Origin of the sequence: Catellatospora sp. NPDC049111 (assembly GCF_040648615.1) — a bacterium.
GTDB lineage: Bacteria > Actinomycetota > Actinomycetes > Mycobacteriales > Micromonosporaceae > Catellatospora > Catellatospora aurea.
In genome coordinates, this window is the sequence record NZ_JBEZEB010000060.1 from 1 (window position 1) to 41,936 (window position 41,936).

General features: G+C 71.3%; 34 protein-coding genes. 20 read left to right on the forward strand and 14 right to left on the reverse strand.

What is annotated here, in order from left to right:
* The 3 genes from AB0B66_RS40875 to AB0B66_RS40885 form a co-directional block, all read left to right on the forward strand.
* Positions 1 to 575, forward strand: a 575-nt coding sequence (locus AB0B66_RS40875; protein ID WP_360540520.1) for a sugar ABC transporter permease, incomplete at its 5' end; no start/stop codon positions are given.
* Positions 575 to 1,471 carry a carbohydrate ABC transporter permease gene (locus AB0B66_RS40880; protein ID WP_360540522.1) on the forward strand — a complete coding sequence of 299 codons (897 nt, stop codon included), beginning with the start codon at positions 575 to 577 and terminating at the stop codon, positions 1,469 to 1,471. The genes AB0B66_RS40875 and AB0B66_RS40880, both read left to right, overlap by 1 nt.
* Complete coding sequence (locus tag AB0B66_RS40885; protein WP_360540524.1) at positions 1,468 to 2,859, forward strand: GH1 family beta-glucosidase; 1,392 nt, start codon at positions 1,468 to 1,470, stop codon at positions 2,857 to 2,859. The genes AB0B66_RS40880 and AB0B66_RS40885 overlap by 4 nt, the downstream gene beginning before the upstream one ends.
* 118 nt (positions 2,860 to 2,977) lie before the next feature.
* On the opposite strand, the gene AB0B66_RS40890 is transcribed toward AB0B66_RS40885, so the two are convergent.
* Positions 2,978 to 3,640 (reverse strand): hypothetical protein, encoded by a 663-nt coding sequence (locus AB0B66_RS40890; protein ID WP_360540526.1) that lies wholly within the window; start codon positions 3,638 to 3,640, stop codon positions 2,978 to 2,980.
* A gap of 157 nt (positions 3,641 to 3,797) precedes the next feature.
* Between AB0B66_RS40890 and AB0B66_RS40895 the strand changes: the two genes are divergently transcribed.
* The 3 genes from AB0B66_RS40895 (at position 3,798) to AB0B66_RS40905 (ending at position 6,884) form a co-directional block, all read left to right on the forward strand.
* The gene (locus AB0B66_RS40895) at positions 3,798 to 4,235 is read left to right on the forward strand and encodes a potassium channel family protein (protein WP_360540528.1); all 438 of its coding nucleotides are present in this window, start codon (positions 3,798 to 3,800) and stop codon (positions 4,233 to 4,235) included.
* A 195-nt stretch (positions 4,236 to 4,430) separates the two neighbouring features.
* Positions 4,431 to 5,012 (forward strand): hypothetical protein, encoded by a 582-nt coding sequence (locus AB0B66_RS40900; protein WP_360540529.1) that lies wholly within the window; start codon positions 4,431 to 4,433, stop codon positions 5,010 to 5,012.
* A gap of 486 nt (positions 5,013 to 5,498) precedes the next feature.
* The gene (locus tag AB0B66_RS40905) at positions 5,499 to 6,884 is read left to right on the forward strand and encodes a DUF1996 domain-containing protein (protein WP_360540531.1); all 1,386 of its coding nucleotides are present in this window, start codon (positions 5,499 to 5,501) and stop codon (positions 6,882 to 6,884) included.
* Between the two features lie 199 nt (positions 6,885 to 7,083).
* Here AB0B66_RS40905 and AB0B66_RS40910 read toward each other — a convergent pair whose 3' ends face one another.
* Positions 7,084 to 8,367 carry a hypothetical protein gene (locus AB0B66_RS40910; protein ID WP_360540532.1) on the reverse strand — a complete coding sequence of 428 codons (1,284 nt, stop codon included), beginning with the start codon at positions 8,365 to 8,367 and terminating at the stop codon, positions 7,084 to 7,086.
* 228 nt (positions 8,368 to 8,595) lie between these two features.
* On the opposite strand from AB0B66_RS40910, the gene AB0B66_RS40915 reads away from it, so the two are divergent.
* Positions 8,596 to 8,805, forward strand: a complete 210-nt coding sequence (locus AB0B66_RS40915; RefSeq protein WP_360540534.1) for a hypothetical protein — start codon at positions 8,596 to 8,598, stop codon at positions 8,803 to 8,805.
* 191 nt (positions 8,806 to 8,996) lie between these two features.
* Here AB0B66_RS40915 and AB0B66_RS40920 read toward each other — a convergent pair whose 3' ends face one another.
* On the reverse strand, positions 8,997 to 11,483 hold the full coding sequence (locus tag AB0B66_RS40920) for a discoidin domain-containing protein (RefSeq protein ID WP_360540536.1): 2,487 nt from the start codon (positions 11,481 to 11,483) through the stop codon (positions 8,997 to 8,999).
* 647 nt (positions 11,484 to 12,130) lie between these two features.
* On the opposite strand from AB0B66_RS40920, the gene AB0B66_RS40925 reads away from it, so the two are divergent.
* The gene (locus tag AB0B66_RS40925; RefSeq protein ID WP_360540538.1) at positions 12,131 to 16,399 is read left to right on the forward strand and encodes a discoidin domain-containing protein; all 4,269 of its coding nucleotides are present in this window, start codon (positions 12,131 to 12,133) and stop codon (positions 16,397 to 16,399) included.
* Positions 16,400 to 16,491: 92 nt separating this feature from the next.
* Here the strand turns inward: AB0B66_RS40925 and AB0B66_RS40930 are convergent, their stop codons facing one another.
* On the reverse strand, positions 16,492 to 17,577 hold the full coding sequence (locus AB0B66_RS40930) for an alpha/beta hydrolase (protein ID WP_360540540.1): 1,086 nt from the start codon (positions 17,575 to 17,577) through the stop codon (positions 16,492 to 16,494).
* 174 nt (positions 17,578 to 17,751) lie between these two features.
* On the opposite strand from AB0B66_RS40930, the gene AB0B66_RS40935 reads away from it, so the two are divergent.
* Positions 17,752 to 18,720: an aldo/keto reductase gene (locus tag AB0B66_RS40935; protein WP_360540542.1), complete on the forward strand. Its 969-nt coding sequence runs from the start codon at positions 17,752 to 17,754 to the stop codon at positions 18,718 to 18,720.
* A 270-nt stretch (positions 18,721 to 18,990) separates the two neighbouring features.
* On the opposite strand, the gene AB0B66_RS40940 is transcribed toward AB0B66_RS40935, so the two are convergent.
* Together AB0B66_RS40940 and dhaM are read right to left on the reverse strand one after the other, a co-directional pair.
* Complete coding sequence (locus tag AB0B66_RS40940; RefSeq protein WP_360540544.1) at positions 18,991 to 19,251, reverse strand: HPr family phosphocarrier protein; 261 nt, start codon at positions 19,249 to 19,251, stop codon at positions 18,991 to 18,993.
* Positions 19,235 to 19,627, reverse strand: a complete 393-nt coding sequence (gene dhaM, locus AB0B66_RS40945) for a dihydroxyacetone kinase phosphoryl donor subunit DhaM (protein WP_360540546.1) — start codon at positions 19,625 to 19,627, stop codon at positions 19,235 to 19,237. Before dhaM ends, AB0B66_RS40940 begins: the two co-directional genes overlap by 17 nt.
* A gap of 94 nt (positions 19,628 to 19,721) precedes the next feature.
* Here dhaM and dhaK point away from each other — a divergent pair, with 94 nt between their 5' ends.
* From dhaK to AB0B66_RS40980, 7 genes are all read left to right on the forward strand, one after another.
* Positions 19,722 to 20,720 carry a dihydroxyacetone kinase subunit DhaK gene (gene dhaK, locus AB0B66_RS40950; protein WP_360540548.1) on the forward strand — a complete coding sequence of 333 codons (999 nt, stop codon included), beginning with the start codon at positions 19,722 to 19,724 and terminating at the stop codon, positions 20,718 to 20,720.
* A 2-nt stretch (positions 20,721 to 20,722) separates the two neighbouring features.
* Positions 20,723 to 21,364, forward strand: coding sequence for a dihydroxyacetone kinase subunit DhaL (gene dhaL / locus AB0B66_RS40955; RefSeq protein ID WP_360540550.1), 642 nt, complete (start codon positions 20,723 to 20,725; stop codon positions 21,362 to 21,364).
* The gene (locus AB0B66_RS40960; RefSeq protein ID WP_360540552.1) at positions 21,361 to 22,944 is read left to right on the forward strand and encodes a putative PEP-binding protein; all 1,584 of its coding nucleotides are present in this window, start codon (positions 21,361 to 21,363) and stop codon (positions 22,942 to 22,944) included. Before dhaL ends, AB0B66_RS40960 begins: the two co-directional genes overlap by 4 nt.
* Positions 22,945 to 23,167: 223 nt before the next feature.
* On the forward strand, positions 23,168 to 24,037 hold the full coding sequence (locus tag AB0B66_RS40965; RefSeq protein WP_360540554.1) for an MIP/aquaporin family protein: 870 nt from the start codon (positions 23,168 to 23,170) through the stop codon (positions 24,035 to 24,037).
* A 38-nt stretch (positions 24,038 to 24,075) separates the two neighbouring features.
* The gene (glpK, locus tag AB0B66_RS40970; RefSeq protein WP_360540556.1) at positions 24,076 to 25,593 is read left to right on the forward strand and encodes a glycerol kinase GlpK; all 1,518 of its coding nucleotides are present in this window, start codon (positions 24,076 to 24,078) and stop codon (positions 25,591 to 25,593) included.
* Positions 25,594 to 25,603: 10 nt separating this feature from the next.
* Positions 25,604 to 27,304, forward strand: coding sequence for a glycerol-3-phosphate dehydrogenase/oxidase (locus AB0B66_RS40975; protein WP_360540558.1), 1,701 nt, complete (start codon positions 25,604 to 25,606; stop codon positions 27,302 to 27,304).
* A 19-nt stretch (positions 27,305 to 27,323) separates the two neighbouring features.
* Positions 27,324 to 28,781, forward strand: coding sequence for a M1 family metallopeptidase (locus AB0B66_RS40980; protein WP_360540560.1), 1,458 nt, complete (start codon positions 27,324 to 27,326; stop codon positions 28,779 to 28,781).
* Between the two features lie 143 nt (positions 28,782 to 28,924).
* On the opposite strand, the gene AB0B66_RS40985 is transcribed toward AB0B66_RS40980, so the two are convergent.
* Both AB0B66_RS40985 and AB0B66_RS40990 read right to left on the reverse strand, forming a co-directional pair.
* On the reverse strand, positions 28,925 to 30,250 hold the full coding sequence (locus tag AB0B66_RS40985; protein WP_360540562.1) for a chloride channel protein: 1,326 nt from the start codon (positions 30,248 to 30,250) through the stop codon (positions 28,925 to 28,927).
* Positions 30,251 to 30,303: 53 nt separating this feature from the next.
* Positions 30,304 to 31,218: a DUF5996 family protein gene (locus AB0B66_RS40990; protein WP_360540564.1), complete on the reverse strand. Its 915-nt coding sequence runs from the start codon at positions 31,216 to 31,218 to the stop codon at positions 30,304 to 30,306.
* A 71-nt stretch (positions 31,219 to 31,289) separates the two neighbouring features.
* Here AB0B66_RS40990 and AB0B66_RS40995 point away from each other — a divergent pair, with 71 nt between their 5' ends.
* Positions 31,290 to 32,066, forward strand: a complete 777-nt coding sequence (locus AB0B66_RS40995) for an AAA family ATPase (protein WP_360540566.1) — start codon at positions 31,290 to 31,292, stop codon at positions 32,064 to 32,066.
* Here AB0B66_RS40995 and AB0B66_RS41000 read toward each other — a convergent pair.
* Complete coding sequence (locus AB0B66_RS41000; RefSeq protein ID WP_360540568.1) at positions 32,063 to 32,650, reverse strand: 50S ribosomal protein L11 methyltransferase; 588 nt, start codon at positions 32,648 to 32,650, stop codon at positions 32,063 to 32,065. The two genes, AB0B66_RS40995 and AB0B66_RS41000, sit on opposite strands and share 4 nt — an antisense overlap.
* A 266-nt stretch (positions 32,651 to 32,916) precedes the next feature.
* Between AB0B66_RS41000 and AB0B66_RS41005 the strand changes: the two genes are divergently transcribed.
* On the forward strand, positions 32,917 to 33,120 hold the full coding sequence (locus tag AB0B66_RS41005) for a cold-shock protein (RefSeq protein ID WP_144124622.1): 204 nt from the start codon (positions 32,917 to 32,919) through the stop codon (positions 33,118 to 33,120).
* 70 nt (positions 33,121 to 33,190) lie between these two features.
* On the opposite strand, the gene lon is transcribed toward AB0B66_RS41005, so the two are convergent.
* The 3 genes from lon to thrS form a co-directional block, all read right to left on the reverse strand.
* Positions 33,191 to 35,542 (reverse strand): endopeptidase La, encoded by a 2,352-nt coding sequence (gene lon / locus AB0B66_RS41010; RefSeq protein ID WP_360540570.1) that lies wholly within the window; start codon positions 35,540 to 35,542, stop codon positions 33,191 to 33,193.
* A 240-nt stretch (positions 35,543 to 35,782) separates the two neighbouring features.
* On the reverse strand, positions 35,783 to 36,583 hold the full coding sequence (locus AB0B66_RS41015; RefSeq protein ID WP_360540572.1) for a hypothetical protein: 801 nt from the start codon (positions 36,581 to 36,583) through the stop codon (positions 35,783 to 35,785).
* Positions 36,584 to 36,721: 138 nt separating this feature from the next.
* Positions 36,722 to 38,005, reverse strand: a complete 1,284-nt coding sequence (gene thrS, locus AB0B66_RS41020; protein ID WP_360540574.1) for a threonine--tRNA ligase — start codon at positions 38,003 to 38,005, stop codon at positions 36,722 to 36,724.
* Positions 38,006 to 38,232: 227 nt separating this feature from the next.
* On the opposite strand from thrS, the gene AB0B66_RS41025 reads away from it, so the two are divergent.
* On the forward strand, positions 38,233 to 38,619 hold the full coding sequence (locus AB0B66_RS41025; RefSeq protein WP_360540576.1) for a DUF1992 domain-containing protein: 387 nt from the start codon (positions 38,233 to 38,235) through the stop codon (positions 38,617 to 38,619).
* An 82-nt stretch (positions 38,620 to 38,701) separates the two neighbouring features.
* Here the strand turns inward: AB0B66_RS41025 and AB0B66_RS41030 are convergent, their stop codons facing one another.
* Together AB0B66_RS41030 and AB0B66_RS41035 are read right to left on the reverse strand one after the other, a co-directional pair.
* On the reverse strand, positions 38,702 to 40,252 hold the full coding sequence (locus AB0B66_RS41030) for an alpha/beta hydrolase (RefSeq protein ID WP_360540578.1): 1,551 nt from the start codon (positions 40,250 to 40,252) through the stop codon (positions 38,702 to 38,704).
* Between the two features lie 10 nt (positions 40,253 to 40,262).
* Positions 40,263 to 41,537 (reverse strand): arginine deiminase, encoded by a 1,275-nt coding sequence (locus AB0B66_RS41035; RefSeq protein ID WP_360540580.1) that lies wholly within the window; start codon positions 41,535 to 41,537, stop codon positions 40,263 to 40,265.
* A gap of 212 nt (positions 41,538 to 41,749) precedes the next feature.
* Between AB0B66_RS41035 and AB0B66_RS41040 the strand changes: the two genes are divergently transcribed.
* A partial coding sequence (locus tag AB0B66_RS41040; protein ID WP_360540582.1) for a hypothetical protein occupies positions 41,750 to 41,936 on the forward strand: 187 nt, incomplete at its 3' end.

Sequence of the window (41,936 nt, forward strand, 5' to 3'; positions counted from 1 at the left end):
GGATGACGGCGGTGCTGCCCAACATCACGTCGGTGGCCGCGGTGGCGATCATCTTCGGGCAGATCTTCGGCAAGGACTACGGCCTGGTCAACTGGATCCTGGAGACCCTGGGCCTGGGCCGCATCGACTGGCAGGCCGGCACCGCGTCGTCGCAGATCGCGATCTCGGTGATGATCCTCTGGCGGTGGACGGGCTACAACGCCCTGATCTACCTGGCCGCGATGCAGGCGGTCAACAAGGACCTCTACGACGCCGCGTCCCTCGACGGAGCCAGCAGCTTCCAGCAGCTCACGAGGATCACGGTTCCGGCGATCCGCCCGACGATCATCTTCACGGTCATCATCTCGACGATCGGCGGCATGCAGGTCCTGGCCGAGCCGCTGCTGTTCGGCGGCGGTTCGATGACCGGCGGCTCGGACCGGCAGTTCCAGACGCTGTCGCTGTACCTGTATGAGGTCGCTTTCAGCAGGTTCGACTTCGGTTACGCCTCGACCGCGGCGTGGGCGATGTTCGGCATCATCGTGATCGTCGCGGCGATCAACTACTTCCTGACCAGCCGCCTGCGGAGGTCCTGATGACTACCACGTTGACCCGTCCGGACCGCGCCGCCGAGGCCGCCGCGCCCGCGCCGTCGCGACGCTACAAGGGCTTCGTGGAGCGCCGTCCCGGCAAGCTCACCTACCTCGCCCTCACCGGTCTGGCGCTGTTCTCGGCGTTTCCGCTGTACTGGTCGTTCGTCGTCGGCTCGCACGACAACGGCATCCTGGGCCAGGTCCCGCCGCCGCTCGGCCTGGGCCCGAACCTGTTCGAGAACATCGAGCGGGCCTTCGGCACGATCGACTTCGCCAAGGCGCTGGCCAACTCGTTCATGGTGTCGGGCGCGATCACGCTCAGCGTGGTGCTGTTCTCCACGCTGGCCGGGTTCGCGTTCGCGAAGCTGAACTTCAAGGGCCGCAACGCGCTGCTGGTCATGGTCGTCGCGACGATGATGGTCCCGACGCAGCTCGGCATCATCCCGCTGTACATGCTCATGGCCAAGATCGAGTGGACCGGCACCATGTACGCGGTCATCGCGCCGGGCCTGGTCAGCGCGTTCGGCGTGTTCTTCATGACGCAGTACCTCGGGGAGGCGGTGCCGACCGAGCTGATCGAGGCGGCCCGTGCCGACGGCTGCACCACGCTGCGCATCTTCTGGCACGTGGTCCTGCCGGTGTCCAAGCCCGCGGCGGCGGTGCTGGGCATGCTGACGTTCATGACGGCCTGGAACGACTTCTTCTGGCCGCTGGTGGTGCTCACCCCGGAGGACCCGACGGTGCAGGTCGCGCTGTCCGCGCTGGCCAGCGGTTACATCACGGACTTCTCGTTGTCGCTCACCGGAACGATCATCGCGACGGTCCCGTTGCTCATCGTCTTCGTGGCGCTGGGCAAGCACATCATCGGAGGCATCATGCAAGGGGCGATCAAGGGATGACCAGCGTTCTGCCACAGGAGATCGCCGCGCCCGCGCGGCTGTCCTTCCCCCAGGGATTCCGCTGGGGTGCGGCGACCGCGTCGTACCAGATCGAGGGGGCGGCGACCGAGGACGGGCGCATGCCGTCGATCTGGGACACCATGTCCCGCGAGCCGGGGCGGGTGTATCGCAACCACAGCGGCGACGTGGCCTGCGACCACTACCACCGCTACCGCGACGACGTCCGCCTCATGTCGGAGCTGGGCCTGGGCACCTACCGGTTCTCGGTGGCGTGGCCGCGCATCAAGCCCGACGGCTCCGGCCCGGTCAACCCGCGCGGCCTCGACTTCTACGACCGCCTCGTGGACGAGCTGCTGGCCAACGGCATCGCGCCGATGGTGACCCTGTACCACTGGGACCTGCCGCAGGTGCTCGAAGACCACGGCGGCTGGACCAACCGGGACACGGCGTACTACCTGGCCGACCTGGCCGCGGCGACCATCGCGCGGCTCGGCGACCGGGTGGCGACGTGGACGACGCTGAACGAGCCGTGGTGCTCGGCCTTCCTCGGGTACGCCAGCGGCGACCATGCCCCCGGGCGGCGCGAGCCGAAGGCCGCCTACCTGGCCGCGCACCACCTGCTGCTGGGCCACGGCCTGGCCGCGCAGGCGCTGCGGGCGGGCGGCGCGCGCGAGCTGTCCATCACGCACGTGCTGACCCGGGTCGATCCGCAGAACCCGCACGACGCGCACGACCGCGACGCGGCCCGGCTCGTCGACGGCCTGCAGAACCGGATCTGGCTGGACCCGGTGCTGCGTGGGCACTACCCGGCCGACATCCTGCCGCTGTTCGAGCGGTTCGGGGCCGCGGACGCGATCCGCGACGGCGACCTGGAGATCATCTCGACGCCGATCGACCTGCTGGGCGTGAACTACTACCAGCCGGCGCTGGTGCGGGCCAAGGTCGGCGCGGTCGGCCAGGCGAACTACCCGGGCAGCGAGGGTGTCGACTTCCCGCCGCAGGGCCTGCCGGTCACCGGCATGGACTGGCCGATCGACGCGACCGGCCTGTCGGACACGCTGGTCCGGCTGTCCCGGGACTACCCGGGCACCCCGTTGATGATCACGGAGAACGGTTCGGCTTACCACGACATCCTGGAGGGCGACCGGGTCGCCGACCCGGACCGGATCGCGTACTTCGACGGCCACCTGCGGGCGGTGCACAAGGCGATCGAGCGGGGTGCCGACGTGCGCGGTTACCTGGCGTGGTCGCTGATGGACAACTTCGAGTGGGCGTACGGCTACGACAAGCGCTTCGGCCTGGTCTACGTCGACTACGACACCCAGCGCCGGGTGCCCAAGGACAGCGCCCGCTGGTACACCCAGGTCATCCGCGACAACGGCCTGTGACGGGCCTGGTCTGAGCACTGCCGTCCGTCGCGCTCAGCCCGGGTTTCAGTGGGGGGCGACCGTCACACGTGAACGCCCCGGCCCGCGAACCAGCGGGCCGGGGCGCCGTGCGTGCGGGTCAGTGCTGCGGGACGTTCCACATCGCGGCGAAGCCCGCCGCCTCCCCGGTCAGCCAGCGGTCCACGTCGGCGTCCTTGCCGGGCTCGCTGCGGTAGGCGATGCCCCGCCGCACGTCGACCAGCACCGGCTCGGCGTGCGGCAGGATCTGGTCCATGTTCGACCGCAGCAGGTGCAGCGTTGCCATGATCAGGTCGGCGGTCGGCGGCTCCTCGTCGAAGTGCAGCCGGACCGCTTCGCTGCGGCCGTCCTCATAACGAAGCCCGAAGTGGGCGCTGATGCGCACCGGCAGGTCGCCGATCATGGCGAGGGCGTCGTTGGTCTGCGTCAGCCGGCAGCCCTGCCCCTCGATGGACGTCAGGTAGCTGGCCGCCCCGGCCGTCAGCGACGCGTAGAGCCGCTGCCAGCGCGGATCGACCACGTCGTTGACCTCGACCAGGTGGGTGCCGGGCGTGTGCTGGTCGATGTCGGTCTTGAGCGCCTTGATGAGCCGGCTGTGCGGGTTGAACCCGCGCCCGGTCTCGCGCTGCTTGCGCAGCTTGCCGACGAACGCCGCCTTGGCGGGGCCGGACCGGTCCACGTAGCGGGTGAACGCCAGCAGCGTGGCGTAGGGCAGCAGGGGCTTGGCGGGGGTGTCGGCGACGGTCGCTTGAGGGGTGGGCATGTCGGCTCCGTTCGCAGCTCAGCGATTATTTTTCGTACACACATTCTAATCGACGGAGGCGACATTTCCGCGCCCTCGCGCCCGTCCGATCGGATGCCGTGCGTGCCCTCCGGTCGGCCACTGACGCGCGGTTGCGCGCGGCTGCACAATGTGTGCCGTGAGCCTGCTCAAACGCTTCACCAACTCGCCGAAGGCGCTGGTCGTCAGCTACCTGCTGCTGATCGTGGCGTCCAGCTGCATCTACTGGCTGGTCGAGGAGCACAAGACGCTGGGCGACGCGCTCTGGTGGTCGGTGGTGACCGCTTCGACCGTGGGTTACGGCGACACCTACCCGGAGACCTGGCAGGGCCGGGTGATGGCCGGAATCCTGATCTCGGTAATGATCCTCTTCGTGATCCCGCTGATCACTGCGCATTTCGCGAGCAAACTCATCGTCGACAACGACGCGTTCCAGCACGAGGAGCAGGAAGAGATCAAGAACCAGCTCCGCGAGATCCGCCGGATCGTGGAACGGCTGGCCTCGGCCGACGCCGAACGCGCCGGCGCCGCGCTGGACGCGGTCGAGGCGCGCACCGAAGGCAACGGCCACCGATAGCCGCGCCCCGGATGGGGCCGGCTGGCGACGGTCGGCTGCCGGCGGTCGCCTGCTGGCGTTCGCCTGGCGGTGGTCAGCTGGCGGCGGTCGCCTGTCGGCAGGCCTCGGCCCTGCGGCCCGGGTGCCGGAGCCGCGTCGGCGTCAGCGTCGCTGATGGTCGCGGTCGAGCGGGACGCCGCAGGTAGCATCACGCCGGTGTGGGGGATGGTGGGCTATCGGCCGGTGCCGGTGACCACGGTCGCGGGCCTGCTCGACGCGCACGGCGACCTGTTGCGTTCGCTGGTCGGGCGCAGGCTCACCGGGATGCGCGGCCTCTGTCACCTCGGCGACGGTGAGCGGTGCACGACGCTGCCCGTCGTGCTGGAGTTCGCGGGCGAGCGACTGGAGCTGGCCGCCGAGGATTTCGACCGGTTCTATGTGAGCCGCGACGAGCTGGCCGCGGACCCGCTGCCGGACACCGACGAGCAGGACGACCCCGACCGGGAGGTCGGCTGGGCCGACCTCGGGCGTCCCGAGCTGGCGGTGCTGCTCGGCGCGACGGTGACCGCGGTGCGGGTGCTGGAGCACGACTTCCGCTTCGACGCCCACGATGGCGGCCTGATCGAGGCGTGGCTGCTGGGCGGGCTGGAGCTGGTCCTCGACGACGGCAGGGCGCTGGTCGCCGTGAACACCGTCGACGCGCTGGAGGTCACCGCCGGGGTGCCCGGCTCGGGGCCGTGGCGGCGGACGGAGCTCGCGCTGCCCGGTCAGGACCGGCGGGCGCCCGACAGGTCCTGACCGGAAGCGGCGATCTCCGCGACGCGAGGGGTCCGCGTCGGGTGGCGTGCGCTCTCTGGGCACCGGCGCCGGTCTGCGAGGGCCGCCGTCGGTGCGTGACGCCGGTGCCGCCGCCTCGGATCCAGGGGCGGCACCGGCGATGGAGAGCGCTCTCCACAGCGGAGATGTTACGCGGATGTTGCCGCTCGTCAATACCCTCGCAGAATCGGTCTGAATTGCACGGTTATCAGGCATTTTCTGGCGCGCATCGTTGGCGTACACCTTGGTCTGGTGGGTGTTCGGGCTGTCGTGGCGAGTGACGCCAACGGGGCAAAGTGGACGACGCATTGACGGATGTGCGGTGCGGCGTAACACTATTGGAGAGCGCTCTCCATCGTACTGCGGTGTCGAGACGCCATGCCCGTCGTCGGCCCCGTGGTTCGGACCGTCCGTCCCGGCTCGCCGCACCGTCCCGGTGTGACGAGCCCCCACCCTCCGGGAGATTCGATGACATCCATCGGCCAGAGCCGGCCGAGGCGCTCCAGGTTCGCGGGGCTAGCCGCCGCGGCCCTGCTGGCGTCACTGGTCACCGTGGTGCCCACGCAATCCGCCCAGGCGGCCGTCACCCTGCTCTCGCAAGGCAGGCCGGCCACCGCGTCCTCGACCGAGAACGGCGGCACCCCCGCCACCGCGGCCGTCGACGGCAACCCCGCCACCCGCTGGTCCAGCCAATTCAGCGACCCGCAGTGGCTGCGCGTCGACCTCGGTTCCACCGCCGCGATCACCCAGGTGGTGCTGCAGTGGGAGGGCGCGTACGCGACCGCGTACCAGATCCAGGTCTCCGCCGACGGCGGCAACTGGACCACGATCTACAGCACCACCAGCAGCACCGGCGGCACCCAGACGCTCAACGTCACGGGCAACGGCCGCTACGTGCGGATGTACGGCACCGCCCGCAACGGCGGCTACGGCTACTCGCTGTGGGAGTTCCAGGTGTACGGCGACAACGGCACCACGCCGCCCGCCACCGGGTACGTGCTCGCGAACCCTCAGGTCACCGGCGTCACGCCGTCGACCTACAACCCGCCGCACGCCTACTTCCACGAGTTCCAGGCCAACTGCGCGTTCAGCCACGACCGGCCCGACGACCCGATCGTCTACCCCGGCCTGCCCGGCGCGTCGCACATGCACACGTTCATGGGCAACCGCACCACCAACGCGGCCAGCACGCTGTCCACGCTGCAGGCCGGCGGCACCACCTGTGTGGCCCCGGGCGACAAGTCCGGGTACTGGATGCCGACGATGTACAACGGCAACCAGGTCGTCACGCCGGTCGGGCCGCAGGTCATCTACTACAAGACGGGTGTCAACGACTACACCAGCGTCCGGCCGTTCCCGCCGGGCCTGCGCTTCGTCGTCGGCAGCCCGAACGCCACGGCCGACCAGTTCATGTTCGGTTCGGTCGAGGGCTGGGAGTGCGGCGAGAGCTACCACAACGCCGACTTCCCGGCGTACTGCCCGGTCGGCACCCAGGTGAACGTCCGCTACCAGGCCCCCAGCTGCTGGAACGGCCTCTACCTGGACACCCCCGACCACAAGAGCCACATGGCGTACCCGGTGAACCTGGTCTGCCCGGCCAGCCACCCGGTGGCGCTGCCGATGATCGAGTTCAAGATGGCGTTCCCGGTCAGCGGGGACATGTCCCAGGTGCGGCTGTCGAGCGGGCGGGGCTACTCGTTCCACTACGACTTCTTCAACGCCTGGGACCCGGCCACGCAGGCCGCCCTGGTCAACCACTGCATCCGTGGTGGCCTGCAGTGCAACGCCCGTGGCTACGACGAGACCCAGCCGGGTCGCGGCGCGGCGCTGAACGCGAACTACCAGCTCCCGTAACCCCACCACGGCCGGCCCCGACATGGCGGGGCCGGCCTCCTGGCGTGGCCCGCCATTACCGGCAGGCACCGGTGCAGCTCACCGACACGGTGACTCCTTCACCGCAGTTCCGTGCGGGCGCTCGGCGCGGTGCGCTTAGATCTAGACGATCTGTTGTCGCTCGAACGACAACAGATCGTCTAGATCCGGGACGTGGGACTCAGTCGAGTGCCGGGTCGGTCGTGCCGTGGACGGTCAGCGTGGAGCCGAAGGTGAGCGTCCCGTGGTCGCGGCGCAGTTCGGCGACCTCGTCGTCGTTCAGGTCCAGCTGGAAGCCTTCGGGTTCCTTGAGCTGCTCACCGGCCAGCCGCCACGGTTCGGTGTCCCGCCGGCCGGGCACGGCCAGGTGAACGGACGCGGAGGCCGGGCGGGTGGTGCCCCACTGGAGGTGCTCGGCGGTGAACACGGCTCGGCGCAGGCGGGCCGGTCCCTCGGCGAGCGGTGCTGCGGGCCGGGTGTCGAGCGGGCGGAGTTGCTCCTGCCATCGCCGCGTGAGCCGCCGGAACGCGTCGTCGGCTGCGCGGCTCCGGCTGCGGCCCGCGGCGATGATGGAACTGCCGGCTCCGGCGAGGACTTCGGCGATCTCGGCGACGGGGGTCCGGTAGGCCAGGTGGCCGTACCGCACTCGGCGGACGTGGAGCATCGCTTCGTGAAGCACCCGGGCGGCCTCGGTGGGTGCGTTGCGCAACCAGCGGACGGTGACACCTCGGTCGCGCTCGGGCCGCTCGCGGGGGACGACCTTGTCGGCTGCCTGGCCGGCCTGGGACAGGTGCCAGTACGCGTCGTCCGGCCGTATTTCGCCGCCGGCACCGCGCACCTCGCCGTGCGTGCCGAGGCTGACGGTGACACCTTCCGCTGTCACCGTGACGGACGATCCGGTGCGGTCGGCGGCGTCGAAGCAGGCCCGGTCGACGCCGGAGAGGAAGAAGTGCAGGACCGCCGGTTCGGGGTCGGCGACGTCGGTGGCGTACCAGCGCCTCGCCTCGACCGAACACCGTGCGGTGAGCACGGCGCCCTCGCGTTCCACGTCGATCGATCGCACCGTCGACCCGGCCAGGTCGTAGTCGGCGTCGATGCTCGCGGCCCCGGCGCTGGTCAGCGGCACGGACCAGCAGCACACGCGGTCCATGTGGTCACGGGAGAACCGGAGTTCCTCGGGCCGGGAGAGCATGTCCGTCAGCGACGGCGCGGCTCCGACCACCCAGTCGTAGCGGGTCGTGCCGAATTCGCCCATCCAGCGCAGCCCCCTGCGGGCCAGCAGGGAACGTCCCCAGGCGGTGGGAGTCGTCGCGGCGTACATCAGCGGGAAAGTGTTGTTGTCCCAGATGTCGGCGAGCCGGTATATCGCGTGACGGTCGAAGGTCCGCGCGTCGGCGGAGCAGCGGGCGATGTCGTCGAGCGAGCGGTCCAGCAGGCTGCCGAAGATCTCGATGGCCGGGGGCATGGGCCCGATTCTCCGCCGGAATCCTGGTGGAGTGGTGCCCGTCCGGTGAAGAGATGGGAAGGGCACCTTCTACACGGACGTGCGTTATGAAGGTGCCCTTCCTTTGCCTGAGTGCGGCGGTAGTTGCGGACGGCGAGCAGGGTCGCCGACCACAGCAGCCCGCGCACACCTTGGGGGTACGCCGCCGTGGTGCTACCGTCGACAGCCCCCGAATCACGAGGTCAGCCCATGTCTCACCGTTGCGGCAAGCACGTCCTCCTGTCCGCCCCCGCCTCACCGCGCTCCGGCTGGATCGCCTGCGCGGTGCACCGCATGGGCGACACCCAGCTCGACCACCTCTTCGGCCGCATCGTCGGCCTGGAGTTCCACGGCGAGGAGGTCCTGGCCTTCGGCTGGATCATCCACCACGCCATGCTCGACGGCCCCCGCGACGCCTGACCCGTCCCCACCTCGCGCCGCCACCGACATCGGCCTGCAGTTTCGGGGAAAGTGCAGGAATGAGCGCGAGGATTCGTGCACTTTCCCCGAAACTGCAGCAGCCCGCGCGGCGGAGTGCGGCCCGAGCGGCTTCAGGGCCCTGCCCAGGGCCGCCGCACGTGGGAGCGGCGGCCCGGGGCAGGGCGGTTCGGTCAGGAGGCGTACGCCTCCAGCTCGGAGAGCTGGCCCGCGGGCCAGCCGGTGTTGCCGGTGAAGACCACGCGCACGTAGCGGGTGGGCGTCGCCGTGAAGGTGATGGTGACCGTGTTGCCCGTGCTCGGGTTGAAGGTGTACGTCGCCGACGGCGCCAGGGTCCGCCAGGTGATCCCGTCGTCGCTGCCCAGCACGGACAGGGTCTGGCTACGGGTCGCCCACGCCGCCGGGGCGGGCAGCTTCAGGACCAGCCGGGACAGCGCGAGACTCGACCCGAGGTCGACCTGGGCCCACTGCGGCCAGGCGTTGTTCGGGCTCTCCCAGTAGCTGTCCCGGTTGCCGTCGGTGATGTTGCCCGAGCCGTACGACTGCACGTGCCCGCTCTCCGCGGTCGGCCGCCCGGCGGCCAGGTTCACGTTGCCCGCCGGGTCGGTGGTGGCGGTGACCGCGTTCGACGGCCCCGACACCAGGCCCGCCCCGTCCTGCGCCGCGACGGTGAAGGTGTGCGTCGAGCCCGGGGCCAGCCCCGATGCGGTGAACGCGGTCCCGCTCGCGGTGCCGAACAGGGTGCCGTTGCGCAGCACCCGGTATCCCGTGACGGCGACGTTGTCGGTGGACGCGGTCCAGGACAGCGACACCGTCGTCTGCGTCTTGCCGGTGACGGTCAGGTTGCCCGGCACACTGGGCGGGAGCGTGTCGACGGGGGCGGTGCCGCCGTACACCTCGAACTCGGCGATCTGGCCAGCGGGCCAGCCGGTGTTGGCGGTGATGGTCAGCCGCACGTGGCGCACCGTGGCCGAGGTCAGGGCCACGTCGACGGTGTTGGCGGCGGCCGGGTCGAACAGGCGGCCGGCGGCGGCCGACAGCGGTTGCCAGGTCACGCCGTCGGTGGAGCCGTGCACGGCGATCTGCTGCGTGCGCGCGCCCCAGCCCGGGGGCAGTTTCAGCACGGTCCGGGTGACCGGCACGGCGCTGCCCAGGTCGGCGGTGAGCGTCTGCGGGAACGTGTTGTTGACGCTCTCCCAGTAGCTGCTGGCGTTGCCGTCGACGGCGCTGCCCGCGGGGAAGCCGCCGTTGGTGCTGGACGCGGTGACCGGGCGGTTCAGGGCCAGGTTGACGGTCGGTGATTGCGGGTCGGTGGTGGCGGTGACGGTGCTGCTCAGGCCGGAGATCGCTCCGGCGGCGTCGCGGGCGCGTACGTAGTAGGAGTAGGCGGTGGCCGGGGTGAGGCCGTTGAGGGTGACCGACGTGCCGGCGGGGGCGGCGACGACGTTGTCGGTCGCGCCCAGCTCCTGGTAGACGGTGTATCCGACGACCCCGACGTTGTCGGTCGACGGCGACCAGGACAGCGAGACGCTGGTCGCGGTCTTGCCGGTGACGGTGAGGTTGGCGGGCGGGGTCGGCGGCACGGTGTCGCCGGGGCCGGAGCGGTTGGCGAACTCGGTGGCCCAGTGGCGGGTCCGCGTCAGGTACGCGGTCTCGGCAGCGGCGCCGGACAGGCCGTACGCGCCGTCGAAGGTCTGGTAGCCGAAGCCCGCGGGCGGGGTGGCGTGCGCGGGTTCGATGGAGGAGCCCTCGTGCCACTCGTTGAACGACGTGATCGACACCCAGTCCGGCAGGCCGCCGGTCGCCGGGTTCAGCGCGTTGTTCCACTGCAGGTCGTAGGTCGCCCCGTCGGCGCGGCCCACGGTGGGGGTGGTGTTGCCGGGCACGGCGCGGTCGTCGAGGTAACCCGGTGCGACCGACGGGGCCCAGATCAGGCCGTTGGCCTTGCAGAACGCGCTCGCGTTGGCCCAGCCGGGGGCGGTGGAGCCGGCGATGCCGTCGTAGGTGTACATGCCGCCGAAGTGGGCGACCTTCGACGTGTCCGTGGTCTGCGCCAGGATGATGTTGGTGCTCTTGAGCGGCGCGATCGGCGACCAGTCGGCGATGAGCAGGCTCTCGAAGACGTAGAACGCGGGGCGGTTGCCGTGTGCGGCGTCGCGGTAGTAGGCGGGGCTGGAGCCGTACCGGCTGTTGAGGTAGTTGATGTCGGCGACGGTGGAGGCGGCGGTGCGGCCCGCGTAGGGCTCCAGGTGCCAGGCGACCTTCAGGCCCTGCGCCGCCGCGGCGGCGAGCACGCCCGAGGCCAGGTTGTCCTCGTAGGAGCCCTGACCCCACCAGCTGTAGACGAGCACGCCCGCGCCGGACTGGCGGATCCACTGCATGTGCTGGGCGACCGCGCCCGCGTAGTCGCCGGAGTCGTACGCGCCGAGCTTCGGGTACAGGTTCGCGCCGACGTCGGCGGGCGGGGTGTGGCCGCCCTGCTGCCAGTGCCGGTACTGGCCGTACACCGCGGGGTTGCCGTACCAGGAGTAGTAGAAGACGTGCACGTTCGGCGACGGCGGCGGGTCGGCGGCCGACGCGCCCTGCGGCGCCGCGGTGAGCGCGGCGGCCACCGTCAGCGCGGCGAGCAGCACGCGTAGGGGCCGTGTCCAGACGGACATGACGGTCCTCTCCGTTACGGGGTCGGGACGGTTCGGCTGCCCCGGATCGCCTGCGACGCGGCCGGGGGAGCGGCGTAGGCAAAACCTTAGATACGTGTTCGCAAAAACTCTAGAGTCCTGTGCAAGTTTGCAATGCCAATCGAAACGTTGCGGACGGTGACGGCGCAACGCTTGCCATCGCGGCGGGCGCGTGGGACGGGCTCCCCAGGTTCGCCGACCGCCCCTGCTCATCCGCGTGTGGCGATGCGCTCGGCCGTCCACAACGGAGACTTTCGAGATCAGTGGTCATGAGTGGGCGTCACCGGCGGTGACCGGCGCTGGTCGTGGCGGGGTGGTGGCGGTATGCATACGAAATGATCACCGTCCGTCCTCACCCGACGGTTGCTACGTTTTTTGCATTGGACTGTGGACTTCTAACTACCAAGGCTCTAACGTTTTGCTACCACAGTCAGAAACACCGATGACTTGAAGTCGTAACAGGCAGGTGGCTCCTCGGCCGTGGCGGCGTGTGCGCGTGAGCTGGCACGTCGCCGCAATCCGCTCCGGCCGGGTCGCCTTCCGCACCACGGGGTGGCCGTCGTTCCACGACGGCGACCGCGGATTCGCGGCGGGATGAACGCAGGAGAGGTAATGCAGGGAGGAGTGCAGTGAAACTCAAGAATGTCCGGACCAGGCTGCTCGCGACGGTCGTCGCCGCCAGCCTGGCTGTCGTGGCGGGGCCGACGTCACCGGCCTCGGCCGCCGGAGGGCCTAACCTGGCCGCCGGCAAGACGACCTCGGCGAGCAGCGTCAACGGACCCTACGTGACCGGCAACCTGGTGGACTCGAACCAGGGGTCCTACTGGGAGAGCTCCGGCGCCTTCGCCCAGTGGGCGCAGGTCGACCTCGGCAGCACCGTCAGCATCGACCAGGTCGTGCTGAAGCTGCCCGCGGGCTGGGGCGAGCGCACCCAGACGCTGTCCGTGCAGGGCAGCACCAACGGCACCTCGTTCAGCACGATCGTCGGCTCGGCCGGGTACAACTTCCAGCCGGGCTCCGGCAACGTGGTGACGATCAACTTCACCGCGGCCAGCACCCGTTACGTGCGGATCAACATCACCGCCAACACCGGCTGGGCGGCCGCGCAGCTGTCAGAGCTGGAGGTGTACGGCGCGGGCGGCGGCTCGTCCGGCAACCTCGCCATCGGCAAGGCCATCGCCGAGAGCGGCCACGCCGACGTGTACGGCGCGGGCAACGCCAACGACGGCAACCAGGGCACCTACTGGGAGAGCGTGAACAACGCGTGGCCGCAGTGGCTGCGCGTCGACCTCGGTTCGACCGTGAGCGTGAACCGGGTCGTGCTGAAGATCCCGAGCGGCTGGGGCGCGCGCACGCAGACCCTCGCGGTGCAGGGCAGCACCAACGGCACCACGTTCTCCGACATCGTGGCCTCGACCGGGTACAACTTCACCGGCTCGAACACCGTGACGATCGACTTCGCCACCGCGTCCACCCGGTACGTGCGGATCAACATCACCGCCAACACCGGCTGGCCGGCGGGCCAGATCTCCGAGTTCGAGATCTACGGCCCGACCACCGGTGACACGCAGGCCCCGTCCACCCCGGGCAGCCTGGCCTACACGCAGCCCGCGTCCGGCCAGATCCGCCTGACCTGGAACGCCTCCACCGACAACGTCGGCGTCACCGCGTACGACATCTACGCCAACGGCGACCTGCTGACCAGTGTCAGCGGCTCGACGCTGACCTACACCGACAGCCGGCCGGACAGCCAGACGGTCAGCTACCACGTGCGGGCCCGCGACGCGGCCGGCAACCAGTCGGGCAACAGCAACACCGTGACCCGTACCGGCCAGACCGGCGACACCCAGGCGCCCACCGCGCCCGGCAGCCTCGCCTACACCCTGCCCGCCTCCGGCCAGATCCGGCTGACCTGGACCGCGTCGACCGACAACGTCGCCGTGACCGGGTACGACATCTACGCCAACAGCGCGCTGCGGGCCAGCGTGAACGGCTCGACCCTGACCTACACCGACAGCCAGCCGGACACCGCGACGGTCAGCTACTACGTGCGGGCCAAGGACGCGGCGGGCAACATCTCGCCGATGAGCAACATCGTCACCCGCAACGGCTCCGGCGGCGGCGGCACCAACCAGGCGCTCAACAAGCCGATCACCGACAACGGCCACACGCACATCTTCGCGCCGGAGAACGCCAACGACGGCGACCTCACCACGTACTGGGAGGGCAGCACGTCGCCCAACCAGCTCACCGTGGCGATGGGCTCCAACGTCGGCGTGTCCTCGGTCGTCGTCAAGCTCAACCCCGACGCCGCGTGGGGCGCCCGCACCCAGACCTTCCAGATCCTGGGCCGCGAGCAGAGCTCGTCGTCGTTCGTCAACGTGGTCTCCTCGGCGGCGTACAACTTCAACCCGGCCACCGGCAACACGGTGACCGTCAACGCCTCCGGCAACTACGCCGACATCCGGCTCCAGTTCACCGGCAACACCGGCGCCCCCGGCGGCCAGGTCGCCGAGCTCCAGGTCATCGGCACCCCGGCGCCGAACCCGGACCTCACCGTCACCTCGGTCACCTGGTCCCCGGCCTCCCCGGTGGAGACCGACGCGGTCACCCTGAGCGCGGTCGTCCGCAACGCGGGCACCAACACCTCGGGCGCGACCAACGTCAACTTCTACCTGGGCACCACCCTGGTGGGCACCGGCTCGGTCGGCTCGCTGGCAGCCGGCGCGCAGACGACGGTCAACGCCAACATCGGCACCCGCACCGCCGGCTCGTACGCCGTCACCGCGAAGGTCGACGAGGCCAACAGCGTCATCGAGCAGAACGAGGCCAACAACAGCCTCACCGCGTCGAGCAACCTCACCGTCAGCCCGGTGCAGAGCTCCGACCTGGTCGCGAACCTGAGTTGGACGCCGAGCAACCCGTCGGCCGGCAACACCGTCACCTTCTCGGTGGCGATCAAGAACCAGGGCACCATCGCCTCGGCGAGCGGCGCGCACGGCATCACCCTCACCGTGCTCAACGAGGGCGGCACCGTGGTCCGCACACTGACCGGCTCGTACTCCGGTGTGATCAACGCCGGGGCGACGTCGAGCACGGTCAACCTGGGCACCTGGACCGCGGCCAACGGCCGGTACACGGTCCGCGTGGTGCTGGCCAACGACGGCAACGAGCTGGCGGTCAAGCAGGCCAACAACACCAGCAACACGCCGCTGTTCGTCGGGCGCGGCGCGAACATGAACTACGACATGTACGAGGCCGAGGACGGCTCGACCGGTGGCGGCGCGACCGTCGTCGGCCCGAACCGGACCATCGGCGACCTCGCCGGTGAGGCCAGCGGCCGCAAGGCCGTCACGCTGAACAGCAACGGCCAGTACGTCCAGTGGACCACCAAGTCCGCGGCCAACGCCCTGGTCACCCGGTTCTCCATCCCGGACAACTCCGGCGGCACGGGCACCACGTCGACGCTGAACATCTACGTCAACAACGTGTTCCACAAGTCGATCACGCTGACCTCGAAGTACGCGTGGCTCTACGGCGCGGAGGCGGGGCCGAGCAACTCGCCCGGCGCCGGCCCGGCCCGCCACCTGTACGACGAGGCCAACATCCTGCTGGACTCCACCATCCCGCAGGGCGCCACGATCAAGCTGCAGAAGGACGCGGCCAACAGCGGCACGTTCGCGATCGACTTCATCAACCTGGAGCTGGTCAGCCCGCGGGCGAACCCGGACCCGGCCCGGTACAAGGTGCCCACCGGCACCTCGCACCAGGAGGTCCAGAACGCTCTCGACGCGGTCCGGATGGACACCACCGGCACGTTCGTCGGTGTCTACCTGCCCGCCGGCAACTACGAGACGGCGCAGAAGCTCAGCGTCTACGGCAAGGCGGTCAAGGTCGTCGGCGCGGGCATGTGGTACACCCGCTTCCACACCCCGGTCGGCCAGGAGAACACCGACGCCGGCTTCCGGGTGGAGAGCAGCGCCAACGGCTCGTCCTTCGAGCACCTGGCGTTCTTCGGCAACTACACCATCCGCCAGGACGGCCCCGGCAAGGTCTGGGGCGAGCTGAAGACGGTCAACAACCTGACCTTTGACAGCGTCTGGGTCGAGCACACCGTCTGCGGCTGGTGGGGTGTCAACGTCAGCGGCTGGACCGTCAAGAACAGCCGGGTCCGCAACACCTTCGCCGACGGCATCAACCTGACCAACGACTCCACCAACAACCTCGTCACCAACGTCGAGGGCCGCGGCAACGGCGACGACGCGTTCGCGCTGTTCTCCGCGATCGACTCCGGTGGCTCGGTCGGCAACCACGGCAACGTCTTCGAGAACCTCTCGGCGACGCTGACCTGGCGAGCCGCGGGTCTTGCGGTGTACGGCGGCTACGACAACGTGTTCCGCAACCTGTACATCGCGGACATGCTGACGTACTCCGGCATCACGATCAGCTCGCTGGACTTCGGATACCCGTTCGTCGGATTCGGCACGACACCCACACGGTTCGAGAACATCTCGCTCGTGCGGGCCGGCGGCCACTTCTGGGGCAACCAGACCTTCGGCGCCATCTGGATCTTCGCGGCCTCGAAGGAGTTCCGCGGCATCCGGATCACCGATGTGGACATCGTCGACCCGACGTACTCCGGCATCATGTTCCAGTCGAAGTACCCGGAGCAGCAGCTGGTCACCGACACCGTCTTCACCAACGTCAGCATCAGCGGCGCGCAGAAGAGCGGTGACGCGTACGACGCCAAGTCCGGCATCGGCATCTGGGTCAACGAGATGCCCGAGGCGGGTCAGGGCCCGGCGAGGGGTTCGGCCACCTTCAACAACCTGACCTTCAGCAACAACTTCCAGAACATCCGCAACACGACCACCACCTTCACCCTCAACATCAGCTAGTAGGTAGAAAGGAAGGGCACCTTCTTAACGCTCCGCGTTGTAGAAGGTGCCCTTCTTCACGTCCTGAGGCGGTGAGCTGCGGGTTCGTGCGGCTATCGCAGTTGGTCGGCGTCCATGACGGCCTGGGCGAACGGACCCGGGGCCTCCTGGGGCACGTTGTGGCCGATGCCCTGCAGGGCGCGGTGCTGATACGGCCCCGTGAACCGGGCCCGGTACGCCGCACCGTCGCCCGGCGGCGTGAACGGGTCCACCTCGCCGTCGAGCGTGATCGTCGGAACCGCGATCGTCGGGCCCTTGGCCAGCCGCGCCTCCAGGTCGTCGTGGCGCGGGTCGCCCTCGGCCAGGCCCAGCCGCCAGCGGTAGTTGCCGATCACGATCGGCACGTAGTCGGGGTTGTCGAAGGACGCCGCTGTGCGGTCGAACGTCGCGTCGTCGAACTTCCACGTCGGGGAGTTGAACGTCCAGATCAGCTTCGCCAGGTCGTGCCGGTTCTCGTCGAGGCCGAGCTTGCCGCGCTCGGTCGAGAAGTAGTACTGGTACCACCACGCCCACTCGGCCTTCGGCGGCAGCGGCTGCTTGTTGGCCTCCCGGTTGGTGATCAGGTAGCCGGTCACCGAGACCAGCGCCTTCACCCGCTCCGGCCACAGCGCCGCCACGATGTCGGCGGTGCGCGAACCCCAGTCGTACCCGGCGAGCACCGCCTGCCGGATGCCCAGCGCGTCCATCAGCGCGACCAGGTCCAGCGCGAACGCCGACTGCTCGGCGGTACGCGGCGTCGCCGCGTCGCGGAACCTGGTCGTGCCGTGGCCGCGCAGGTGCGGCGTGATCGTGCGGTAGCCCTTCGCGGCCAGCAACGGCGCGACGGCGGTGTAGCTGTGGATGTCGTACGGCCAGCCGTGCAGCAGAAACACCGGCCGGCCGTCGGCGGGACCGGCCTCGACGTAGCCGACGTTCAGCTCGCCGGCGTCGATCTGGCGTACCGGACCGAAATCCGGCTGTGCCCGGGTCCCCGGGTCCGGCACGGTCGCGCCGGGACGGCCGCGTCCCGGCAGTGTGCCCGGAGTGGGAACCGCGGCACGGCCCGCGGCCCGGCTCGCGGCGGGTGGCGCGGCCAGGCCGCCGAGGGCGGCGACCGTGCCGGAGCCGAGGATCTTGCCGAACGTACGCCGGTCGACCATCCGGAACCTCCCTGAGGGGTCGACGGAGGTGAGCGCGTGCGGAAAGCCACCGCGGCGTGGACACGCGCGGACTCGTATGCCCAGCTCGGAGGCTACCTGCCGGGGCCGCGGCGCGAGTCGGTTCCGCAGGGTGTCGGATCGACGGCCACCCGGGGCAGGCGGAATGATGTAGGCATGTCGCTGGAACGGCTCGACCTGAGCAGCCCCGTCGCCCGGATCGGGTTCGGGCTGGCCGCGGTGGGGCGGCCGGGATACATCAACCTGCACCGGGAGCGGGATCTGCCCGCCGAGCGGACCGTCGACGAGCTGCGCGAGCGTACGTATGAGCTGCTCGACGCGGCGTACGCGGCCGGGGTGCGCTATGCCGACGCGGCGCGCTCGTACGGCCGCGCGGAGGAGTTCCTGGCCGGGTGGCTGGGCGCGCGGGACGTGCCCGACATGGTGGTCGGGAGCAAGTGGGGGTACACGTACACCGCGGGGTGGCGGGTGGACGCGGCGGTGCACGAGACCAAGGACCACGGGGTCGCGACGTTCGATCGGCAGCTCGCCGAGACGTGGGAGTTGTTGGGGGAGCGGCTGGATCTGTACCAGATCCATTCGCTGACCGTCGAGAGCCCGGCGCTGACCGATACCGCGCTGCACCGGCGGCTGGCCGAGCTGGCCGCGACCGGGGTGACCGTCGGCTTTTCCGCCAGCGGGCCCCGGCAAGCCGACGCTATCGACGCCGCGCTGGCCATCGAGGTCGACGGGGTGCCGCTGTTCCGCAGCGTGCAGGCGACGTGGAACGTACTCGAACCGTCCGCTGGCCGGGCGCTGGCCGCGGCCGGCGCCGCCGGCTGCCAGGTGATCGTGAAGGAGGCGATGGCCAACGGCCGGCTCGCCGAGCCGTCGCCGGAGCCGGGCGTGCTCGCCGACGTCGCGGCGGAGGCGGGCGCGCCGCAGGATGCGGTGGCGCTGGCGGCGGTGCTGGCCCAGCCGTGGGCGGGCGTCGTGCTGTCGGGTGCGGCCACGACCGCGCAGTTGGCGACGAACCTCGCCGCGGCCCGGGTGCGCCTGTCCGACGGGCAGCTGGCGCGGCTGGCGGCGCTGGCCGAGCCCGCCGAGCACTACTGGAAGCACCGCGCCACCCTGCCCTGGCAGTGACACCACGTCACGAACCTGCCCGCTCCGCATAAGTGCCACCACGCCACGAACCTACCTGCCTCCATAGACGATGGCCTATAACATCGAATCCGATGCGCGTTTTTTCGATGTGATAGGCCATCGTCTATGGAGGTCGAAGCTGCGTAGCGCGGACGCGCGGCTCCAGCAGCCCAGCCGCGCGAAACTGCCGATGGACCCGCAGGTCACAACGGTTAACCCGTTAAGAAGGTGCCCTTCCTCTACGCAAAACGATAAGAAGGTGCCCTTCCTTCATTCTGTTGTGCGGAGGGTGGTGGCTATGGCTTCGGTGGCGGCGGGGGCGTCGGGGCCGGTGGCGCGGATGGTGACGGTTTCGCCGGCGGTGGCGCCGAGGGCCAGGAGCGCTAGGACGCCTTTGGCGCTGGCGGTTTTGGCGCCGTAGACGATCTCGATGGTGCTGGTGAACTTGGCGGCGGTGACGACGACCTGGCCGGCGGGGCGGGCGTGCAGGTGGGCGGGCAGGACGACGGTGGTTTCAGAGCTTTCGGGCATGCCAGGCCTCCTCGGCGGCGTCGGCGACCGTGTCGAGGTCGGCGCCGGTGGCGGCGATGACGGCGGCGGCGACCGCGCCCTCGACGAACGGGGCGTCGACCAGGCGGACCCCGGGGTCCGGGTGCTGCTCCAGGAGGGCTTTCGCGGTGAGGACGGAGCTGCCCAGGTCGGGCAGGACCAGCACGCCCCCGCCGGAGCCGGCCTCGGCGATCGCGTCGCGGATCAGGTCGTACGAGGTGCCCAGGCCGCCGTCGTCGTCGCCGCCCGCGACGGTCACCGCGACCGCGTCGCCGGCCACCTGCCGCAGCAGCTCGCGCAGCCCGGCCGCCAGATCGGCGCTGTGCGAGACGAGGACCAGGCCAACGGTGCCGTTCATGTGGGGATGGTAGCCCCGCGGACCGGTAAACCGGGCACACTGCGCCCGGTCGGGGCAGGATGGACCTGACGACGCCCGTGAAGGGAGCCCGGCCGTGAAGAAGTTCATCAACCATCCGGACGCGGTGGTCCGTGAGTCGCTGGTGGGGCTGGCCGCCGCCCACCCGGACCTGCGGGTGGACCTGGAACAGCAGATAGTGGTACGGGCCGACGCGCCCCGGGCCGGCAAGGTCGGCCTGATCTCCGGCGGCGGGTCAGGTCACGAGCCCTTGCACGCCGGTTTCGTGGGGCTGGGCATGCTCGACGCGGCCTGCCCCGGCGAGGTGTTCACCTCGCCCGTGCCGGACCAGATCCTGGCCGCGGCGAAGGCGATCGACGCCGGATCGGGCGTGGTGCACATCGTGAAGAACTACACCGGCGACGTCATGAACTTCCAGCTGGCCGCGGAGCTGTCCGCCGACGAGGGCATCGAGGTGCACTCGGTGCTGGTCGACGACGACGTGGCGGTGGAGGACTCCACCTGGACCGCGGGCCGCCGGGGCACGGGCGCGACGATGCTGGTCGAGAAGATCGCCGGGGCGCTGGCCGAGGAGGGCGGGGACGCGGTCTCGGTGGCCGCGCTGGGCACCCGGGTCAACGAGGCCAGCGCCTCGTTCGCGATCGCCCTGACCCCGTGCACCACACCCGCGGCCGGGCGGCCCGGCTTCGAGCTGGGCGAGGACGAGATGGAGGTCGGCGTCGGCATCCACGGCGAGCCGGGCCGCCGCCGGGAGAAGCTGCTGCCCGCCCGGGACATCGCCACGATGACGCTGGAGGCGATCCTCGCCGCGAAACCCGTCGCCGCGGGCGAGGACGCGATCGTGCTGATGAACGGGCTCGGCGCGACCCCGCTGATCGAGCTGTACCTGCTCTACGGCGAGTTCGCGGGGCTGCTGGAGTCGGCCGGGGTGCGTATCGCGCGCAACCTCGTCGGCAACTACGTGACCAGCCTGGACATGGCCGGCATGTCGCTGACGGTGTGCCGGGCCGACCCGGAGCTGCTGCGGCTGTGGGACGCCCCGGTGCGCACCCCGGCCCTGCGCTGGGGGGTCTGACGATGGACGTCGCGCTCGCCAAGGCCTGGCTGGACGCCGCCGCGGACGCGATCGCGGCCCAGGCCGACCATCTGACCACGCTGGACGCCGCGATCGGCGATTCCGACCACGGCGTCAACATGAACCGCGGCTTCGGCGCGGTGCGCACCGCGCTGGCCGGGGCCGCGCCCGACGGCGTCGGCGCGGTGTTCACGCTGGCCGGGTCGACACTCGTGTCCAAGGTCGGCGGGGCGGCCGGGCCGCTGTACGGCAGCGCCTTGCGGGCGCTGGGCAAGTCGCTGCCGGAGGGGCCGGAGGTGGACGCGGCGGCGTTCGGGGCAGGGTTGCGCGCCGGGCTGGAGGCGCTGCGCAAGCTGGGCGGGGCCGCGCCCGGCGACAAGACCATCGTGGACGCGTACCTGCCCGCGGTCGACGCCTACGACGCGGCGCAGCGCGAGCACGCCGGGGACGGCGACGGCGGGCTGGGCGCGGCCGCCCGCGCCGCCGCGCAGGCCGCGGCCGAGGGCATGCGGGCCACGGTGCCGCTGCAAGCCCGCAAGGGGCGCGCGTCGTACCTCGGCGAGCGCAGCATCGGGCACCAGGACCCGGGCGCCACCTCGACCTGGCTGATCTTCCAGGCCCTGGCCGACACCGCCGCGCCATGAGACCCGAGGTCTACTGCGGGGTGACGGGAGCGCCCGGGATCGCGGTGGGCAAGCTGCGTCATCTGGCGTACGGCACCAACGGCGAATCGGCGACCGCCACCCCGGACCAGGTCGGGGCGGCGTTCGACGCGGTCGCGGCCCGGCTGCGCTGCACCGCGCAGAGCATGCGCGCCCGGGGCGAGAACGGCACGCCCGCCGACATCCTGGAGGCGACCGCGCTCATCGCCGACGACCCCGACCTGCGCTCGGCCGCGATCGGCGAGGTCGAGAACGGCACCCCGGCCGACCGGGCGGTGCTCGCCGCGGCGGAGCGGTACGCGAACGTGCTGGCCGCGCTCTCGGACCCCACGCTGGCGGCCCGGGCCGCCGACGTGCGCCAGATCGGCCGCCGCGTGGTCGACCAGTTGCGGATGGGGGGCGGCCCGGCCCCGGAGCCCGACGACGAACCGGTGATCCTGGTCGCCGAGGAGCTGGGCGCCGACGACCTGCTCGACCCGTCGGTCACCGTGGTGGGCGGGGTGTCCCGGCTCGGCGGGCCGAACGCGCACGTGGCGATCGTGGCGCGGGCGCTGGGCGTGCCGCTGCTGTTCGGCGTGACCGTGCCGACATCGTCGGCGGGCCGGGAGGCGGTGCTGGACGCGGTCGTGGCGACGCTGACGGTGTCCCCGACGGCGCAACGGCTGGAGGCCGCCCGCCGGTCGGCGATGGTGGCGCGTCGGCGGCGCGAGGAGCTGGCGGCGCAGCGCGGCCAGCCGGCGGTGACCCTGGACGGCACCCCGGTGACGCTGCTGGTCAACGTCTCGACCGCGGCGGACGCGGTGGCGGGCCTGGCCGCCGGGGCGCAGGGTTCCGGGCTGATCCGCACCGAAGTGGCCTTCCTGAACACGCGGCACTGGCCGACCCGCGCCGAACACGCCGCGGCGCTGCGGCCGGTGCTGGCGGCGCTGGCCGGGCACCGGGCGACGGTGCGCACGCTCGACTTCGCGCCGGACAAGCTGCCGCCGTTCCTGTGGGGCACCTCGTCGCGTCATCGCGGGCTGGAGCTGATGCTGGACAACCCGCAGGCGCTCGCCGACCAGTTCGCGGCCATCCTCGACGAGGCCGACGGCGCCCAGCTGCGGGTCATGATCCCGATGGTGGTCTCGGTGGCCCAGCTGGCCCGCTGCCGGGACCTGCTCGGCGCGGCCGCCGCCGAGCGCGGGGTGCCCGCACCGCCGCTGGGCGCGATGATCGAGCTGCCCGAGGCGGTGGAGTCGGTAGACGAGCTCGCGGCCGCGGCCGACTTCCTGTCGATCGGCAGCAACGACCTGACCGCGGCGCTGCTCGGGCTGGACCGGCGCGATCCGGCGCTGACACCGGGCCGGATCGCCGAGCCGGTGGTGCTGGCGGCGGTCACAGCGGTGGTGCGCGCGGGCCGTCGGCACGACCGGGACGTGTCGGTGTGCGGCGACGCCGCCGGTGACCCTGCACTGGTGCCGCTGCTGCTGTCGACGGGCTGCCGGACCCTGTCGGCGGCCCCGACGGCGCTGGACGAGGTGCGCGCCGCGGTTCGTGACACGACGCTGGACGTCGGCGAATAAAGCCCATCTCGTACGCATCGCGCACGAGGCGCGCCATACCCGGCAGCGGGTATCGGAGAGCGATCCAGCCTGGACGCGATTCGTTCTATGCTGGACACGTAGCGCGAGTGGATCACCGTTTTCGGTGGTCGGCGGCGGTTTCCTGCCGCGACGGCACACGACCTTCCGCGCGCCGCACGGCCTCGCCGCCCTACCCGCGGACACCTCTGGGGGGCGGACAGACATGGCAAGTTCCGGGACGGCAGTGGACAAGCCGAGCGCCACGAAGGGGTTGTGGCGCGAGCTGAGCGCGGAGTTCGCCGGCACCATGATCCTGATTCTGTTCGGCGTCGGGGTCGTGGCCCAGGTCGTCGGCGGCGGGCTCGGCGACCACGACAGCATCGCCTGGGCCTGGGGCCTGGGCGTGACCATGGGTGTGTACGTCGCGGCGCGGATCAGCGGCGGCCACCTCAATCCGGCGGTGACCTTCTCGCTGGCCCTGTTCAAGGGGTTCCCCTGGGTGAAGGTGCTGCCCTACATCGTCGCCCAGTTCCTGGGCGCGTTCGTGGCGGCGCTGCTCGTGCGCTGGAACTACACCGAGGTGCTGCACCAGACGGACCCGGGTCTGACCATGAAGACGCAAGGCGTCTTCTCCACCCTGCCGGGCAACGGCTCGCTGCCGATCGGCACCTGGGGCGCGTTCCGCGACCAGATCATCGGCACGGCGATCCTGCTGTTCGTGGTGCTGGCGCTGACCGACCTGCTCAACCTGCCGCCGCTGGCCAACCTGGCCCCGCTGATGATCGGTCTGCTGGTGGTCGGGATCGGCATGGCCTGGGGCACGGCGGCCGGCTACGCGATCAACCCGGCCCGTGACTTCGGGCCCCGGCTGGCGTCTTATCTGACCGGTTACGAGTCCGCCTTCAGAGATCAGTATGGGAATCTCTATTTCTGGGTGCCGATCGTCGCGCCGCTCATCGGCGGGCCGCTGGGCGCCTGGCTGTACCACGTGCTCATCGGCCGGTATCTGACGGTCGAGCAGGTGGAGGAGGCAGTCACGCCGGTCGGCACGGTCGGCGTGAAGGAGTCCGGCACGTCCGAGAACAACGCGTGAGCACAGCGACCGGCACGTTCAGTGGAGAGGGACGCGAGATGGCTGACTTCGTGGGTGCGATCGATCAGGGGACGACGAGCACACGGTTCATGATCTTCGACCGGGGCGGCAACGAGGTCGGCAAGCACCAGCTCGAGCACAAGCAGTACCTGCCGCAGGCGGGCTGGGTGGAGCACAACCCGCTGGAGATCTGGGAGCGGACCAGCGCCGTCATCCGTACAGCGCTGGCCCAGCGCAAGCTGCAGGCGTCCGACCTGGCCGCGGTCGGCATCACCAACCAGCGGGAGACCACCGTGGTGTGGGACCGCCGGACCGGCCGGCCCTACTACAACGCCATCGTCTGGCAGGACACCCGCACCGACCGCATCGCGTCCGCGCTGGACCGCGACGGCCGGGGCGACACCATCCGGCGCAAGGCCGGGCTGCCGCCGGCGACGTACTTCTCCGGCGGCAAGATCCAGTGGATCCTGGAGAACGTCGACGGCGTACGCGAGGCCGCCCAGCGCGGCGACGCCCTGTTCGGCAACACCGACACCTGGACGCTGTGGTACCTGACCGGCGGCTCCGACGGCGGCGTGCACATCACCGACGTGACCAACGCCAGCCGCACCATGCTGATGAACCTGGAGACGCTGGACTGGGACGACGAACTGCTGTCGTTCTTCGACATCCCGCGCGCGATGCTGCCGGAGATCAGGCCGTCGTCGGACCCCTCGCTGTACGGCACGACCCGCGCGGGCGGGCCGTTCGCCGGGGAGATCCCGCTGCCGGCGTCGCTGGGCGACCAGCAGGCGGCCACGGTCGGCCAGGTGTGCTTCGCGCCCGGCGAGGCGAAGAACACCTACGGGACCGGTAACTTCATGCTGCTCAACACCGGCACCGAGCTGGTGCGCTCGAAGTCGGGCCTGCTGACCACGGTCTGCTACAAGTTCGGCGACCAGCCCGCGGTGTACGCCCTGGAAGGCTCCATCGCGGTGACCGGCTCGGCCATCCAGTGGCTGCGCGACCAGCTCGGCATCATCAGCGGCGCGGCGCAGAGCGAGTCGCTGGCCCGGCAGGTCGAGGACAACGGCGGCATCTACTTCGTGCCCGCGTTCTCCGGCCTGTTCGCGCCGTACTGGCGATCCGACGCGCGCGGGGTGATCGTGGGCCTGTCCCGCTTCAACACCAACGCGCACCTGGCCCGCGCCGCCCTGGAGGCGATCTGCTACCAGTCGCGCGACGTGGTCGAGGCGATGGAGAAGGACTCCGGGGTGGCCCTGGAGTTCCTCAAGGTCGACGGCGGCATCACCGCCAACAAGCTGTGCATGCAGCTGCAGGCCGACATCCTCGGCGTGCCGGTTAGCAAGCCCGTGGTCGCCGAGACGACGGCGCTGGGCGCTGCGTACGCGGCCGGGCTCGCCGTCGGGTTCTGGCAGAACACCGACCAGCTGCGCGAGCAGTGGCACGAGGACCAGCGCTGGGAGCCGACCTGGACCGACGAGCAGCGTGAAGTGGGCTACCAGGGCTGGAAGAAGGCCGTCGAGCGGACCCTGAACTGGGTCGAGGTCGGGTAAGGGGCCCACGATGGACGTCGTCGCGCTTTCCGCTGAGTCGCGCCGCCAGGCGCTGGCCGACATGGCCGCTCGTGAACTGGACATCCTCGTCATCGGCGGCGGCGTGGTCGGCGCCGGCGCGGCGCTGGACGCGGTCACCCGGGGGCTGACCACGGGCCTGGTCGAGGCGCGGGACTGGGCCTCGGGCACGTCCAGCCGGTCCAGCAAGCTGATCCACGGCGGCCTGCGCTACCTGGAGATGCTGGACTTCGGACTGGTCGCCGAGGCGCTGAAGGAGCGGGCGCTGCTGCTCACCCGGCTCGCCCCGCACCTGGTCAAGCCCGTGAAGTTCCTGTACCCGCTGACGCACCGGGTGTGGGAGCGGCCCTACGTCGGGTCGGGCGTGCTGCTGTACGACACGATGGGTCTGGGCACCGGCGCGGGCCGGGGCGTGCCGCACCACCGGCACCTGAGCCATCGCCGGGCGCTGCGCGAGGCCCCGTGCCTGAAGAAGGCCTCGCTGGTCGGCGCGGTGCAGTACTGGGACGGGCAGGTCGACGACGCCCGGCACACCATGACCGTGGTGCGCACCGCGGCGTCCTACGGCGCGATGGTCGCCAACCGGGCCCGCATCAACGAGTTCCTGCGCGAGGGGGAACGGGTCGTCGGCGCACAGGTCGAGGACGTGGTCACCGGGGAGACGTACGAGATCCGCGCCCAGCAGGTGATCAACGCGACGGGCGTGTGGACCGACGAGACGCAGCGGATGGCCGACACCCGGGGGCAGTTCCACGTGCGCGCCTCCAAGGGTGTGCACCTGCTGGTGCCGCGCGACCGCATCCAGTCGCGTACCGGGCTGATCCTGCGCACCGAGAAGAGCGTGCTGTTCGTGATCCCGTGGGGGCGGCACTGGATCGTCGGCACCACCGACACGGACTGGAACCTGGACCTGGCCCATCCGGCGGCCACCGCCGGCGACATCAAATACATCCTGGAGCACGTGAACTCGGTGCTGGTCACCAAGCTGACCACGGCCGATGTCGAGGGCGTCTACGCCGGGCTGCGCCCGCTGCTGGCGGGGGAGTCCGAACAGACCAGCAAGCTGTCCCGCGAGCACCTGGTCGGGCACCCGGTGCCGGGGCTGGTGGTGATCGCCGGCGGCAAGTACACGACGTACCGGGTGATGGGCAAGGACGCGGTCGACGAGGCCGTGCGCAACCTGGACCAGCGGGTGCCGGAGTCGATGACGCACGAGGTGCCGCTGGCCGGGGCCGAGGGCTACAAAGTGCTGTGGAACCGGCGGCACCTGATGGCGCAGGAGTCGGGGCTGCACGTGGTGCGCATCGAGCACCTGCTCAACCGGTACGGCTCGATGATCCACGAGTTGCTGCGGCTGGTCGCCGACGATCCGTCGCTGGCCGAGCCGCTGCCCGGAGCGGACGACTACCTGGGCGCGGAGGCGGTGTACGCCGCGTCGCACGAGGGTGCGCTGCACGTCGACGACGTGCTGGCCCGGCGCACCCGGGCGTCGATCGAGACCTGGTCGCGCGGGGTGCAGGCGGCGCCGACCGTGGCCCGGCTGATGGGCGGGGTGCTGGGCTGGTCCGACAAGGAGATCGAGGAGGAGATCGAGGTCTACACCGCGCGAGTGCAGGCCGAGCGGCAGTCGCAGGAGGAGCCCGACGACGAGTCAGCCGAGCAGGTTCGGCTGGCCGCGCCCGATCTTGGTTGAGCGCGCTTAATGTGATTTCATGCGAATCGTCCCAGTAGTGCGTGATGTCAGGTTTTGGAGCGCCGGGCTGCTGGCGGGCGCACTGCTGCTGGGCGGGTGCACCGGTTCGCCGCCGCCCGCGCGGCCGGGACCGATGGGCCTCGAACCCGGGCTGGAGGCCGACACCCCGGCCGAAGTCGACCTCGCCGGGGTCGGCGACCCGTACTTCCCGAACTACGGCAACGGCGGCTACGACGTCGCGTCGTACGCGCTGAAGGTGAAGTTCGATCCGGCCTCCGGCCGGCTCGACGGTGCCGCCACCGTCAAGGCCAAGGCCACCGTGCCGCTGGACCGTTTCCACCTCGACCTGATCGGTTTGACCGTGGACTCGGTAATGGTCGAGGGCGACCCTGCCGAGGTCAAGCGGGACCGCGACGAGCTCGTGATCACTCCGACCCGGCACATCGACTCGGGCCAGGCGTTCACCGCGGTCGTGAAATACCACGGCAATCCGGGGGAGAGCCCGGAGCGCGACGCCGACCACAACGGCTTCTTCGTGGGCAAGGACGGCGCGGTGGCGGTCGGCGAGCCGCAGTCCGCGGCGGCCTGGTTCCCGGCCAACGACCACCCGCGCGACAAGGCCCTCTACACCATCGACGTGACCGTGCCGAACAAGCTCAGCGGGCTGAGCAACGGCGTGCTCAAGGGCAAGAAGACCGACGGCGACTGGACCACCTGGAGCTGGGACGTCACCTCGCCGATGGCGTCCTATCTGGCGACCATGGTCGTCGGGGACTACCGGGTGACGCAGACCCAGCACCGGGGCAAGCCGGTGGTCTACGCGATCGCGTCGAGCGTCCCGGTGGGCGAGGCCGACCGCAACCTGGCCCGGACCCCCGAGGTCGCGGACTTCCTGGAGAGCCTGTTCGGGCCGTACCCGTTCGACGCGTACGGCGGCATCGTGGTCGGCGACAACCGGGTCTCCGACGAGCTGGAGAACCAGACCCGGCCCATCTACCTGCCCAAGACCTGGGAGAAGGGGCCGGACACGATCATCCTGGCGCACGAGTTGGCCCACCAGTGGTTCGGCGACAGCGTCTCGGTGCAGTCCTGGCGCGACATGTGGCTCAACGAGGGCTTCGCGACGTACGCCGAGTGGCTGTGGGACGAGCACCAGGGCGGGCGTACCGTGCAGGAGCACTACGACCGGCGGTACAAGGACCGCAAGGACCGGATGTGGCGGGTGCCGACGGCCGACCCCGGCAGCGACGGCATCTTCTCCAGCAGCGTCTACGAGCGTGGCGCGATGACCCTGCATGCGCTGCGCAAGCTGGTCGGGGACGACAAGTTCTTCACCATCATGCGCACCTGGACCGCCGAGCAGCGCGACGGCAACGCCAGCACCGCCGAGTTCGTCACGCTGGCCGAACGCATCGCCGCGCGGCCGCTCACCGCCTTCTTCCAGCCGTGGCTGTACGGCAAGACCCGCCCCGAGTGACCCGTTCCGCTCCGGACTCGGGGCACGCGGTTCGCGCAGGCGCCTTGCCATAGACATTGGCCTATCACATCGAATCCGAGTCGCGATTTTTCGATGTGATAGGCCAACGTCGATTGCGGGGCGGGGCGGGGCGGGGGGCGGGGTCAGGGGTTGAGGGGAGCGCGGTTGAGGCCGTGTTCGGCTAGCTGTTCGGTCATGTAGGCGACGACCGTGGCGATGAGGACCACGGGGGTCATCGCGAAGCCGAGGGGGCCGAGCAGGAGTACGACCAGGACCACGGCGCTGACGGGTAGGGGCAGCATGGCGACGGTGGCCGCGGCCATGCCGGCCGCCATCGCGGGGACGGCGCCGAAGCCGGGCAGCGGGGCGGCCAGCACGCCGAGTGCGCCGCCCAGGCTCACGGCTGGGAAGATCGGGCCGCCGCGCAGGGTCGCCAGGGACAGCGCGTAGCCGAGTCCCTTGAACACGACCAGGGCCAGCAGCGCCGCCTCGGGCCAGGCGCGGGGGTCGGCGGCCAGGGCCGCGAGGGTCTGCTGGCCCGACAGCGCCACCTCGGCCGGAGAACGGCCGGTGAGCAGGGCGTACGCGGCGGCGCAGGCGCCCACACCGAGGGCGGCCAACACGGTCGTCGACAGCGGGCGGGCGGCGACGCGGGGGGCGAGCTGCTTGGCGAGGCCGCGTACTCCCCGGATGCCGATCGCGGCGACGACCGCGAGCGGCAGTGCCCACAGCAGGTCGCCGAGGTCGGGCCGGACGGCGCTGCCCGGTGGGATCGGCAGGGTCAGCGAGCCGATCGGCAGGCCGGACCACAGCCCCAGTCCGGTGAACACGATCGAGCCGACGCCCGCCGCCAGCAGGCAGGGGAGCACCACCGCAGACAGGGCCGCGCCGCTGAGCTGCACCATCTCGATCAGCAGCACTGCCGCGACGATGGGGGAGCCGAAGATCGCGGCGATCGCCGCCGCCGCGCCCGCGCCGCTGACGATCAGGGCGCGCCGGTTGCCCGGGGAGATGCCGAAGGCGTGCGCGGCCAGCAGCGCCAGCCCGCCGCCGCCGGCGATGAGCGGGGCCTCCGGGCCGAGCACCGCGCCCAGCGGCAGGCTGATCAGCGCGGCGACCAGCACCCAGGGCAGTTCTGAGGCGCTCGGCGGCGGGCCGCCCATGCCGGCGACGGGGGTGTGCCCGCCGTGCCCGGGAGCCCAGCGGGCGACCGCGCCGACGCCGAGGCCGGCCAGGGCCAGCATGGGCAGCGGCCACCACCAGGGCGGCTGTTCGCCGCCGGTGAGTGCCTGCGGGATGGTGTGCCAGACCTCGTGCTCGGCGGCGTGCAGCAGGGCGAGGAATCCGAACGCGACCAGCGACACCGGCACGCCCACCAGCCCGGCGATCCCGAGCACGCGCAGGTACTCGGGGTGCCTGATGAGTTCGAGCGCGCGGTCCCGGGTCTGCTGTGGGGACAATTCCGACATGTCACCACGCTAGGTGCTGGGCTGCGTGCGCGGGCGCGGATGGCGCCCGCGGGTCAGGCCGCGACCGGGACCTCCAGGGCGTGGCGGTCCCAGTTGGCCAGCTCGGCGTCGGCCTCATAGGTGCACTGCAGGAACGTCAGCAGGGTCGCGTCCGGATCGTCGGCGGTGCGCACCACCTCGTACGGCAGCAGGAACTCGCCCAGCTCCGTGTCGTAGCGGGCGCGCTCGGGCGAGATCGGCCAGTCGCGGAACCCGGGAGGCTCGGGGTAGGCGTAGGCGTAGAACGCGCCCTCCGCGCCGCCGCCCGGCCAGAAGCCGCAGCTGCTCACCTCGTGGTCGTAGGCCAGCCGGCTGACCCGGTCGGGGCAGTTGGGCACCCCGCCCGGATGCGGCGGGGCGGTCTCCCCGGAGAAGCGGGTCACCGCCAGGTCCAGCGCGCCCCAGAACAGGTGCACCGGGCTGACCTTGCCCTGGAAGCGGGCCCGGAACGCGGTGAACACCCGGTGCATCTGCACCGTCGCCAGCCAGAACCGGTGCGCGTACTCCGGGTCGTACGCGCAGTGCTGCTCGTCCTGGGCGAAGGGGATCGCCACCGGGAGCTCCACCGGGCGGGCCATGATGTCGACGGGCATGCCGAGCGAGTCCAGCGACTGCATCACGGCCGCGTAAAAGTCGGCGACGCTGCGCGGGCGCAACTCCACCTCGCGGCGCTCACCGCCGGTGGTGTGCAGGTCGAGCACGTGCCGCTGGAAGTCGAACGTGATCTCCAACCCGGCCGAGCCGTACGGCATCAGCGAGGTGGTGAAGCCGCGTACGTCCACGTACAGCGGCACCTGCCACCAATGGTTGATCATGGGTTCGAGCGCGAGCCGCACCTTGCCCACCACCTGGGTCCACAGGTGCAGGGTGTCCCGGGTGTCCTTCCACTCGGCCAGCGGCAACGCCGGCCAGACTCCCTTGCTGGTCATGGTCCCAGCATGCCGGAGCCGTGCCGGGCGCGGCGGCCGTTCGGCCGGGCTCGCGGCGTTACCGTCGGGAGATGGCGAAGGCGGGCGGCGGGTTCCTGCGCTGGGTGGAGCTGGACGACGACGGCGCGGACACGGAGGCGTACCCGTTCTCGCTGCCGGTGGTGGCAGGGCTGCGCAAGGCCGGGCGGCTGGAGCTGGACCCGAAGGTGACGTTCCTGGTCGGCGACAACGGCACCGGCAAGTCGACCCTGATCGAGGCGATCGCGGTGGCGGCCGGGTTCAACCCCGAGGGCGGCTCGCAGAACTTCCACTTCGCCACCCGGGCCAGCGAGTCCGCGCTCGGCGAGCACCTGACCCTGGTCCGCGGGCTGCGCAAACCGCGCACCGGGTTCTTCCTGCGGGCGGAGTCGTTCTACAACGTCGCCACCGAGATCGAGCGCCTGGAGGTGCAGGGCTCCTACGGCGGGCGCAACCTGCACGAGCGCTCGCACGGCGAGTCGTTCCTGGACCTGGTCACGCACCGGTTCGGACCGCAGGGGCTGTACCTGCTGGACGAGCCGGAAGCGGCGCTGTCGGTGTACGGCTGCCTGGCCGTCATCGCCCGGATCCAGGAGCTGACCGGGCAGGGCTCGCAGTTCGTGGTCGCCACCCACTCGCCGATCCTGCTCGCCGTGCCCGGGGCGCGCATCCTGCAGCTGGACAGCGGCGGCGGGATCACCCCCGTCGGCTTCGACGAGGCCGAGCCGGTCGCGCTGACCCGCTCGTTCCTCGCCGAGCCGCAGGTGTACCTGCACCACCTGCTGTCCGAGGCGGACCTGGGCGACCGGCGGGGCGGCGCCGCGGGCTAGCCGCCGAGCTGGAACACGTTGATCCGGCTGAGCTGCGCGTCGATGAAGGTCAGCGCACTCCCGGCGTCGTAGCTTGCCACCTGGACCAGTTCCGTGGTGGGCAGGAAGGCGCGGCCGGGGTCGCCGACCAGGATCCGCGCGCCGCGCTCGGCTGCCCGGCGCAGGAACGGCAGCACCCGGGCGGCCATCTCGTCGCTGTAGAAGACGTCGCCGGCGAGCACCAGGTCGGCGTCGCCGCCGTCGCCGTCGAGCAGGTCGCCCTGTCGGCCTGTCACGGTCACCCCGTTGGCCCGCGCGTTGAGCGCGACCGCGGCGATGGCGTACGGGTCGATGTCGTTGGCGGTCACCGTGGCCGCCCCGGCCAGCCCGGCCGCGATCCCGGCCAGGCCGGAGCCCGCGGCGAGGTCGAGCACCCGGCGTCCGCGCGCCACCTCGGGATTGTCGAGCACGTACCGGGCGACGCCCTGCCCGCCGGCCCAGGCCGAGGCCCAGTACGGAGTGGGCATGGCGCGTCCCGCCTCGGCTTCCATCCGGGCCCACCACACGATCGCGTCGACCGCGAGGTGCAGGCGGATCTCGGGCACGAGGGGCACCTGGGTCAGGCTGAGCCGGTCGAGTCCGTCGCTCTGCGCCGGTAGCGTTTTGTCCTGAAGGTCATGCATTGCGAAATCAACGCGACCTGTCACTCGCCCAGCATGCCCGATCCGGTGCTCGATCGGTCGCAGAATCGCCCTGTTCGTCGGCAAAAGTCATCCTTCCCGTGCATGGCGCGCTAGGGTCAGCGGTTGTGGGGCAATAGCCGCACCGCGCAGTGCGGTGCGGGGCAGTCGACGGCCCCTGAGAGGGATTCATGGCAACCGGCACCGTCAAGTGGTTCAACGCTGAGAAGGGCTTCGGCTTCATCGAGCAGGACGGCGGGGGTGCGGACGTGTTCGTCCACTACTCCGCCATCTCCGGTGGCGGCTACCGCGAGCTCCAAGAGGGCCAGCAGGTCGAGTTCGAGGTCACCCAGGGCCAGAAGGGCCCGCAGGCGGCCAACGTCCACCCGCTCTGATCAGTGCAGCAAAGGGCGTCCCCGCCACCGTACAGGTGGCGGGGACGCCCTTTCCGTCCGCCCCCGAACGTCACGCCCCGGCCAGGGCGGGCTCGGCCGGCGTGACCGGACCCGCCTGCGTCACCTCGGGCTCGGCCGGCCGCAGGGCCAGTGCCAGCACGTCGGCGACATCGGACAGCACGTGGATCGTCAGACCCTCGCGCACGTCGGCCGGCACGTCGTCCAGGTCAGGCTCGTTGCGGGCCGGGATGATCACCTCGGTGAGGCCCGCCCGGTGCGCCGCCAGCAGCTTCTGCTTGACGCCGCCGATGGGCAGCACCCGCCCGTTCAGGGTGACCTCGCCGGTCATCCCGAACTCCGGCCGGACCGGACGTCCCGACGCCAGCGACGCCAGGGCGGTGACCATGGTGATACCGGCACTCGGGCCGTCCTTGGGCACCGCGCCCGCGGGCACGTGCAGGTGGATCCGCCGCCCGGCCAGCGCGTTGGGGTCCAGCCCCAGCTGGCGGCCGTGCGAGCGCAGGTACGACAGCGCGATGTGCGCCGACTCCTTCATCACGTCGCCGAGCTGGCCGGTCAGGGTCAGCCCTGGCTCACCGTCCATCGAGGTCGCCTCGATGAACAGCACGTCGCCACCGGCACCGGTGACCGCGAGTCCGGTCGCGACACCGGGCGTAGCCGTACGCTCCGCCGACTCCGGCGTGAACCGGGGACGGCCCAGGAACTCCTTGAGGTTGCCGTTGTCCACCTGCACCTGAGCGCTGTCGCTCGCCTGCTTGACGGCGACCTTGCGCAGGATGCGGGCCAGGGCGCGCTCCAGCTGGCGTACGCCCGCCTCACGGGTGTGCTCGGCGGCGATCGCGCCCAGCGCGCCGTCGCTGATCGACACCTCGTCGGCGGTCAGGCCGGCCCGGTCGAGCTGCCGCGGCAGCAGGTGGTCCCGGGCGATGGCCACCTTCTCCTGCTCGGTGTAGCCGTCCAGGGTGACCAGCTCCATCCGGTCCAGCAGCGGGCCGGGGATGGTCTCCACCACGTTCGCGGTGGCCAGGAACAGCACATCGGACAGGTCGAGGTCGACCTCCAGGTAGTGATCCCGGAAGGTGTGGTTCTGCGCCGGGTCGAGGACCTCGAGCAGGGCCGCGGCCGGGTCGCCGGCGTACCCCGCGGAGATCTTGTCGACCTCGTCCAGCAGCACCACCGGGTTCATCGAACCCGCCTCGCGCAGCGCCCGGACCAGGCGGCCCGGCAGCGCGCCGACGTAGGTGCGCCGGTGGCCGCGGATCTCCGCCTCGTCGCGCACGCCGCCCAGCGACACCCGGACGAACTTGCGCCCGAGCGCCCGCGCGACGGATTCGCCGAGGCTGGTCTTGCCCACCCCGGGCGGACCGGCCAGGGCCAGCACCGCGCCGGAGCCGCGGCCGCCGACCTTGTCCAGGTTGCGGGCCGCGCGGCGGTTGCGCACCGCCAGGTACTCCAGGATGCGGTCCTTGACGTCGTCGAGGCCCGCGTGGTCGGCGTCCAGCACCGCCCGCGCCGCCGCGAGGTCGGTGTTGTCGTCGGTACGCACGTTCCACGGCATCTCCAGCACCGTGTCCAGCCAGGTGCGGATCCAGCTCGTCTCCGGGGAGGCGTCGCTGGCGCGCTCCAGCTTGCCGACCTCCCGCAGCGCCGCTTCCCGCACCTTCTCGGGCAGGTCGGCGGCCTCCACCCGGGACCGGTAGTCGGCCGAGCCCTCGGGCTCGTCCTCACCCAGCTCCTTGCGGATCGCGGCCAGCTGCTGGCGCAGCAGGAACTCGCGCTGGGACTTCTCCAGCCCCTCGCGCACCTCGCTGTTGATCTTCTCGGAGACCTCCTGCTCGGCCGCGTGCTCACGCGCCCAGCCGACCAGCAGCTCCAGCCGCGCCGTCACGTCCGGCGAGCCGAGCAGCTCCACCTTCTGCGCCAGCGTCAGCCACGGGGCGTACCCGGCCGAGTCGGCCAGCTCGCTGAGGTCGGTCATCCGCTCGACGGCGTCGATGATCTGCCACGCGCCGCGCTGCTGCAGCTCGGCGGTGACCAGCGCCTTGTACTCGCGGGCCAGCTCCTTGGCGCGGCCGGCCGGTTCCGGCTCGGTGACCAGGGTCGCCTCGACCCACAGCGCCGCGCCCGGTCCGGGCACGCCGGAGCCGATGCGGGCACGGGTGACACCGCGCAGCACGGCGGCGCGCTCCCCGCTGGGGAGGCGGCCGACCTTCTCGATCACCGCGGTCACGCCGTACGTGCCGTACTCGCCGTCCAGCCGCGGCACGGCCAGCACGGTCTTGTCACCGGATGCCCGCGCCGCGTCGATCGCGGCCTGGGTGTCCGGCTGGAGCGCCACCGCCACCACGTTGCCGGGCAGCAGAACGGCGTCGTCCAGGGGAAGAACGGGGAGTGTGGTCATCGTCGACACCTGCCATTCTGAACTTGAGTCTTACCCACTCAAGTCCAGGACGACCTTGGTTGTTCCCTCAACCAACCCGTGTGACCCACGCCACTCCTTGAGTGCGCTTTTTCAAGATCGTCCGACTTGCCTGGCAGTCGTGCGTATCTTGAAGCGGCATACGCACAGGTGCCTGGCAAGTCGGACGATCGAGGGCCCGGGGCGACAGCCGGCGTCAACGGCGGCAACCTCGGCTGGGGGTCAGCAATTCCCGCGCGGGATGTAGAGGGGGCGGTCGGTGTCCTCGGCAGTGTTGGCGGACGCCGCCGCGCCCACCAGGGTGGCCTCGGCGTGGCTCGCCGCCGCAGGCGAGGGGACCACGGGGGCGGTGTGGATCTCTGGCCCGGCCGGGACCTCGGGACCGGCGTTCGTCTCGGGACCCGCATTGACCTCGGGACCCGCATCGACCTCGGGCGCCGGGCCGACCTCGGGCGTCGGGCCGACCTCGGCCACGGCGTGGGTCTCGGTCGCCGCGTCGGCCTCGGGAGCGGCCGGGGTGGGAGAGGTGGCCGGTTCCGCCTGGGCGGCCGTGGCCGCGGCCATCATCGCGGCGAACTCGTCGGCGTCGGACTGCCCGGTGGGCTGAGCTGCGGCCAGGGCCGCACCGTACGCGTCGGCGCTCAGGATCCCGGTGGGCTTCGGGGCGAGCAGGCCGACGGCCAGGCCGGTGATCACGGGCATCACCGAGTACGAGGAGGCGACGTCGGAGAAGTAGACGTCCAGTCCGATGTTGAACGCGCCGCCCAGGTAGAGGCCCAGGTCGCCGGCTGTGGTGACGGCGGCCCACACGAGACCGACGAGCACGCCCTCGGGGCCGGCGGCCATCGGACGCTTGCGCAGGTAGCGGATGGCGAAGCCGAGCACGAGCGCGACCATCGTGGTCAGCTTGATCGACTCGTACAGAGCCTCGTGCTTGCCCTCGGCGGGCAGCAGGATCAGCGAGATGCCGACCATGCCCAGCCACACCGCCAGTCCGTAACCGAGCACACGCGACGACTTCATGGGCGATTCCTCCTCAGACGCGGGGTTGTCACCCTGCTAACCGTTGTGAGCGGTTCAAGGTCGCTGCCCGATCGCCGTCTGTCGCGCTGGGGACGGCCCGGGGTGCGGAGCACGCCGCTCCCGGGCCGTCCACCCGCGCTACGGCATCGCGCCGGCCGGTACGAGTTCGCCCGAGCGGGCTGCGACCGCCCCGCCGATCAGCGCCAGGGCCTGGGCGTACGGCATCGGCGGCAGTTGCCGACCGTCGCGCAGCCGCAGCGACACCTCGCCCGACTCGGCCTCCCGGGACCCGATGACGGCCAGGTACGGCACCCGCCGCTGTGACGCCTCCCGGATGCGCAGCCCCAGCGACCCGTCCAGGCTCAGCGACGCCCGCAGCCCGGCGCGTTGCGCCTGCTCGGCGAACTGCCGGGCGGGCGCGTCCTGGGCTTCGCCGACCGGCGCGACGGCCAGCTGCACGGGGGCGCACCAGGCCGGGAACGCGCCCTGGTGCACCTCCAGCAGGTGCGCCATCAGCCGTTCCATGCTGCCGACGATGCTGCGGTGCACCATCACCGGCCGGGCCGGGCTGCCGTCGCGGTCGGTGTACGACAGGTCGAAGCGCTCCGGCTGCGCGAAGTCCACCTGCACGGTGGCCAGGGTCGACTCCCGCCCGGCCAGATCCCGTACCTGGATGTCGATCTTCGGCCCGTAGAACGCGGCCTCGCCCGGCGCCTCCTCGAACGGCACCCCGGCCTGCACCAGCGCGTCGCGCAGCAACGACTCGGCCCGAACCCAGTCCGCGTCCGCGCCGAGGTAACCCGCGCCCGGTCCGCGCAGCGACAGCCGGTAGCCGTCGGCGGCGAAGCCGAGCGCCGGGTGGATCCGCGCGCACATGGCCAGGACCAGCGCGACCTCCGCGCCGACCTGGTCGAGCGAGCAGAACACGTGCGCGTCGTTGAGCGAGATCGCCCGCACCCGGCTCAGCCCGCCGACGACGCCGGAGCGCTCGGCGCGGTACATGCCGCCCAGCTCGGCGATGCGTACCGGCAGCTCGCGGTAGGAGCGGCCGCGCGAGCCGAACACCATCGCGTGGTGCGGGCACAGGCTCGGGCGCAGCATCAGCGCCTCGGGGTCGTCTGCGGCCGCGTCGGGGTCGTCGGACATCGCGGGGAACATGTCGTCGGCGAACTTCGCCAGGTGCCCGGATCTGGCGAACATCTGACGTTTGGCCAGCGGCGGGGAGTACACGTGCTGGTATCCGGCGAGGCGTTCCTCCTCGCGTACGTACTCCTCGATGGCGTGGCGGGCGGCGGCGCCGGCGGGCAGCCACAGCGGCAGCCCGGAGCCGATCATGGGGTCGGAGTGGTAGATCTCAAGGTCGCGGCCGAGGCGGCGGTGGTCCTTCACGGTGTGCTCCTGGGAGTGAGACGGCCGGGGCACACGTGGGGCGGATACGCGCCGGCCCCGGGGCGTGTGCCCCGGGGCCGACGGTCGACTGAAAGATCAGCAGGTCAACGCGTACGAGCGCCGGGACGTCCCGGCGTCGTCGTGCTGGCGGAGTGCTGATGCATGAGGAGCACGATAGCGCCGAACCGCTGCCCGGGGGCAAGCGATTTCCGTCACCGAGCTACATTCGGCTTCAGGAGTCGATCATCCGGAGGTGGGCGATGGCGCACTGGTACGAGTCGAGCATCGACCGGCAGATCCGTGAGGCGGCCGAGCGCGGCGAGTTCGACGACCTGCCCGGCACGGGCAAGCCGCTGCCCGGGGCGGGGGAGGTGCTGCCCGACGACTGGTGGCTGCGCGACCTGGTCCAGCGGGAGAACCTGTCCGCGGCCATCCCGGCGACGCTGCTGCTGCGCCGCGACATCGAGGACCTGCCGGACGCGGTCGCGAAGAAGACCTCCGAGCAGGCCGTCCGCGCCTACGTCGCCGACCTCAACACCCGCATCGCCCGCGCCCACCGCGGCGAACTCGCCGGCCCCGCCATCGCTCTGGCCCTCGTAGACGCCGACGACGCCGTCCGCCGATGGCGATCCCACCGCACCCGCTGACCTGAGGCAAGGAAGGGCACCTTCACATCGCTATACGTTGTGGAAGGTGCCCTTCCTTACCGTCGGTCGGGGTCGGAGCCGGTCAGCCGAAGGGCTGCTGGTCGGGTTCGCAGATGGTGCCGGGTGGGGGCGTGACCAGGTCGACGAGGTAGCGCACGCGGGCCTGGTCGAGGCACACGCTGGGGACCTGGTAGCTCGGGTGGCCGTAGCCGTTCAGGGTGAGCAGCACGGCGTCGCCGAGCCGCCGCTGGGCGGCCTGCGCGTTGCGGTACGGGGTGCCGGCGTCGTACCGCGCGCCGACCAGCAGGACCGGGGTCTCGGTCGGCGCGTTCCACGGCCCGGCGTAGCGGCCGGCGGGGTCGGCGGGCCAGTTCGCGGCGCACGGCGCCCACAGCCACCAGCCCAGCACGGTGCCCCACAACCGGCCCGCGTCGGTGAAGCGTGCCATCTCCTCGGGCCACTGCGACACCGGCGTGCGGGCCGCGCCGTCCACGCAGCTGATCGCCGCCGACGTGGTCGCCCCGTGGAACGCGAGCGGGCTCTGCATCTGCCGGGCCGTGGTCAGCAGCGCCGACGCGTCGCCGGCGGCGGCCGCGTCGAGGTCCGCCGCGAACTGGGGCCAGGTCAGCGGCAGCCGCAGCGGGTTGAACGTGGCCACCTGCAGGTCGCCGTAGCTCAACGCGCCGGGCGGGTCCGCGTGCGGGGCCGGGATCGGTGCGCGGCGCGCCCTGGCGAACAGCATCTCGACGCGTTCGGTGACGGGCTCGCCGTGCCCGGCCAGCGCGCACCGGCTGGGCGCGGCCTGCTGGCAGAGCTTGAGGAACTGCGCGAAGACCTCGTCGGCCGAGGACACGTTGTTGGCGGTGCGCGTCTCGGCGCTGGTGGTGTAGTCGACCGCGTCGACGATGCCGTCGAGCATCATCGCCCGGGTCCGGCCCGGGAACAGGTTGAGGTAGGTCTGGCCGATCATCGAGCCGTACGACAGGCCGGTGTAGGTGAGCAGCCGGTCGCCGACCAGCTCACGCAGCGCGTCGAGGTCGCGGGCGGTGTCGGCGGTGGAGATGTGCGACAGCAGCCTGCCGCTGACCTCGCCGCACCGCCGGGCCAGCGCGATGGCCTTGACCTGGTATGCCGCGGACTCGGCCTGGGTGGACGGGATCGTCACGCCCTGCCAGAACCGGGCCTCGTCGGCCTCGCTGGTGAAGCACCGCACGGGAGAGCTGCCGTAGGTGCCGCGCGGGTCCCAGCCCACGATGTCGAAGCGGCCGCCGCCCCACGCGTCGAAGTCCTCGCCGCCGCCGCGCACCAGCTCGACGCCGCTCTGGCCGGGACCGCCCGGGTTCATGAACATCGAGCCGATGCGCTCCTGCGGCCGGCTCGCCAGGTGGCGGATCACCGCCAGTTCGATGCGCTGCCCGTCCGGCTCGGCCCAGTCCAGCGGCACCGGCACCTTGGCGCACTCGAAGCTCTTGTCCAGCCCTTCGCAGGCGGTCCATACGACACCGGGCTGGGCGCGTCCCGGGCCGGGCGTCGGTGCCGCCACCTGCTGCGTGGTCGCGCAGGCGGCGGCCAGGAAGGCCACCGCGACGACCGCGGCCACGCGGACGCGCAGCCGGCCGCCCCTGACGATCATGATCCCGCGGTCAGGCATCGCGCAGCAGGGGGCAGGTCATGCAGTGGCCGCCGCCGCGGCCCTTGCCGATCTCGAAGCCGTCGATCTCGACGACCTCGATGCCCGCCTCGCGGTACCGGCGGTTGCTGTAGACGTTCTTCGAGTACGCCACGACCACGCCAGGCGACAGCGCGACCACGTTGTTGGCGCAGTCCCATTGCTCGCGCTCCTGCTGGGCCTCATCGCCGCCGGTCGTGATGACCCGCAGGTCCTTCTCGTGGGACAGCCCGATGGCGTGCGCGACGGCGCCCAGGAAGCTGTCCTCGGCGGTGACGTCGAGCGTGCCGGCCTTGTCGCCGGGCCGGATGCTGTACGCCGTGGTGCCGTCGATCACCTTCGGGTAGACGGTGACGGTGTCCCGGTCCATGAACGTGAACACCACGTCCAGGTGCATGAACTGGCGCTTGCGTTCCAGCTGCACCGCGATGACGCGCTCGGCCGCGCCCTTGGCGAACAGCCGCTGCGCCAGGATCTCCACCATCTGCGGGGTGGTGCGCTCGCTGATGCCGATCAGGACGGTGCGGTTGCCGACCGGCATCACGTCGCCGCCCTCGATCGAGGACCGCCCGAAGGACTGTATGTCGAACTCGTCGTGCTCGTCCTTGCCCGCGTCCGGGAACCAGAAGTTGATCTTCTCTTGCCGGAACATCGGGTGGAAGCGGTATACCGTGCCCAGGTTGACGGTCTCCAGCTGGCGCGAGGGCCAGTACATCGGGTTCAGCGATACGCCCTCGTAGATCCAGCACGAGGTGTCGCGGGTGAACAGGTGGTTGGGCAGCGGCGGCAGGATGAACGACGAGCCGACCGTGGTCGCCACGGCCAGCGAGCGCGCGGCCAGCCGGTCGTCGTCGGCGAAGCGCATCAGCTCGGCCCGGGTCACCCCGCCGGTGAGGTGGGTGGCCAGCGTCTTCGGGTCCATGTTGGCCAGCGCCTCGCGCACCGCGTCCACCATGGCCGGACCGACCGTGTACGGGCTGACGGTGTGCCCGATGACCCACTCCCGCGCCTCGGTTGAGGCCAGTGCCTCGGTGAGCAGGTCGTGCAGCAGGAACACCTCGATGTCGCGGGCGCGCAGCTCGGCGACGAACTGGTCGTGCTCCTGCTGCGCCCGCTCCACCCAGAGCACGTCGTCGAACAGCAGCTCACCCCGGTTGGACGGGGTCAGCCGGCGCAGCGCCAGGTCGGGCCGGTGCACCAGCACCTTGCGCAGCCTGCCGACCTCCGAGTGGACTCCGAATCCGGTCATCGCGCGCTCCTTCGCCGCAGCCCTCCTGCCGCCCCCGCCGCAGCCCGCCCACCGCCCTTGCCGCTGACCCGAATGCTACGTCCGTTTCACGTCCTTCGCGCCCGATCGCCGATCCGCGAAACGGTGCCAGAAGCGAAGGAAGGGCACCTTCACAACGCTCCGCGTTGTGAAGGTGCCCTTCCCCTCAGGCGAGGGATCAGGGCCGAGGTCCGGTGCGGGAGCCCGGGTGGTGGCCGGTCGGCTTCGGCGACGCGGCCGGGCGGCTCGGCGACGGGCTGGGCGCGGCGACCGGCGCGAGGCTCGGCGCGTGGCTCGCGGCAGGGCTGGCCGCGGCGGCCGGGGTCCGGCTCGGCGACGGGCTCGGCGCGGCCGACGGGGTGCGGCTGGGCGACGGGCGGG

Coding starts and splice junctions, on each gene's coding strand:
- AB0B66_RS40880 (WP_360540522.1), top strand. CDS start 575: ATGACTACCACGTTGACCCGTCCGGACCGCGCCGCCGAGGCCGCCGCG.
- AB0B66_RS40885 (WP_360540524.1), top strand. CDS start 1,468: ATGACCAGCGTTCTGCCACAGGAGATCGCCGCGCCCGCGCGGCTGTCC.
- AB0B66_RS40890 (WP_360540526.1), bottom strand. CDS start 3,640: ATGCCCACCCCTCAAGCGACCGTCGCCGACACCCCCGCCAAGCCCCTG.
- AB0B66_RS40905 (WP_360540531.1), top strand. CDS start 5,499: ATGACATCCATCGGCCAGAGCCGGCCGAGGCGCTCCAGGTTCGCGGGG.
- AB0B66_RS40910 (WP_360540532.1), bottom strand. CDS start 8,367: ATGCCCCCGGCCATCGAGATCTTCGGCAGCCTGCTGGACCGCTCGCTC.
- AB0B66_RS40915 (WP_360540534.1), top strand. CDS start 8,596: ATGTCTCACCGTTGCGGCAAGCACGTCCTCCTGTCCGCCCCCGCCTCA.
- AB0B66_RS40920 (WP_360540536.1), bottom strand. CDS start 11,483: ATGTCCGTCTGGACACGGCCCCTACGCGTGCTGCTCGCCGCGCTGACG.
- AB0B66_RS40930 (WP_360540540.1), bottom strand. CDS start 17,577: ATGGTCGACCGGCGTACGTTCGGCAAGATCCTCGGCTCCGGCACGGTC.
- AB0B66_RS40935 (WP_360540542.1), top strand. CDS start 17,752: ATGTCGCTGGAACGGCTCGACCTGAGCAGCCCCGTCGCCCGGATCGGG.
- AB0B66_RS40940 (WP_360540544.1), bottom strand. CDS start 19,251: ATGCCCGAAAGCTCTGAAACCACCGTCGTCCTGCCCGCCCACCTGCAC.
- dhaM (WP_360540546.1), bottom strand. CDS start 19,627: ATGAACGGCACCGTTGGCCTGGTCCTCGTCTCGCACAGCGCCGATCTG.
- dhaL (WP_360540550.1), top strand. CDS start 20,723: ATGGACGTCGCGCTCGCCAAGGCCTGGCTGGACGCCGCCGCGGACGCG.
- AB0B66_RS40960 (WP_360540552.1), top strand. CDS start 21,361: ATGAGACCCGAGGTCTACTGCGGGGTGACGGGAGCGCCCGGGATCGCG.
- AB0B66_RS40965 (WP_360540554.1), top strand. CDS start 23,168: ATGGCAAGTTCCGGGACGGCAGTGGACAAGCCGAGCGCCACGAAGGGG.
- glpK (WP_360540556.1), top strand. CDS start 24,076: ATGGCTGACTTCGTGGGTGCGATCGATCAGGGGACGACGAGCACACGG.
- AB0B66_RS40975 (WP_360540558.1), top strand. CDS start 25,604: ATGGACGTCGTCGCGCTTTCCGCTGAGTCGCGCCGCCAGGCGCTGGCC.
- AB0B66_RS40980 (WP_360540560.1), top strand. CDS start 27,324: ATGCGAATCGTCCCAGTAGTGCGTGATGTCAGGTTTTGGAGCGCCGGG.
- AB0B66_RS40985 (WP_360540562.1), bottom strand. CDS start 30,250: ATGTCGGAATTGTCCCCACAGCAGACCCGGGACCGCGCGCTCGAACTC.
- AB0B66_RS40990 (WP_360540564.1), bottom strand. CDS start 31,218: ATGACCAGCAAGGGAGTCTGGCCGGCGTTGCCGCTGGCCGAGTGGAAG.
- AB0B66_RS40995 (WP_360540566.1), top strand. CDS start 31,290: ATGGCGAAGGCGGGCGGCGGGTTCCTGCGCTGGGTGGAGCTGGACGAC.
- AB0B66_RS41005 (WP_144124622.1), top strand. CDS start 32,917: ATGGCAACCGGCACCGTCAAGTGGTTCAACGCTGAGAAGGGCTTCGGC.
- lon (WP_360540570.1), bottom strand. CDS start 35,542: ATGACCACACTCCCCGTTCTTCCCCTGGACGACGCCGTTCTGCTGCCC.
- AB0B66_RS41015 (WP_360540572.1), bottom strand. CDS start 36,583: ATGAAGTCGTCGCGTGTGCTCGGTTACGGACTGGCGGTGTGGCTGGGC.
- AB0B66_RS41025 (WP_360540576.1), top strand. CDS start 38,233: ATGGCGCACTGGTACGAGTCGAGCATCGACCGGCAGATCCGTGAGGCG.
- AB0B66_RS41030 (WP_360540578.1), bottom strand. CDS start 40,252: ATGATCGTCAGGGGCGGCCGGCTGCGCGTCCGCGTGGCCGCGGTCGTC.
- AB0B66_RS41035 (WP_360540580.1), bottom strand. CDS start 41,537: ATGACCGGATTCGGAGTCCACTCGGAGGTCGGCAGGCTGCGCAAGGTG.